Consider the following 57,671-nt stretch of genomic DNA (forward strand, 5'->3'; position numbering starts at 1 on the left):
AAGCCGTGTTCTGGGCGGTCGAAGCGGCCCGCGCCGGCTCCGTCGACCGTACCGGCGCGAGCGTTTCGAGCCATGCCTGACATGACCTGGGTGGCCGCGGTCGCGCGGTTGCGGGCCCGCAGGGAACCCGGCGCGCTCGTGACCGTCGCGACCGTGCGCGGCCACGCGCCCCGCAAGGCCGGCGCCAAACTCGTCGTCGGGCGGGACGGGACCTGGGGCTCGATCGGCGGCGGCAACATCGAGGCCGTCGCCGTCGACCGGGCCCGGGAGGTGATCGGCACCCCCGACGCGCAGCCGGAGCTCATGGAGTTCGCCCTCAACGACAAGGTCACCGGCCGGCACGGCGTGCAGTGCTGCGGCGGCGCGGTCTCGGTCCTGCTCGAACCCCTGCCGGTGGTCCCGGCGGTGGCGGTCTTCGGCGTCGGGCACGTCGGACTGGAACTGGCCCGCATCCTGGCCCGCTTCGATCTCGACCTGCACCTGGTCGACAGCCGCCCGGACCAGCTCGCCGAGGAGCGGCTCGCCGTGCTCGGGGACGCGGTGGCGCAGGTCCACGTCCACCACACCCCGCTGCTCCCGGAGGAGGTGCTCGCCGACCTGGCTCCCGGCACCCACGTCCTGATCATGACCCATGACCATGCCGAGGACGCCGCCCTGTGCGACGCGGCCCTGCGTACCGAGGACCTGGGCACGATCGGACTGATCGGCTCGGCCGCCAAATGGTCCAGGTTCCGCCACCGCCTGTCCACCGAGGGCGGCCACGACGACGCGACCATCGACCGCATCAAGACCCCGATCGGGATGTCGGAGATCACCTGCAAGGAACCGGCCGCGATCGCCGTGGGCGTCGCGGCCGACCTCCTGCGCACCTTCGAACGGGAAAGGACCTGAGGAACCGGGGCCGCCGGCGGAGGATCTCCGGCCGGCGGCGGCCCCGGGCGCCGTCCCTGCGGAACGCGTCCCCGCGCGCTGCGACTATGCTCCGGCACATGCGCGCCCCGTCCGCCCGCCCGGAGGGGGCGGACCGCACCACCGCGTACAAAGGGTCCACAGGAGTCCAGCGTTGATCGGACGTCAGGAAGAACGGGCGTTCATCGCCGCCGCACTCTCACCCGGCGCGGCCACCGCGTCGCTGCTCCTGCTCGGGGAGCCCGGCGTCGGCAAGACCCTGCTGCTCGACGCCACCGTCGCCGACGCCGTACGCGAGGGCACCCGTGTCCTGCGGGTGCGCGGCAACGCCGCCGAGGCCGAGCTCGCCTTCGCCGGCCTGCACCAGCTCCTGCTGCCCGTCCTCGACGGCGCCGACGTACTGCCGGCCCGTCAGCGCGCCGCCCTGCTCGCCGCCTTCGGGCTGGGCGACGACCCGGCCCCGCCCGACCTCATGATGATGAGCCTGGCCGTCCTCACCCTCGCCTCGCAGACCGCCTCGACCGGCCGGCTCCTGCTCGCCGTCGACGACGCCCAGTGGCTCGACCACGGCAGCCGCCAGGTGCTCGGCTTCCTCGCCCGGCGCCTGGCCGGCGAGCCCATCGGCCTGCTCGTCGCCGCGCGCGGCACCCACCACCCAGACTGGCTGGACCCCTCGGTCCCGCTCCTCGTCGTCCCCGCGCTCCCGCCCGCCGAGGCGGAGGAACTGCTCAGCGCCCAGCCGCACCCGCCGACCGGGCCGACCCGGCGCCACGTCCTCGCCACCGCCGCCGGCAACCCCCTCGCCCTCGTCGAGCTCGCCCGGTCGGCGGCGCGCGACGGGAGCCTCCCGGCCACTGCCCCCCTCCCCGTAACCGACCTGCTGGAACGGACCTTCGCCGCCCGCGTCGACGAACTGCCCGCCGCCACGCGCGAGGCCCTGCTGGTCGCCGCGGCCGCCGAGGGCGCCGGCCTGCCCGAAGTCCAGGCCGCCCTGGAGCCCGGGTCCCCCGTCGACGTCTGGCAGCCGGCCGAACGGGCGGGACTGGTACGGGTCCACGCCGACCGCGTCGACTTCCACCACCCCCTCATCCGGTCGGCGATCTACGGGGCGGCCCCGTTCGCCGAGCGGCGCCGGGCCCACCTGGCCCTCGCCGAAGCCCTCGCCGCCGACCCCGACCGCCGCGCCTGGCAGCTGTCGGCCGCCACCGTGGCGCCCGACGCCTCGGTGTCCACCGCACTGGAGGACGCCGCCACGCGCGCCATGGGCCGCGGCGCCGTCGCCGAGGCCCTGGCCGCACTGGAGCGCTCCGCACAGCTGCACCCGAACGCCGAGGAGCGGACCCGGCTGCTGGCCACCGCCGCCTACGCCGCGATCGTGGTCGGCGACGTCGACCGGGCGGAACAGCTGGCCGCCCGGGCCTACCGGTCCGACGGCGACCCGGAGGCCATGCGGTGGATCTCCGCCTTCTGCGGGCTGGTCGAGATGCTGATGCTGCGCATGGAGCGCGCGTTCTGCCTTGTCGTACCCGACGGGCTGCCCGGCACGGAGCGTATCGACGCGGGCGTCTCCACCATCGCGACGGGCATCGTCTACCACTCGGGGATACCCGCCCAGCGCGAGCGGATCAGACCGATGCTGGCCGCGCGCGGCGACGACGAGGACATGGCCACCCACCCCTTCCACCTGTGGGACCTCGGCGCCACGGACCCCTACCGGTACGGGAACACGGTGCGCGGCCACCTGCCCGCGCTCACCACCGCCCCGGGCCTGCTCCCCACCCTCAAGCACACCCTCGGCGTCCTGAGCATGCTGCTCGACGAGACCGAGACCGCGGTGGGCCTGCTCGGCGAGGTGGTCAACCCGCAGTGGGAGGACGCCGCCGACTTCCACGCCGGGACGACCGCCGCCGACCTCGCCCTGGCCAACCTCGACGCCGGCCGCTGGGCGGACGCCCGGCTCGGCGTCGAACGGCTCGCGGGCCGCTTCCTGGACGGCCGGCGCAACCTCGGATCCGTCCGCGCCCTCGCCGTCCTCGCCACCCTGTGCGCCCTGACGGGGGAGCCCGAGGCTGCCCTGCGGCACGCCACCGCCGTCCTGGCCGTCACCGAACCGGCCCGCGCGCTCGCCACCACCGTCCGCGCCCGCCGGGCCGCCGCCTTCGCGGCCACCGCCCTCGGCGACCACACCGCCGCCCACCGGCACCTGGGCACGCTGTTCGACGGCTCGGGCGCACCGCTCCACTATCACCTGTCCTGCTACGCCGTCGCCGACCACGCGGCCGCCGCCGTGCTCACCGGCCACGCGGGGGAGGCCCGTACCGCACTCGAACGGGTCACCGCCGAAGTCGGCGACGGCGCCTCGCCCCGGCTGCGGCAGATCCTGCTGCGGGCCGCCGCGCTCCTCGCCGAACCGGCCGACGCCGGCGCCCTCTTCGCCGAGGCCCTGGAGGACCCGGCCGGACAGCGCTGGCCCTTCGAACGCGGCCAGCTGTGGCTGGAGTACGGCGAATGGCTGCGCCGGCAGCGGCGGATCGCCGAGGCCCGCACCGCCCTGACCAAGGCCCGGGAGGTCTTCGAAGGCCTCGGAGCCGTCCACTGGGGGGCGCGGGCCGAGGCCGAGCTGCGGGCGGCGGGCGTCGCCGTCGAGTCGGCGCGGCCCAGCGCCCTGCGCTCCCTCAGCCCGCAACGGCAGCGGATCGTCCGGCTGGCGGCGCAGGGTCTGACCAACCGGGAGATCGGCGAGCGGCTCTTCCTGTCGCCGCGGACCGTAGGGACCCACCTCTACCAGGCCTTCCCCGTCCTGGGCGTGACCGCCCGCAGCCAGCTGCGCGACGTCGTCGCACAGGAGCCGGGCGACTGAGGGCCGGGCGGGAGCCGGTGCGGCGCCGCGGGCTCCGTCACGACGCAAGTCATGTGACGGATGGCCACGCCGCCGCCCGGTCCGAGAGTGGGAGCACAACCCCGCACCGCTCTGCACCGCACCCGGAGTCCCCATGGCCGTCGTCCTGTCCACCTCGCCGCTGCCGCCTTCCCAGCGCGCCGACTACTGGCACGACCTGGTGTCCGACACCTTCGTCCCGCTCGACGTCGAACTCCACGAGCCGGTGCCCTCGGCCGGCACCATCTCCACCCATCGGCTCGGCCCGCTCCAGATCTCCGTCGTCGAGGCCGGTCCGCAGACCGTCTCGCGCAGCGAACGCCGCATCTCCCAGGGCGGCGGCGAGTACCTGACCGTCACCCTCCAGCACCGCGGCACCGGCCGGCTCACCCAGGACGGGCGCCAGGCACTGGTCGGCCCCGGTACGTTCACCTGCTCGGACGCCGGCCGGCCCTACCGCCGCGAGCAGCTCGGAGACTTTCGCTTCACGGCGTTCCGGGTGCCGAAGGAGGACATCGGCGTCACGGACGGCGACCTGCGTGCGGTCACCGGCACCCTGTTCAGCGGGAGCTCGGGAACCTCCGCGCTCGTCGCCGGCTATCTCGACCGGCTCGCCGAGCAGGCTGCCGGGTTCGACGCGTACACGGCCCACCGGCTCGCCCTGACCACCACCGACCTGCTCGCGGTCCTCGTCCGCGAGCGCCAGGGCCGGCTCGACCCGCGGGCCCCGGAGGCGGCGCGGGGGATGCTCGCCCGGATCAAGGAGTACATCCTGCGCCACCTCGGCGACCCCGGCCTGTCGCCCGAGCGGATCGCGGCCGCGCACCACGTGTCGGTGCGCTACCTGCACAAGCTCTTCCGCTCCGACGGGACCACGGTGGGCCGCTGGATCCACCGCGAACGGCTGGAGCGGTGCCGGCGCGAGCTGTCCCGCCCCCGCGGCGCGTCGCCGGCGGTGGCGGCGGTGGCGCAGCGCTGGGGTTTCGTGAGCCCCTCCCACTTCAGCCGGGCCTTCCGGGCGGCGTACGGGATGTCGCCGCGGGAATGGCAGACGACGGCCCGCGGCGGCCGGTGCTGAGGGACCGGGCCCCGGCTCACAGCGTGCGGCGCACGCCCGCCTGCCGCTCCAGGTTCCGCAGCTGCACGGCCAGGTCCCCCTCGACCGCGTGGTGCGCCGGCCCGCTGCGGCCGAGCGGCAGCACCTCCTCGCCGCGCACGTCCTCCAGCAGCAGCGCGAACGCCGTGTACACGCAGACCAGGGCCACCACGATCCCGAGGGCCCCGGCCGTGCGCGTGAGCCATTGCACGCCGGTGACCCCGGCCAGGCCTCCGGCCGCCCAGCGGGGCAGCGAGACCACCAGGACGAGCCACAGGGCGCGTTTGGGCCGGGTCACCGCCGCCATCAGGGCGCCGAAGCACAGGAACGCCAGGTTGAACACGCCGAGCACCTCGGTGCCGTCGGCCGCACCGCTTCCCAGGACCAGCGCGTACGCCAGCCAGCTGCCCGCGAACGTGCCCATCAGGGTCGCCGCGATCACGTCCCGGGCCCCGAAGGCGAGCACGGAGACCAGGAACTGGAGGGCGAAGGCGGGCAGCACGCAGAGGGCGACCGCCCGCCGGGCGGAGACGTCGAACACGCCGAGCTGCAGGCAGCCCGTCATCACGGACGCGATCGCCACGGTGAAGAAGCCGAGCGGCATCGGCGAGGCGACGGGGTGCAGGTTGATCCGCGTCATGGCGCGCAGGTCCGGCTCGAAGTGGCGGCCGGCCGGGTCGGGGAGCTCCTCGCTCATGGGTCCGTCCTCCCCGCTCAGTGCGCGAAGCACGGGTCGACGGGGTCCGCCGGGGGCCGGCCGCTGCCGTCGCCGTCCCGGGCCGCGCGCCATCGGCGGTGCAGCTCCGACTCGGCGGCGACCTCCGCCATCGCCTCGGCCTGCCGGGCGCCGGCCGCCGCGTACCCGCCGAAGTGCGCCACGGGGCTCCAGTGCGGAACGACCGGCGGGAGCGCCTCGTCGAGGCCCGCGTACTCGGCCTCCCCGTGGACGACGCGCCCGCCGACGACGGTGAGAACCGACTCGATGTCGGGGATGGCTGCCTCGGGGACGGCGAAGTAGTCCTGCGAGAGGACGGCCAGATCGGCGTAGTAGCCCTCGCGCAGCATCCCCTTGACGCCGTCCTCCCCGGTCAGCCGCGCCCCGCCCCGGGTGTACAGCTCGAGCGCCTCCTCCCGGCCGAGCAGGTTCGCGGCCGGGTAGAGGGCCGTACCGCCGACGGTGCGGCCGGTCACCAGCCAGTGCAGCGACACCCACGGGTTGTACGAGGACACGCGCGTGGCGTCGGTCCCGGCGGCGACGGTCAGCCCGCGCTCCAGCATGGCCCGGACCGGCGGGGTCCGGTGCGCCGCCCGGTACCCGTACCGGTCGACGAAGGCGGTGCCCTGGAAGGACATCCGGTTCTGCACGGAGACCGCGCCGCCGAGGGCGGCGATCCGGTCCAGGCTGTGGTCGGAGACGGTCTCGGCGTGGTCGAACAGCCACCGTTCGCCGGTCGGGAAGAGGCCCTCCGCGGCGAGCTTCTCGAAGACCGCCAGGTCGCGGCGGATGGTCTCGTCGTAGGTGGCGTGCAGCCTGAAGCCCCAGCCGTTCTCGGCCAGCAGCCGCACCGCCTGCTCGAACTCGGCCTCGTAGCCGGGTTCGAGCTCGGGCCGCGGCTGCGCGAAGTTCTCGAAGTCGGCGGCCGCCCAGGTGAGGTTCTCCCCGGCGCCGGCCAGCCTCAGCCAGGCGTCCCCGTCCCCGGGCCGGACGGTCCGCGTCCAGCGCCGCAGGTCGGCGAGCTCCTGCCCGGCCGTCTGCGGGAACAGGTAGTAGGCGATGCGCAGGGAGAGTTCGCCGGAGCGGGCCAGGTCCACGACGGTCGCGTAGTCGTCGGGGAAGTTCTGGAAGCCGCCCGCGGCGTCGAGGGCCGAGGTGAGGCCGAAGCGGTTGAGCTCCTTGAGGAAGTGGCGGGTGGAGGTGCGCCGGTCGGCCGCGTCCAGCACCGGGGCCTTGGCGAGGGTGGAGTAGAGGACGAGCGCGCCGGGGGCCGCCAGCAGCACGCCGGTCGGCTCGCCGTCCCTGCCGCGGACGATCTGCCCGCCGCGCGGGTCGGGGGTGTCGCGGGTGTACCCGGCGGCCCGTACGGCGGCCCGGTTCATCAGGGCCGACTGGTACAGGTGCAGGACGAAGACGGGGGTGTCGGGCGCGGCGGCGTTCAGCTCGGCCACGGTCGGCATCCGGCGCTCGGCGAACTGCTCGGGGGTCCAGCCGCCGACGACCCGGATCCACTGGCCCCGGGGCGTCCGTCCGGCCTGCTCGCGCAGCATCTCCAGCGCACGGCGCAGGCTGCGCACCCCGTCCCAGCGCAGCTCCAGGACGTAGTGCAGACCGCCGCGGACGACGTGGAGGTGCGAGTCGTTCAGGCCGGGCACCACCCGGCGGCCGAGCGCGTCCACGACCCGGGTCGCGGGGCCCAGGAGAGGGGCCAGGTCGTGGTCGTCGCCGAGGGCCAGGACCAGGCCGTCGCGGACGGCGACCGCGCGGGCCTCCGGGCGGCGGGGGTCCCCGGTGAACACCTTCGCGTTGCGGACGAGGAGGTCGGCCGCGCCGCCGCCTCGGCCCTCGGCGGGACGCAGCCCGGCGACGGGCATGCCCGGCTCCGGGACCGGCTGGTGGAACATGGTGGGGCTCCAGGGGTAGGGGTGGTCGCGGGGGCCGTGCCGCGGCCGTCTCCGGGGGGAACGGCCGCGGCACGGGAGGGCGGAGGGGGCCGCTCAGGCGAGGAAGTCGAGCAGGGCGGAGTTGACTTCGGCGGCGTGGGTCCACAGCAGGCCGTGCGGGGCGCCGGGGATCACCTTCAGCTCGGCCCCGGCGATGAGCCGCGCCAGCGGGACGGCGGTGGAGTCGATGGGCAGGGTGCGGTCGGCGTCGCCGTGGATGATCAGCGTGGGGACGTCGATGCGCGGCAGGTCCGCGCGGAAGTCGGTCAGCCAGGCGCCGACGCAGTCGAGGGTGCCCTTGGCGGAGGCGCCGGCCGCGACGTTCCAGCTCGCCCGGACGGCCTCCGCGCTGATCCGCTCGCCGCCCAGCACGTCGACGTTGTAGAAGTCGGCGAGGAAGTCGGTCATGAACGCGAAGCGGTCGGCGCGGATCGCCTCCTGGATGCCCTGGAACACGGAGGCCTCGACCCCGGCCGGGTTGTCGTCGGTCTTGAGCAGGAAGGGCGGGACGACCCCGATGAGGACGGCCTTGGCGACGCGGCCGGAGCCGTGGGTGCCGAGGTAGCGGGTCACCTCGCCGGTGCCCATGGAGAACCCCGCCAGGACGACGTCGCGCAGGTCGAGGGTGGTCAGCAGCCGGTCGAGGTCGGCGGCGAAGGTGTCGTAGTCGTAGCCGTCGGAGGGCTGGTCGGAGCGCCCGAAGCCGCGCCGGTCGTAGGTGATGACCCGGTGGCCCGCGGCGAGCAGCGCGGCGGTCTGCTTCTCCCACGAGGCCCCGTTGAGCGGCCAGCCGTGGATCAGCACGACGGGCCGGCCCGCACCGTGGTCCTCGTAGTACAGCTCGACCGGCGCGGAGTTGCCCTCCGCGACCTTGATGTACGGCATGTGCGTGTCTTCCTGTTCGATGGGACGCGGTCCGGCGGACGGCGGACCGCGGAGGGTGGGGACGAGGGGTCAGGCGTCCGGCGCGGGGCGGTGGAGCGCCAGCCGGGTGAGGAGTCCGCTGCCGACCCCGGCGGCGAGCACGAGGGCCGTCCACCACACGGGGTAGCCGCCGAGGCCGAGGGCCCGGTCCAGGGACCAGACCCCGGGGCCGGTGGCCGCCAGGGCGGCGGCGGTGCCGATCAGGACGAGGGGGTACTCGTAGCCGTCGTCCTGCACCCAGAGGCCGTTGTGCCACTTCACGGTGAGGGCGACGGTCATGACCCCGACGACCCCGGTCGCGGCGAGCGGGGTCAGCAGTCCGGCGGCCAGCAGCAGTCCGGACCCGATTTGGCCGCCGCCCGCCGCGAGGGCCGTGAGCGCGCCCCCGCGGAAGCCGTCCGCGCGGAACTCCCGCGCACCGCCGTCGAGTCCCTTGCCGCCCAGGTGCCGGCTGATCTTCTGCACTCCGTGGTCGGCGACGAGCAGGCCCACCAGCAGCCGGAGGGCGAGGAGGCCGATGTCCAAGGGGGTCAGCCGGCCGCGTGCGCGCCGATGACCGCCTGCGCGTACACGACGCCCAGCCCGTACGCCCCCGCGTGCTCCTTGACGATCTCCATCACGGCGCCGTACGTCTCCTGGCGCGCCCAGTCGCGCTGGAGCTCCAGCAGCACCTGCACCCAGGTCACGGGGACCGCGCCGGCGGCGACCATCCGCTGGAGCGCGTGCTCGTGGGCGGCCGGGCTGACACCACCGGAGGCGTCGGCCACCACGTACACCTCGTAGCCCTGCTCCAGCGCGGAGAGGGCGGGCAGTACCAGGCAGACCTCGGTCCACAGCCCGGACAGAATGATCTTCCTGCGCCCGGTGGCGCGGACCGCCTCGACGAGGGCCTCGTCCTCCCAGGCGTTCATGCTGGTGCGGTCGACGGCCTTCTGCCCCGGGAACACGGCGGCCAGCTGCGGCAGCAGCGGACCGGAGAAGGACTCGGCGGCGACGGTGGTGAGCACGGCCGGCACGCCGAACGCGCGCGCCGCCTTGGCGAGGCCCACCGTGCTGTTGACGATCGCGGCGCGGTCGCCGCTGCCGGTGCCGAAGAACATCTGCGGCTGGTGGTCCACGAAGAGCATGACCGAGTTGTCGGGCGTGAGCAGATCGGCGCCGGGCGCGGCCTGCACCCGAGAGATGTCGAACATGGGGGGTCCTCTCGCAAGACAATGCACGGAAAAGGAAATTGACGACCGGTCACCTGTTCGGAACCGGCCGCCCCCCGAACGTAGGCCCGCCCGTCCCGTCGCAGTTGCCCCTCCGTGCCCGCCCCCTTGCCCCCGAGCGCACCGGAAGGCGCCCGACGCCGCCGCCGTGCGTCGGCGCGTTGGGGTCCTCGCGGTCCCGGACCGGGCCCGGGTCGCCAAAATGGTTTGAGCCCCGGCGGCGGCAGCGACAGGATCGAGGGAGACAACGATGAGTTCTCCCCGGCGCCGCGGTCTGTCAGGGTGACCTGCCCCATGCGTAGGAGGCTCAGATGACGGAAGGCACCATGCCCGCACCCCTCGCCACACCCAGCCTCTCGCCCGCCCGCGTCACCGCGGTGCTGCGGATCCTCGTGCTGTCGACATTCGTCGTCCTCCTCAACGAGACGATCATGGTCAACGCGATCCCGAGGCTCATGCGCGAGTTCGAGGTCACCGCGGCGGCCGCGGGCTGGCTGTCCACGGCCTTCATGCTCACCATGGCCGTCGTCATCCCGGTGACGGGGTGGTTCCTCCAGCGCGTGACCACGCGGACCGCCTTCGGCCTGGCCATGGCGCTGTTCCTGACCGGCACGGCCCTGGCCGCGGCCGCGCCCGCCTTCCCCGTACTGCTGGCCGCCCGCGTCATCCAGGCCGGCGGCACCGCCGTGATGATGCCGCTGCTCATGACGACCCTGATGACCCTCGTGCCCCCGCAGGACCGCGGCCGCGTCATGGGCAACATCACCCTCGTCATCTCCGTCGCGCCCGCCCTCGGCCCGGCGGTCTCCGGCGTGCTGCTGCAACTGGGGAGCTGGCGCCTGCTGTTCCTGGCCGTGCTGCCCATCGCCGGGGCCATGGCCGTCTTCGGCCGGCGCAACCTGGTCAACGTCGGCGAACCGCAGGCCGGCCCGATCGACTGGGTGTCCGTCCCCCTGGCGGCGGCGGGCTTCGGCGCCCTGGTCTACGGACTGGGCGAGCTCGGCGCCGGCAACGCGGCCCATGCCCCCGTGCCCCCGGCGGCCACGACCCTGACGGGCGCCGTGCTGGTCGGCCTGTTCGCCTGGCGGCAGCTGGCCCTCCAGCGGTCGTCCACTCCGCTGCTCGACCTGCGCACCCTGACCTTCCGCCACTTCTCCGTGGCGCTCGCCCTGATGTGCCTGTCCTTCATGGCCCTGATGGGCGCGTTCATCCTCCTGCCGATCTACCTCCAGGAGGTGTGCGGCCTGACCTCACTGCAGACCGGGCTGCTCCTCATCCCCGGAGGCCTGACCATGGGCCTGCTCGGACCGCAGGTCGGCAAGCTCTACGACCGGCTCGGCGCACCGCGCCTGGTCGTCCCCGGAGCGGTCCTCATAGCCGTCTGCCTCGCGCTGTTCGCCCTCACGGGCGAAGGGACCTCGCCGTGGCTGGTGCTCGCCCTCCACGTGGCCCTGAGCGCCGGCATGGCGTTCGTCTTCACCCCGGTCTTCACCTCCGGCCTGTCCGTCCTGCCGCCGCACCTCTACCCCCACGGCTCCGCCGTCCTGGGCTCGCTCCAGCAGGTGGCGGCCGGCGCCGGAACCGCCCTGGTCATCAGCGTCATGTCGGGCCACGCCGCCGCGGCGGCCGCCGACGGCGCCGACGCCACCGCGGCCCTGGCCACGGGCGTCCGCTGGGGATTCGGCATCGGCGCGGTACTCGGCGCCCTGACCGTCCTGATCGCCCTCCTGGTCCGCACCCCGCCCACCCCTCAGCCCCGGGGCGAGGACGGCACGACGGCGAACGAGTCCGTCCACACCCCCACCTGATGCGAACGCACCGGGCCGGGACCGGTGGCGGGTGCCACCGGTCCCGGCCCTCCGGGTGCCGGCTCGTTACATCGGCTCGGGGAAGATGTCGCTGATGCTCCAGGAGACGCTGAAGCAGGGCGGGAAGAAGCCCTCCGGCTCGGTGTCCAGGGCCTGGAGCGCGAGGATCTGGCTCATGGTGGTCTCACTTCCTGTTCGGAGTCGTTCGTTCGGTCACTGCGTCCCCGGCACGGAGTCGGTCGTTGCGCGCCGGGGCGTTCATGGGGCGTGAGCCGTCAGCCGCCCGCCGGGACCAGCGGGCGCGCGTGGCGGGGTTCCGGCAGGAGCGGGCCGGCCAGCAGGCGGTGCAGGGCCAGCAGCACACCGGCCCCGCCGCTGGAGAGGTCGGCGGTGAACCGCATCGAACCCGCGCCGAGGAAGCGCACCCCGCGCCGGTCCGGGACGGCGTACTTGACCAGGCCGGTCGCGGCGCGCACGGCGTCCGCGCGGGCGGCGTCCGTGCCGGTGAGCTCGGCGTGCCGGGTCAGGAACCAGGTCAGTCCGGCCAGCCCGCGGTACAGGCCCGCCTCCTTCGTGGCGCAGGAGACGCGGATTCCGGCGACCAGCCTCGGCAGCGCCGCCGCCAAGCGCTCGTCCGGCGCGGTCGCCACGTAGTGGGTGAGCGCGGCGGCGATCCCGGCCGCGCCCGTGGCCAGGTACGGCATGGCACGGGTGAGCCGGGCGTCGTCGGAGACGGACAGGGCGCCGTCGTCCAGGGCGAAGGTCCGGTCCAGCTCCTGGTGGAGCAGCAGGCGGCCCGCCTCCAGCCAGCGGGCCTCGCCGGTGGCGCGGGCCAGGCGGTGGAGGAAGAGGGCGACTCCCGACCGGCCGTGCAGCAGACCGCGGGCGTCGTGCTCGCCGAGGGTGGCCGGCAGGTCGGGGGTGCGCAGGAGACCCTGCGCCGCCGCGACGGCCCGATCCAGGTGTTCGTCCTCCCCGGTCAGCCGGTGCAGGGCGAGCCAGCCCGTCCCGACCCCCGCGCGCCCGCCGGCCAGCGTGCCGCAGGAGGCGGTGAGCGGGTGGCCGTCGGCGTCCCGCAGCAGGTCGACGGCCTCGTCCAGCCGGCCGAGGCCGGCCAGCACCGGGGCGATGCCCGCCGAGCCGACGAGCAGTCCGGGGGGCAGTGCCCCGCGCAGCGCCAGCGCGTCGCGGCGCAGCCGCTCGCCGATCTCCGCCGGCACCGCGACGCCGGCGCGCCGCAGGGCGAGCACCACCCCGGCCGTGCCGTAGGCCAGGCAGACGTTGTTGGTCCCGAACGCCTCGGCCGAGGGCGGGAAGGCCCACTCCGGCCGGCCGGCGTCCGCCGTCCCCAGCAACCCCTCGGCCACCTCGTCGGCCAGCCGGGCGAGGCAGCCCCGGGGGTCGGTGTCCAGCTCGGCGGGGGAGGGCGGGCGGCCGGGGCCCTCCTGGTCCCGCGTCCGCTCCCGCCCCGTGTGGAAGGCCGTCGCCCGCTGCCACAGGTCCTGCGGCGGAGCCACGTCCGCCAGGTCGCGGCGCAGCAGCGCGAGGTTTCCGGGCGCGTGTTCGGCGGTCTCGTTGAACGGCGCGAGGAAGGAGAGCGCGATCGCCGCCACGCCGTACCGGTCCCGCAGCCGCGGATCGGTGTCGGCCCGCGACAGGCCGGGCGGCGGCGTGAACCCCGGGGTGCTGACGCCGGAGGGCGCCGCGGACAGCGCGGTGGCCGCCTCGAAGTCCACCAGCCGGAGCCCGCCCGACGGGGTGACCATGATGTTGCCGGGGCTGAGGTCCCCGAACCGGTATCCGGCCGTGTGCAGTCGCCCCAGGACCGCGTCCAACTGGGCCAGCAGGCCCCGGCACGCCTCGTAGTACGCGGCGACGGACCCGTCCGTGCGGTCCGCGCGGGCCAGTGGCGTGGACCGGCTCAGCCAGGCCACCAGCGGCTGCCCCTCGACGTACTCGGTGACGAGGAAGTCGTGCTCCCACTCCGTGAAGTGGTCCAGCGGCTCCGGCCCCACCCCGGGGGCGGCCGCGTGCAGCGCGCGCAGCACGTCGTACTCGTGCCGCAGCCGCTGCTGCGCGTCGGTCCCGTCGAAGACCAGGCCGTTGTGGGCGCGGGCCTCCTTGAGGAACACCGTCCGGCCGGTCCGCCGGTCCAGGGCCCGGTAGGTGCCGCCCGCGTTGCTCAGGTGCACCGCGCGGGTCACCTCGTAGTCGCGGATCAGGATCGGGCCCGCGTGCGGCTGCTCCTCCTGCCCGACGAAGGGGTCCGTGATCCCGGGGGGCAGGTGGAAGGCGGGCATCCGCAGGTCCACGACCTCACGGCCGGAGCCGTCGGTGACCAGTCCCTCCCGGGTGCCGTCGGCCCGCAGCCGGCCGCGGGGACCGAAGGCGCCGTAGCGGTAGTGGACCGTCCGCGAGTCACGGAAGCGCCGGTCGGTGAGGACGTACGGACCCTCCTCCCCGTCGAGCGCGTCGCGCAGGCGCTCCAGCAGCCGGCGGGCGGTCGCCTGGTCGGGCGGGTAGACGGCGCAGAACTTGCCCGACTGGGCGCGTGAGGCGTGCTTGTGGTGGAGGTAGAGGAAGAAGAGCCGGGCGCTGAGGTGCTTGAACGGTACGCCTTCGGAGAAGCAGATCCCCGCGACCGTGTCGAGGACGTGCTGCGCCCGGTCCAGCCGCGCCGACACGTGGATCTTCCAGCCCTGCTCGGCGAACCCGTTCCGCGGAGCGCCCCAGAACGTCCAGATGCCCTGCGCGGCGCCGCGCAGGCCCGGCGGCACCTCGCGGGGGGCGAAGCGCGGCCCGGGGTCGGCCACGCTGGTCAGCGGCAGGTAGTACTCCTTGTCCGCGAGCGCCTCGCCGAAGCCTTCGAGCACGGGATCTCCTTGCGGGGGGTGGGGTGAGGGGCGGCCGCCGCATCGGTCCACGACGTTCGTGCCGCACGCTAGGAGCGGCGGGTATGGAAACGGTTCGGCGGCGGCATGCGACCGGTATCGGGCGGGATCGCCCCCGCCACGGCCCCGGCGGGCCGGGGCTTCGCGGGCACGCGCCCGGCACGTTGCCGGTCCGCTCGAGGGCCGCTCGCGGCGCGGTGGAAAACATGGGGGACTCTCCCCCATGTGCGGGGGGCGCCCGCGTACCAGGATCGTGCGTGGCACGGAGCCGTGGGGGTCGGGGTCGAGGAGGGGCGCGGGTGGCTGGGCAGGGGCGGGCGGGGATCTCGCTGTCGGCGGTCGAGCGGTGGTGGGAGGCCGGGCTCGTCGGCGGCGGCGGGGGTGAAGGGCGGCCGGACTGGGCCGCGTTCGCCGAGGAGGCGACGGCCGTCGCGCCCGAGGAGGCGGTGGCGCCCGAGGGGGACCATCCGGGGCTGAGCGGCTTCGAGTGGGTGCTGCGGCCGTTCACCGCCTGCGCGGGGGAGCGGCTGGAGCGGGGCCTGTCGCAGCGGGCGCGCCGGCTCGTGGACGTGGCCGCCGTGCGCGGCGACCTGGAGCGGCACCTCAGCGGCAGGCTGGCGCGGACGGCGGCGCGCACGCTCGTGCTGGAGCTGTACGGGGCCCGCACCGCCGGGCGGCTCGACGGGGACGGCACCCGGGCCCGGTTCCGCGACTTCCTGGGGCGTACGGCGTCCCGGCGCGGTCTGGCGGCCCTGTTGGCCGGCCGGCCGGTGCTGGCACGGATCCTGGGCCGGGCGGCGCTCGACGCGGCGGACGCCGTCGTGGAGGCGCTGGAGCGGCTGGCGGACGACCACGCCCTCCTGACGGCCGGCCTCCTGGCGGGGCCCGGCGGCGCCCCGGGGCCGCTCGTGGGCCTCGAGCCGGGCGCCGGCGATGGGCACCGGGGCGGACGGAGCGTGATGCTGCTGCGCTTCGCCGACGGGACCCGGCTGGTGTACAAGCCGCGGCCGCTCGCCGTGCACCGCCACTTCAACGACCTCGTCGCCTGGTTCAACGCGCTGCCCGGCGCCGTCGGCCTCCGTACGCTGCGGCTGCTCGACCGGGGCGGCTACGGCTGGGTGGAGTTCGTCGCCGCGGAGCCCTGCGCCCGGGCCGCGGAGGCCGAGACGTTCTACCGCCGCCAGGGCGCGCTGCTGGCGCTGCTGCACCTGATCGACGGCACCGACCTGCATCACGAGAACCTGATCGCCGCCGGCGCCCACCCGGTGCTGATCGACGTGGAGACCCTGTTCCACCCGAAGGTGCCGGGCACCGCCACGGAGGACCCCGCCGCCCGCGCACTCCACGACTCGGTGTACCGCGTCGGGTTGCTGCCCCGACTGTTCGTGGGCGACCACAGCGCCCTGGACATGTCCGCGGTCGGCGGCGGCCGCGCGGCGGTGTCTCCCGTCGCCCGGGCGGACTGGGCCGACGCCGGCACCGACCGGATGCGCCTGGTGCGCAGGGCCGGGAGGTTCGGCGAGTCCGCCAACCGGCCACGTCTGGCGGGTGGCGCGCCCATCGAACCGACGGCCCACATCGAGGCGCTCTGCGCCGGATTCCGCGCCGGGTACACGGCGATCGGCGCGGCCAGAGAGGAACTGCTGCACGAGACGGCCCTGCTGAAGGCGTTCGCCGAGGACGAGGTGCGAGTGGTGGTACGTCCCACCTGGGTCTACGCCACTCTCCTCGACGAGTCGACGCACCCCGATCTGCTGAAGGACGCGGACGAGCGCCAGCGGGTTCTGGAGACCCTGCGGACCGACGTGTTCGGGCCGGCCCCCGCGCCCGACCTGGTCGACGACGAGATCGCCCAGCTCTGGGCGGGCGACGTACCGCTGTTCACCGCCCGTCCGGGCCGGGACCGCCTGTGGGGCGCGCCGGGGCGGCCACTGGCCGGCCGTACGGACCTCTCCGGCATCGCCCGCGTCGCCGCGCGGCTCGCCGCCCTGGACACGGTCGACCGCCAGGACCAGGAGTGGATCGTGCGGGCCGCGATGGCGACGGCCTCCTGTGCGCCCGCGCACCGGCCCGCCGAGGACCGGCGCACCCGTGCGGCGGAGCGTGCCCCGGAGCCGGAGCGGCTGTTGTCGGCAGCCCGGTCCGTCGGGGACCGGCTGGTCTCCCTCGCGTACCGCGAAGGACCGCGCAGCAACTGGATCGGCTTGGAACTCCTGGACGACCGCTACTGGCGGATCGGCCCGATGCCGGCCGACCTGGCCGGCGGGTACACCGGGCCGGCCCTGTTCCTGGCCCAGCTGGCGGCGCTCACCGGGGCCGGACACTACGCGGAGGCGGCCCGTACGGCCCTGGCGCCGGTGCCCGGGCTGCTCGACGTGCTGGGCTCCAGGCCCGCGGACCTCTGGGCGGTGGGTTCGGGAGCCTTCTCCGGCCTCGGCGGCATCGCGTACGCGCTCGCCGAGACGGCACGGCTGCTGGACGATCCGGAAGTCGGCTCGTGGGCGCTCGCCATGCTGCGGCTGGCGGGCGCGGCGGCCCGGTCCGAGGAGGAGCACGGGGTGGGCGCGGGCGTCGCGGGCGGGCTCGTCGCCCTGCTGGCCGCCCACCGGGCCGGGGCGGGTTCCGGGGACGAGGGGCAGCAGACCTGGCGGGACGCTCAGGCCTGCGCGGACCGGCTGACCGCCGCGGATCCCACGGCGGGCGGGCGGGGCTTCACGACGGGGGCCGCCGGGCTCGGATGGGCCCTGCTGCGGTTCGCCGAGGCCGAGGCCGGGGCCGAGGCTGCGGCGGGGTCCGGGGGCGGGGCGGCCGGGGGCGGTGAGCGGTACCGGCTCGCGGGTTTGTCCGCGCTGCGGGCGGCCGTGGGCGGGGAGCCGGCCGGCGGGTCCGCGGGCGAGGCGCGGGCCTCGGCCTGGTGCCGGGGGCGCGCGGGCATCGCGCTCGCGGTGCTGGACGCGCCGGGTGCCCTGGACGACCCGCACCTCGCGGCCTGGGCCCGCAGGACCGTCGAAGGGCTGGGCCGGGACAGGCCGGCCGCCGACGACAGCCTGTGCCACGGCGAGGCCGGACTGTGCGAACTCCTGGGCCACAGCGCCGTCCCGGAGGTACGCCCGCACTGGGTCCGTCGGGCCGGAGCACTCCTCGCGGCCGTCGAGGAGACCGGTGCCCGCAGCGGCGCCCCGGAGGGGGTGGCGCATCCCGGCCTGCTGACCGGGCTGGCGGGGATCGGGCACGGACTCCTCCGGGCGGGGTTCCCGGAGCGCGTGCCGTCCCTGCTCCTCCTGCGGACGGCCTGAGGGCCGGTCCGGAGGACGGGCCCCGCTGCCCGCCGCCGGGACCGGCCCACCCGGCATCACGTACGGGCGCCGTCCGGGTGCGCCCCACGGAGCACCCCGAACGCACGACCGGACCCACCGCACCATCACACGGCTCGGAAGACCACCACCATTCCTGCGGATACGAAGGACGGATGAGGACCATGCAGATCAACGACCCGGTGACGTACCTCGACAGCGGCGCCGGCGCGGAGACCGCGGCCCACGACCACCCGCTGGGCGAGGTGATGCTCGGGGCGGGCGGGCTGCTGGGGCTGCGCAGCCGGCTGCTCAGCACCACGGACTCCGAGGCCGGTGCCCTGACCGGCTGGACCACCGGTTCCCACTGGTTCTGAGGGCAGGACGGACACGTCACCGGCGGCGACGCGTCAAGGACGACGCCGCAGTGACGGACCGGGCAGAGGCCGGGGTTTCCCCGGCCTCTGCCGTGTTTGAACAAGATCCAGTAGCCTGCGCCCATGCGAGCGACGTCGTCGGTCATCGTGGGGCGGGCCGCCGAGAGCCGGCTGTTGGACGAGGCCCTGGAAAGCGCCGGAAAGGGTGCCGGACGGGCGGTGTTCCTCGTCGGCGAGGCGGGGATCGGCAAGTCCCGGCTGGCCGGCGAGTCCGCCCTGCGCGCCTACGACCGGGACATGCCGGTCCTGCGCGGCCGCGCCACCTCCACCGGGCTCGTCGTGCCCTTCCGCCCCCTGGTCGAGGCGCTCTCTTCTCGGTTCCGGGCCGCGGGTGCTCCCGACGACCCCGAACTCCAGCCCTACCGGCCCGCGTTGGCCGGCCTGGTGCCGGAATGGCGGTCCGGCGCGGTGGCGCCCGGATACGCGATCTCCCTGGTCGAACTGGCCGAGGCGCTGCTCAGACTGCTGGCGGTGCTCGGCCGCGAGCGGGGCTGCCTGATCGTGCTGGAGGACCTGCACGACTCCGACACCGAGACGATCGCGGTCGTCGAGTACCTCGTCGACAACCTCGCGGAACTGCCGGTCCTCCTGGTCGGCACGCTCCGGCCCGACCCCGGCCCGGCGCTGGACCTCGCGCTCGCCGCCGAGCTGCGCCACACCGCCTCCCTGAGTGAGCTGGGGCCGCTGGACGAGACCGCCGTACGGGACATGGCGGCCGCGTGCCTGGACGCCGGACCGGGAGAGGTGCCCCCGGCCGCGCACCGCCACCTCGCACGGTGGGCGGGCGGGAACCCGTACCTGGTGGAGGTGCTCCTGGCCGACCTGCTGGACACCGGGCGGCTGAGCAGGACCGACGACGGGTGGCGGCTGGCGGAGCACGGCGGGGCGCCGGTGCCGGCGGGCGCCGTCCGCAGCTGGGCGCGCCGGCTGGACCGGCTCGACGAACCGGTGCGCGAACTGCTGCTCGTCGCGGCGACGCTCGGCGGCCGGTTCTCCGTCGGGGCCCTCAGGGCGGTGACCGGACTCGACGACCGGGCGCTGTTCACCCACCTCCGGTCGGCCTTCGAGGCGGGGATCATCGCCCCGGACGGGGCCGCCCACGACCACTACACCTTCCGGCACGCCCTGACGGCGGACGCGCTCAGGGCTTCGCTGCCGCCCGCGGAGCAGGCCGCGCTGGCCCGGCGCGCAGCCTCGGCCATCGAGGAGTCCGCCGCAGAACTCGGCGGTGACCAGCGCCAGTTGGTGGCCACGCTGCGGCTGGCGGCGGGCGACAAGGCGGCGGCGTCCCGGCAGTTCGCCCAGGTCGGCCGGCAGATGCTGGACGCCGGCGCATCGGGCTCGGCCGCCGTGCTGCTGGAGCGTGCCCGGGGGCTCGCGTCCGACGAGGAGCGGGACGAGGTCACGGTGCAGCTCGCGATCGCCCAGGCCGAGTCCGGGCGGCTCGACGAGGCGGCCGCACTCCTCGACGACCTCCCGCCCGCGCCCGCCGGGTCGCGCGCCGCGGAGGAGCGGGCCCAGGCGCACACGCAGGTCGCGTGGGCCGCGACCATGGCGGAGCAGCCGCAGGAGGCGCGCCGCCGGATCCGGGCGGCCCGCACCCTGCTCGGGGCCTCCCCGCGCCCGGAGCAGGAGGCGGCGCTCGCGGTGGTCGAGGGCCACCTCGCGCTGCTGCCGGAGCAGGACGGCGGCAGGCGCGACCCGGCGGGCCGGGACGGCGCGGACGGCCGTGGGCGACGGGAGGAGGCGGAACGTTCCGCCCGGAGCGCCGCGCTCACCGCGGAGCAGCGCGGCCGGCCCGTGGTGGCCTGCCAGGCGTGGCAGCTGCTGGCGATGCTGTCCCGGGAGCGCGGCTTCGACGAGGCCGACGCGTGCCTGGAACGGATGCTCGCGGTCGCCGAGGAGCACCGGCTCGCGCTGTACCGGGCCGAGGCACTCGTGCGGCTCGGCACCAACGTGTTCATGCGGACCGGTGGGGCGACCCGCCTGGAGACCGCCCGCACGGCCGCCCACGAACTCGGATCGCTGTCCCTGCTCCAGGCCGTCGACGGCCTCCTCGCCATGCAGAGCGTGCTCGGAGGGCGATGGGACCGTGCGCGGGAGATCGTCGAGCGGTCGGTGGAGGCCAGCGCGCGCCTCCAGAACCTGTCGACGCACCGCTACCTGCTCCTCGTCGACGCCACGCTCGCCGCCCACCAGGGGAGGGTCCGCGATCAGGACCGGGCCCTGGTCCGGTTCCGCCGGGCGGGCGGCGAGGAATCCATGCTCGTGCCCCTGCAACGCGGACTGTGCCAGGCCGTGGGCGCGCTGATGGGGGAGGACCGGGAACGGGCGAAGGCCGAACTCCACGCGGCGCTGGCGTGGGAGCGGGAGCACCCGAGCTTCTTCTACCTCAGCGGCCGCTACGGGCTCGGCCCCCTGCTGCGGATCCTCGACGGCGAGGACGCCGGCCGGGACGCGTACCGGGAGGCCCTCGGCTCACCGGGCGGCCAGCTGGCCTGGAACCGGATGTTCCTCGACATGGCGGACGCGGTGCTGCGCGGCCGGGACGGGGACCCGGACGGTGCGCTGCGCGCCGTGGAGCGGGCCGGCCGCGCGGCGACGGTGTTCCCGCAGGCGTGGCACCTCGCGCTGCGGCTGACCGCCGAGGCGGCGCTCGCCGACTCCTGGGGAGAGCCGGTCGCCTGGCTGCGGACCGCCGAGGAGTACTTCCACGAGGCGGGCGTGACGCCGGTGGCCGGGGCCTGCCGGGCCGTCCTGCGGCAGGCGGGGGTCAGCGTCCCCCAGCGCCGGGGCGGCCGGGAGCGGATCCCGGCGGGCCTGCGCGCCGCGGGCGTCACGCCGCGCGAGTACGAGGTGTTCGTGCTGCTCGCGCAGCGGCCCGGCAACCAGCAGATCGCCCAGAGCCTGTGCATCTCGCCCCGGACCGTGGAGAAGCACATGGCGAGCCTGATGGTGAAGACCGGCTCGGCGGACCGCGCGGCCCTGTGCGCCCTGTCGGCGGAGTGCGCTCAGGAGTAGCCGCGGCCGGCGGGAGCCGGGTGGGCCGGGTTGGGGCCTGGGGTGGGGGCCGCCCCCGTCAACATGGGGGCCCGGACCCCCACAGGGGGGTGGCGGACCCCCATGGCACGGTCACGGGGGGCGCGAGTCTGCGGGCCCGGTACCGATGTGTGACGGGGTACGGGCCGCCGATCATCGGGGGACCGATCCACTCCCGTCACCCTACGGAGGTTCGATGCCGCTTCCGTCCGCGCAGCCGGCAGCGTCACCCGGCACGCTCAGGTTCTCCCTCCTCGGTCCGCTCACGGTCCACCGGGACGGCCGGGAGCTGCCCCTCGGCCCGTTGAAGCAGCGGGTCGTACTGGCGACCCTGCTCGGCTCGGCCAACAGCCCCGTGTCCGTCGACGCGCTCACCGACGCGGTCTGGCAGGAGGACCCCCCGCGCACCGCCCGCAAGAACCTCCAGGTGTACGTGAGCGCCCTGCGCACCCTGCTCGCCGACGACGGCGCGGACCGGCCCCGGCTCACCCACACGGGCGGCGGATACGTCCTGCGCGTGGCGGAGGACGAGCTCGACCTCCTGAGGTTCCGCTCCCTGGTGCGGGCCGCCGAGGGGCAGGGGCCCCGCCCGGCCGCCCGGCTGCTGCGCCAGGCCCTCGACCTGTGGCAGGGGCCGCCGCTGGGCGACGACCTGCGGCAGTCGCCCCGGCTGGCCGAAGAGGCCGAGCGGCTGGAGCTGCGCCACCTCACGGCCTACGAGAGCTGGGCGGAGGCGGAGCTGGAACTGGGCGGTGCTCCGGCGGTGGCCGAGGGGCTGCGCGACCTGGTGGAGCGCCACCCGCTCCGGGAGCGGCTCCGGTCCGCCTGGATGTGCGCGCTGGGCCGGTCCGGCCGGCAGGCCGAGGCGCTCGCGGCGTACGACGACTACCGGCAGCTCCTCGCCCGGGAACTGGGCCTTGAGCCGGGCGGCGCCATGGCGGCCCGGTACCGGTCGATCCTCGCGGGCGACGCCCGGGGCGGGGCGTCCGCGGCCCCCCGGCCGCGGACCGCTCTGCCGCCCGACCTCGCCGACTTCACCGGACACGGCGAGGAACTGCGCTGCCTCCTCGACCTCCTGGAGGACGGCGGCGCAGGCCGCACCGTCCTGCTGTCCGGCCCCGCCGGGGCCGGGAAGACCACCCTCGCCGTGCGGGCGGCGCACCTGCTCGGCGACCGTTTCGCCGACGGGCGGATCTGCGTCTCCCTGCGCGACGCGGACGGCCTCCCGCGTCCGCTGCCGGCGGTGCTCGCGGAGCTCGGCGAGCGGACCGGCCGGGTCGGACCGTTCGGGCCCGAGGCGTGGCGGGAGTGGCTGGAGGAGCACCGCGTGCTGGTGGTTCTGGACGACGTGCCCGACGAGCGCGCCGTCCGATCGCTGCTCCCGCACGGCGGGCGGGGCAGGGTGCTGCTCACCGCGCGCGGCCAGCTGGGGGGCCTGGCACCGGTGCACCGGGTCTTCGTCCCGCCGCTCGGCACCGCCGAGTCGGTCCAGCTGCTCGCGGGTCTCGTCGGCCAGGGCCGGGTGCGCACCGACCGGGAGGCCGCCCTGCGCATCGTGCGCGCGTGCGGCGGGTCGCCGCTCGCGGTCCGGGTGAGCGGGATGCGGCTCGCGGTGCTGCGCCACCTGCCGCTGCGGGAGTTCGCGGACCGGCTCGCCGACCCCGCGGGGGCGCTGGACGAACTGACCTCCGGAGACGTGTCCGTCCGGCGGCGGCTGGCCCGCGGCTGGGAGGCGCTGCCGCAGGAGTGGGGCCGCGACGCCGGACGGCTCGCCGTGGGCACCGGGGAGGGCCCCTTCGGCCTGACCGAGGCGGCCGAGGCCCTCGGCTGCGACGAGCGGCACGCCGTACGGGTGGTGGAGGCGCTCATCGACGCCGGCGTGGTGACATCGCCCTGCGGCGAGGTCACGGCGCACGCGGCGCAGTACGAACTGCCGCACCTGATGCGGCTGTACGCACGCGGTTCGGGGCTCGCCACCCCCGCGCTGACCTAGGCCTTCCGGCGTCGGCTCCGGCCGCCCCCCCCGGGCGGCCGGAGCCGACGTGTCACCGGGCCGCCGGACCGGTGCCTTCCCGGGCCGGAGCCCCGCCCGTTCCGCCGGGTGGCGCGGCATTCGGCCCGGAGGGCCGCCGCGCGGGACGCCCGTCGGCGGTCAGGGTTCGCTGGGGACGGGGCGTGACGCGGGCGGGCGGTCGCCGGCCGGCGCGGCCGTGGTGGCGCCGGAGCTCCCGTCGGCCTTCCGGGCGCCTTCCGTACCGGGCAGGGCGGCCATCGCGAAGAAGCCGGCCAGGAGGACGACCAGTCCCGACACGGCGAAGACCGTGTCGACGGGACCGAACCGGAATCCGCCGAACGAGCCCCCGGCGTCCCTCAGCAAGGATCCGGCGAGCCAGCCGGACAGCGCCGCGGAGAGCATCGACGCCAGCTTCGTCACCGGGTAGAACACGGCCATCACCCGGCCCCGGTAGTCCGGGGGCGCCGCCGCGAGCAGCAGCGGCGACATCGCCGTGTTCAGCATGGTGAGCGGAACGGTGAACACGAAGAGCAGGGCGACACCGCCCAGGAAGCCCGTCTGCCGGGAGTAGGCGACCAGCATGACTCCGCTCACCAGCAGGGCGATCCAGGTGGTCCGTCGCGCCCCGATCCACTGCACCACCCGGCCCCCGCTCAGCGCCCCCGTGATGCCGCCCAGACCCATGGCCATACCGAGGTATCCGTAGAGGTGGGGGTCCGCGTGGAGGTTGCCGGTGGCGAAGAAGACGTTGAGGGTGCCCAGTGCCCCGACCCCGAACTGGCCGATGACGGAGAGCAGGAGCAGGGTCACCAGGAACCTGCTGCCCGCGAAGAAGCGCAGCCCGTCCGTGAACTCCCGCCGCAGTGCGCCACTTTGCCGCTCGGCCTGGCGGCGCGCGCCCCCCGGAACGGCGGCGTCCGTGCGGGGCCCGGGTACGCGGATGGAGCGGATCGCGACGTAGGACACCGCGTACGAGAGGCCGTTGAAGATCAGGGCCCATTGCAGCCCGGCGGTGAACAGTAGCGGCGCGGCGAGGGGCGGCCCGATGATCCAGGCCGTCTCGCCGGTCGCCTGCCCGATGCCGGCCGCCCGGGCGCGGTCGGCGTCCCCGGTCACCAGGTCCGCGAGGACCGCGAAGCGCGCCGGGGAGAAGAACTGGCCGGCCGTGTGGAGCAGGAGCACGGTCGCGTAGATCAGGGCGAGCCACACGCCGGCCGGGAGGAACCCGGCCGGCAGGAAGGTGACGGCCGTCAGCACGGCCACCAGCCCGCCGCGGAGCGCCTCGCTGCGCAGCATCGTGGCGCGCTTGTCCCAGCGGTCGACGAACACGCCCGCGAGCGGACCGATGACCAGGACGGCGACGCTCGACGCCAGCACGATGCCGCTGACCGCCAGCGGCGCCCACGACCGGCCCTTCGCCAGCACGGTCGCCACCCACAGCACCAGCGTCGTGCCGAAGACGGCGTCCCCGACGGACGAGACGGCCTGGCCGAACCAGAGCCGGGTGTAGTCGCGGTTGATCAGGGTCAGCCGCGGCCTCATGAGGGCCGCCTCGGAGAGGAGACGACCAGCGCCATGAGGGCGGTGACCAGGGTCGTGTGGTACGCCGTCCGGAAGAACTCCCCGGCCGGGGCCGACGGGTCCGCCGCGAGCGCGGCCGACCGCCCGGGGATCGCCCCGTCGGGCCGCTGGGCCCGCACCAGGCATTCCACGGCCGCGGCTCCCGGGGGCGTGTCCAGCGGCTCGCTCCCCAGGACGTACCGGGTGAGCACCAGCTCCGCGGCCAGGTCCCACCGGTCGTGTCCGACGCAGTGGACCAGCAACCGGTCGACCAGGTCCCGGGCGTGTGCCAGGGCGCTCCCGTCCAGCCCGGGGGAGGTCCGGCCGAAGTCGCCGAGGTAGAAGGCGGCGTGCGTCACGGCGTACGCCTGCGGCTCGGTGAGCGGCGCCCCGTCCCCCGGCCCGGCGGCGCGGAACGCGACGAGCGGGCTGTGCGGGATGAGTTCGGCGTACGGTTCGACGGCGTGGCGGACGCCGGCCTTGTCCGCGTAGTGGCGGATCTCCAGGCGCTGGTAGGGGGACTTCCCCCGCGGCGAGAGGTACTCCGGGTCGAGTTCCGCGAGCGCCGCCCGCACCTGGGTCCCGTCGATGCCGTCGGGGGCCAGTGCGGCGTAGATCAACGCGTAGGCGGACGCGTACCCCGGGACCTCGGCGAACAGAGCGGGGAGGTCCGGGTCCTGCCAGAGCTTGCGCACCAGGGCCCCCGCCCCGGCCAGTGCCTCCGGGGGGTCGGGCAGGCGGGACGCGCAGTGGCAGAGCAGTGCGAGTTCCAGCGCGGCCTTCGCCCTGCCGAGGGGCGTCGGCGGGGCGCTCGGGGAGAACGGGTCGAAGTGGTCCAGGTTTTCGCCCAGCCAGCCGAGCGCGCCGGCGGCGAGCCGTTCCAGGGGTGAGGACATGACTACAGGCGCCCCGTCTCGTGCAGGTAGTCGAGCAGGGCCGTGTCGACGGAGTCGCGGAACCTCGCGAGCGTCCGCGCGTCCTCGTCGTAGCGGTAGAGGTCCTGGCAGGCGATCCAGCGGTCGCGGGTCTCCGCGCCCGGCCGGTAGCCGTCGGTGACCGTGCCGACCTCCCAGTCGGGCTTGCCCGCGGTCTCCCAGCAGCTGGCCAGGGTGCCGTCCGCGCTCACCACCGCGCCGTAGCGGCCGTCGGTGTGGCCGCAGGTGACGCACGTCTGGCGGGCGCCGGGCCGGCCCACGACGAAGCCGAGGTCGAGCGCCCGGCGCTGCCACCGGGTGAAGGCGGCCGGGAGTTCACCGGTGTGCAGCAGGCTGTTGGTGTAGCCGACGCCCACGTCGCCGATCCGCGCGAAGTACAGCGTGCACCGGGCGGGGTCGAGCGCGGCGGCGAGCCGGTCGATCAAAGCGTCCACGCCGTGGAAGGTCTCCTGGGAGACGTTCACCCGCAGCATCCACTGGAGCGACGTGGCCTCGGAGGCCTTGGCGATGTTGCCGACGATCTTGTCGAAGGTGGCGCCGCCGTCCGCCCGGCCGACCCGGATCCGGTCGTGGTCGGCGCGGTCGCCGTCGAAGGTCACCTGGACGGAGGCCAGCCCGCGGTCGGCGAGCTTGCGGGCGAGGGACGGGGTGAGCAGCGTGGCATTGGAGATCATCCAGGCCGAGGTCGGCGCGATCTCCGCAGCCCGCTCCAGCAGTTCCAGGCAGCCGCGCGGGTTGAGCAGGGGCTCCCCGCCGAAGAGCAGGATCTTCAGCTTGTCCAGGCCGACGGCGGCCATCTGCCGCTCGGTGAAGCCGAGGATGTCGGTGATGGTCTCCGAGGTGAGGCGGGTGCGGCCGATCCGGGGCGGCCGGCTGCCGCCGCCTTCGTCCTGGGCGGTGTTCTGGAAGCAGTACCCGCAGCCCAGGTTGCAGTGGGTGCTGGTGAGGACGGTCAGCGCGTAGGAGCCGATCCGGCCGGGGGTCAGCATGCCGGTCTCGTGCAGCCGTCGCTCCGCCTCGGGGCGCAGGCCCCCGTCGGCGGTGACGTGGCGGTCGCGGAGGCGGGCGACCCCGCCCGGACCCAGGAACCACCAGTTCCGCTCGCCCTTCAGCAGGCGGGCGCCGGAGGGCAGGGGCGCGGGGTTCCCGGCGGCCGTGTCCTGCCGTTCCGGGTCCGCGGCCGCTCCGATCCGTACGGGGAGGCCGATGCTCACTGCTTGGTCGATGCTCACAGGGTCTCCCGAAGGGCCGTTGCCGCCGTCAGGGCGGGCTCTTTGGTCCGGCCGCCGGTGACGACCAGCGTCATCAGCGCCACGACGAGGGTCACTTTGTAGGACTTTCGGAAGTACTCGACGGGCGTCGCGTCCGCCGGTACCCGCTCGGCGAGGGAGCGTCCGGGGATCGCTCCGTCAGGGGCCTGGGCCGCGACGAGCATCCGCAGGCCGGCCGTGCCGGAGGGCGTGCGCAGCGGATCCGCGCCCAGGGCGTACTGGGCGAGCAGCAGCTTCGGCACGACGTCCCAGTCGCCGAGTCCCACGCAGTGGTCCGTCAGGCGTTCCACCACGCGCAGGGCCCGTACCCGCTCCTCCTCGGACAGGAGGAGGTCGCGCAGGCCGAAGTCGCCGAGGTAGAAGAGGGTGTGCGCGACCTTGCAGGCGTCCAGGTCGGCCACGGGCAGCGTGGCGGCGCGGGGGAGCGGACTCGCCTCGTACAGCTCCTCGTACGGGGCGAACCGGTGCGGCGCGCGCGCGAGATCGGCGTAGTACCGGGCCTCCAGGTGCAGGAACGGATCCTTCCGGCCCGGCGTCAGGTAGTCCTCCGCCGCCAGCCGGGCCAGCAGGGCACGGGGCGCGCCGGTGGTGGCGCCGGCCGGCGCCAGCGCCGCGTACATGAGCTGGAACTGCCGTGCGTGCACACCCGCGAGGCCGAGGAGCCGGGGGAAGTCGGGGCGCTGCCACACCTGTTCCACGACCCCGCTCACCTCGGCGAGGGCGGGGTCCGCGGGCGCGCACTCCTCCCAGTGGCGGCGGAGCAACCCGAGCTGCAGGAGCGCCTTCGCGCGCGGGATCTCCGGCAGTTCGGCGTGTGCGGCCGGGGTGTCGAGGTAGGCCGCGTTGAGCCGTATCCACCGCCGCGCGCCCGCCGCCAGGCTGGTCACGGCCTCGTCCAGGCCTACTGGTCGCGTACTCATGGTTCTCCTTTGACGAAGCGGGCGCCGAGGCCTAGGCGGGGGAGGCGACGGTGGCGCGGGCCGTGGGCGGGGCGGGTGCCGGGGGAGCGGTGGACGCCCCGGCCACCCGCTCGACGGCGTCGGCCGCGCGCGCCGCGCTGTCCATCGCGGCCAGCCGGCTGCCCAGCACGTGGGCGCGGGCCCGCAGGCCGGCGTCCTGCCACGCGGACTCCAGGAGCGCCGAAGCCCCCGCGGCCGGGCTCTTCGGGACGTGCACGGCCACGCCGGCCCGCAGGCAGGCGCCGGTCAGCAGGGGCTGCTCGGAGCCGTTGGGTGACAGCGCGAGGGGCCGGCCGCGAAGGAGCGCGGCCAGCACGGGCGCGGAGGTGCCGCTGCTCAGCACGAGGCCGGCGCGGTCGACGAGCGGTCCCATCCAGGGCTTGCGGACCAGCAGGATGTCGGTGCCCGGGGCGGGCTGCGGATCAGTGGAGCGGCCCTGCTCGACCACGGCCTGGAACCGGCCGCCCGTGAAGACCTCGTTGAGCCGCGGCCACAGGTTCGTGCCCTCGAAGAAGCGGCCGAGATGGACGTAGACGACGGGCTTCCCGGACCGCGACAGGTGGTCGTCGATCGCCTCGACCTCCGCCGGGTCGGGCGTCGGCTCCCAGGCCAGCGGCCCGACGTGCCGGATCCGCTCCGGCAGCCGCGCACCCGGATACTCCAGCTCCGGATCCCCGCGCAGCAACAGCGCGTCGCCCAGCAGCGGTTCGTCCCCCCAGCGGGAGGCACGTCCCGCCAGACCGGCCTCCTCCCGGAGGTCGGTGTAGAGCCCCAGGCAGCCCTCGGTCCGGCTCCGCCGGGTCCGGCCCAGGTGCGGCTCGTCGTCGCCGCCGGACCGGTAGTCCCACAGGTGCGCCGCGAGCCCGACCACCACGACCGGGATGTCCAGCGCCTCGGCGGCGAGCAGGGCGCCGTTGCAGAGCACGGAGGTGACCAGCAGGTCGGCCCCGGTCTCGCGGGCCGCGCGTACGGTCGCCCGGTACTGCGCCGCGCCGTGCGGCCCCCACCACGTGGCGGAGAACGCCCGGTGGCCGCCGTACTCCTCCGCCGGCGCGAACGGCAGCCCGGCATCGGCGGCGACGACCGCCGCGGTGGACCGGCCCAGCACGCTGACGTCGTGGCCCCGGCGCCGTAGTTCGCGGCCGGCCGCGATCGCCGGGTAGAGGTAGCCGCCGTCACTGAGCGGGCAGAGAAGGATCTTCATGGTGTGCCGCTCCTCGGTGTGGCGGTCCGGGTGCCGGGGTGGCCGCGGGCCCCCGACCCTGGGCAGGATCTGCCGAGAGCCGGGGGCCCGCGCGGTGCTCAGCCTCGATGCGGCGATGTCACATCTCGTGCGAGTTGTTGATGACGCAGCCGCCACCGTCGGAGATGCCGTCCTCGCTGTGGGCGACGACCTCGATGTCCTCGTTCTCGGTCTCGGCCTCGGGGTTGATGTTCTCGCTCATGTTCTTCTCCTTTTGTTTTGCCGGCGTCGTTCCGCCGTCTGAGAAGAAAATTACGGACCCCGGGTACGGGAACGCCTGGCCACCGGTTCGGCACCGGTATACGCCGAGCTCACGGACGCGGTACGCCCCCCAATCCCCACCGCACTCCCCGCCACACCCCGGCGTCCGGCCGCTCTGACCTGCGGATGAACCGATCACCAGGCGTTCGTGAACCGGAAACCTGCCGCCCCCGGGCACGATCCGGGCCATGCACGCGCGCGACCCGGGCGCGCGGTACGAGCTATGGAGGAAGAGACGTGGAGCTCGCGGAGCTCATCGGCCTGCGGCCGGTGCCCTGTGGCGGACTGCTGGTGGCGCTCACCCGCCGCTGCCCCATGAGCTGCGCGCACTGCTCCACCGACTCCTCCATGGCCGTCTCCGGCCAGCCCGACCCGGAAGACCTCCTGCGCTTCATCGACTCGTTCGGTGCCGGGGACCGCCCCGAGGTGGTCATGCTGACCGGCGGCGAACCGCTGCTGCTGCCGGAACTCGCCGCCCGCCTGGCCGGCCTCGCCCGCGCCGCGGGCTCCCGGGTGGCGCTGGTCAGCGGGATGTTCTTCGCCCGTGACGGACGAATCCCCGACCGGATCATGCGGGCGATCACGGCCCTCGACCACTTCTCGGCCAGCATGGACGTCCACCACGAGCGCGAGGTCCCGCGCGCGGACGTGCTGCGCGCCCTGCGGGCCGTGCTCGACGCCGGGATCCCGGCCAGCGTCCACCTCACCGGCACCGGACCCGACGACCCGTACCTGGCGGAAACCGTCGCGGACGTCCGGCGCGCCTTCGCCGGCCGGGTGCCCCTGCTCGTCAACGAGATCCGGCCGCTCGGCCGCGCCGCGGGCCTCGCCCGGGCCACACCGGCCGGACCGGACGGCTCCATGGCGGCGCCGTGCACCCTCGCCGCCTGGCCGGTCGTCGCCTTCGACGGGACCGTGGCCGCCTGCTGCAACCAGTGGACGGTCGACCGCCGCCCCGTTCCCCCGCACCTGCGCCTCGGACACATCGCCGACGACGACTGGCAGACCGTCCGCGCACGCTCCCTCGGCTCCCCGGTGCTGCGGATGCTGCGCTCCGTCGGCCCCCGCCGGCTGCACGCCCGCTACGGGACCGAGCCCGCCCCGGCCGGCTACTGCCGCAGCTGCCACGCCCTCGCCGACCGCCCCGAGGTCCTCGCGGGAGCGGCACGCGACGCAGTCGGCCGGGTCGGCGAACTCCTCGACCGGCTCGGCGCCCAGCAGCAGCTCGCCGCCGGACCCGCCGCCCTGGTGAGCCGCATGGGCTGCGCCCGCTACGCGCACCTGGTCGAGACGCTTCCCGCAGAGGAGGAGGGCTCCCGATGACCGCCACCGCGTCCCTCGCGCTCAGAACCAAGCTCACGCCCACCACCACCGCCCTGAGGGCCGCGACCGCGGCCCTCTGGCGACCGGACGGACTGCGGCAGCGGTACCTGCGCTACCTGGCCGCCATGCACCCGCTCGTCCGGGCCTCGGTGCCCCTGCTGGAGCGGGCCGCCGAGCGGTGCGCCGACCTGGACGACCCGGCCGCGCCGGCCCTCGCGGCGTACTGCGCCCGCCACGCCGAGGAAGAGCGCGACCACGACACCTGGCTGCTGGAGGACCTCGCCGCCGCCGGTGCCCGGCCGGCCGCCGTCCCGCACCCCGTCGTCGTCGAACTCGCCGGGGCGCAGTACTACCGGATCGAGCACGAGCACCCCATCGCCCTGCTCGGGTACATCGCGGTCCTGGAGGGCAACGCCCCGGGTCCCCGGCTCGCCGACCGCCTCGCCGAGGCCACCGGGCTGCCCGGCGCGGCGTTCCGCACCCTCAGGGAACACGCCGAGCTCGACGGCGGCCACCTCGACGACCTCCACCGGGTCCTCGACCGGCTCGCGCCGGCCCCGGACCGCCAGACCGCCGTCTCCGTCAGCGCGCTGCACACGGCGAACCTGCTCACCCGCCTCTTCCTCTCCCTCGCCGCCGACCCCGGAGGACACCCGTGACCGAGCACACCGAGCCGTACGACGGCACCCCCGAGCCCACCCTGGAGGCGCTGGCCGCCGCCGGCTTCGACCTCGACGCCCTCAGCGAGGAGCAGCACGAGGTCCTGCGCACCCTGGCCCCCGAGGAACTGGCCCTGCTCGTCGACATCAGGGGGCGGCTCGACGCGGCGGCACCCGAGGTGCAGGCCCATGCCGACGTGGCCGGCGGCGCCCTCTTCTGACCCCGGCGCCCCAACGCCCGCCGCCCCGCCGTCCCCCGTCGACCGGAGGAATCCATGTCCTGCGCCTCCTGCCGGAGCGAACTGCCGCCCGACGCCCGGTTCTGCCCCTTCTGCGGCAGCCCGTGCGCCCCCGGGCCGGTCACGGCCAGGCCGACCGGCCGCAAGGTGGTGACCGTTCTCTTCTGCGACCTGGTGGGTTCCACGGCGCTCTCCGGAGCACTGGACGCGGAGATCCTGCGCTCGGTGACGCTCCGCTGGTTCGACCTCATGAGGCTGCGGATCGAGGAGCAGGGCGGCACCGTGGAGAAGTTCATCGGGGACGCCGTGATGGCCGTCTTCGGCGTGCCGGCCGTCCGGGAGGACGACGCCCGCCGGGCGGTCGCCGCCGCCCTGGCCATGCGGGAGGCGCTCGCCGGACTCAACGCCCGGCTGGAACAGGGCGTCGGCGTGCGGCTGGAGATGCGCATCGGTCTGAACACCGGTCAGGCGGTGACCGGTTCGGCGACCCTGCGGCAGGCGATGGTCTCCGGCGAGGTGGTCAACGTCGCCGCGCGCCTGGAACAGAACGCCGTCGCCGGGGAGATCCTCATCGGACCGGACACCCTGGCGGCCGCCGGACCGGGCGTCCGGACGACGGAGACCGGACCGCTGCTGCTCAAGGGCAAGAGCGACCGGGTCGCCGCCCACCGCCTGCTCGGCCTGGACGAGGACGAGGGCCCGGAGGCGCTGCGCCGCTTCGACCTCGCCTTCGTCGGCCGGACAGGCGAACTCGCCTCGCTCGACCGGGTGTTGGACCGGGTGGCGCGGACCCGGCGGGCCGACCGCATGGTGGTCTCCGGCGAGGCGGGCCAGGGCAAGACCAGACTCGTGCGGGAATGGCTGCACCGGACCGCGGCCACCGCCGGCGGCCCGCGCCACGGAGTCGGGCGCTGCCGGGCCCGGGGCGAACAGCCCAGCCTCGGACCGCTCGCCGACGCCGTGGCCGACCTGCTGCGGGCCGGCGGCGAGCCCCTGCCGTCGCCCGGACCGGACCTGCTCCACCAGGGCCTGCTCCTGGACGGAACGCCCCACCCGTCGCCCGTGGACACCTGCGCCGCGCTCGCCAAGGTCCTCGCCGGCCTCTCCGCAGCGCAGCCCGTCGTCCTGGTGATCGACGACTGCCACTGGGCCGCGCAACCCCTCTTCGACGCCCTCGACCGGCTGCTGCGGGCCCTCGCCGACGCGGCCGTCCTGATCGTCCTGCTCACCCGCCCCCAACTGTTCGACGTACGGGCCGAGCTGGCCCTGGACACCGTGCCGCTCGGCGGTCTCTCCGACGCCGAGGCACAGCTCCTCGCGGCAGAGCTGACCGGGGGCACGGCGGACGCAGAGCCGCTCGGCCCCCGGGTCCTGGCACGGGTGGGCGGAAACCCGCTGCACCTGGAACAGCTGCTCGTGGCGGGCGACCCCGTCGACGCCGACAGCGTCCCGCTCCCGCTCCAGGCCCTGATCGGCGCCCGCATCGACGCGCTCGACCCGCCCGAACACCGGGCCCTGGGCCTGGCGTCCGTGCTGGGCGGCGACTTCACCGCCGAAGAGCTCACGGCGCTCGCCGGGGATCCCGCGCCCGAGTGGACCGGGTCCGGGCTGCGCCCCCTGCTGTACCGGCTGGTCCGGCACCGCCTGATCAGGCCGGACGGCGGGGCGTTCCGCTTCGCCGGAGGGCTGATCCAGGAGGTCGTCTACGCCAGCCAGTCCAAGCAGGACCGGGCCGACCGGCACGAACGGGCGGCCCGACTGGACTCGGTCCGCGGGCGGGGCCCCGCGGCGGTCGGCGGCCATCTGGAACAGGCGTACCGCTACCGGGCCGAACTGGGCGCCCAGGACGCGCACACCGACGGGCTGCGCCGGGACGCCGCCGACGCGCTCGCCGAGGCCGGGCGGCTGGCCCTGGCCCATGCCGACCCCGTGTGGGCGGCCGACGTGCTGTCCCGGGCCACGGCCCGCTACGCGGCGGGCGAGCCGGGGAGCACCGTCGCACGCCGGCGGCTCGGCCAGACCCTGCTGGACCTGGGGCGCGGCACCGAGGGCCGGGCGCTGCTCGAAGAGGTGCTGGCCGAGGCCCGCTCCGGCGGCGGGGACGCGGTGGAGGCCGCGCACGCCCGCCTCGCCCTGGCCTCCGCCGGCCGGTCCGCGGGACCGGACGGGTCGCCGGCGGAGGCCGCCGACGCCACCCTGCCGGTCTTCGCGGCGGCCGGCGACGACCTCGGCCAGGCCAGGGCCTGCCTGCGGCTCGCCCAGCGCGCCCAGGAACAGGGCCGGCACCGGGAGGCGGAGCGTCTGCTCGCCCGGACGCTGGACCACGCGGTCCGCGCCGACGCCGAACCGGAGCGGGCCGCGGCCCTCGGCGCGACGGGGGTCTCGCTCTGGCGCGGCCCCCAGCCGGTCGCCGACGCGGTCGCCCGGTGCCGCGGGCTCCTCGCCGAGCAGGGGGCCGGCCGCCGGGCGGTCCGGCTGACGCTCAACTGCCCGCTGGCGGTCGTGCTGGCCCTCCACGACGACCGCGACGGGGCCCTGGCCTGCCTCGCGGAGGCGGAGCGCCTCGCGAAGAGGCTCGGCTACGCCGAGGCCGACGCCTTCCTGCCGATCTTCACCGCGACCGTGGCCGACCTGACCGGCCGCCGGGACGAGGCGCTCCTGAGCCTGGAGCGTGCCGCGGCCACCGCACGCGACCTGGGCGCCGGGGCGCTGCTGCGCAGTGCCCTGCTGGACACCGCCCGCATCCGCCTGGACCTCGGCGACTGGCGCACCGCCCGCGACACCCTCGCCGAACTGGAGGGGGAAGGGGAGGGGGCGCGGCCGGCCCGGCCGCGGGCCGAGTCGGCGGACCTCGACGGCCTGCGGGCCCGGATCGCCGCCGCGCAGGGGCAGGCCGGGACCGCCGGCCGGCTGGCCGCCCGGGCGCTCGCCACCGCCGCCCGCACCGACTCGCCCGTGGTCCAGGGAACCGCCGCCCTCGACCTCGCCCGCACCGCGCTCGCGCTGGGCCGCCCGGCCGACGCGGAGGCGGCGGCCCAGCGCGCTCGCCGGCACTTCGCGGCGAAGGGGCACCTCCCCGCCGTACGCCAGGCCGAGGACCTGGTCTCCCGCTGCCGCGCGCCCGGGCACGGACCCGCCATCGGACGACTCACCGCAGTCGGAAAGGAAGCACCACGATGACCACCGCCCAGCAAGTGGCGCCCGCACTCACCTGGGGCCTGCGCGGCAGGGGCCCCGCAGACGTCCCCGTGGAGGCCGACGGCCCGCCGGACCCGCCCGAGAGGGGTCTCCTCGGAGGCACCGGACGCGGCGTACGCGTCTGCGTGGTCGATTCGGGCGTCGAACGGGACCATCCGATGGTCGGCCCGGTCGCCCAGTCGTGGCGGGTCTTCAAGGACGGCGACGGGGTCCATGTCGAGGAGACCGAGGAGGGGGACGCCTGCGGACACGGCACCGCCTGCGCCGGGATCATCCGGCGCACCGCGCCGGACTGCGAGCTGTCCAGCGTCCGGGTGCTCGGCGACCGGTTCTCCGGCAGCGGGGACGTCCTGCTCGAAGGGATCCGGTGGGCCGTGCGCCAGCGGTTCGACGTGGTGAACCTGAGCCTGTCCACCACCCACGAGCGCTTCGTGGACGAGCTGCGCCGACTGGCCGACGAGGCGTACTTCCAGCAGACCGTGATCGTCGCCTCCGCGCACAACACGCGTGTGGAGAGCTTCCCCTGGCGCTTCTCCTCGGTGATCTCGGTCGGCAGCCACCAGGAGGACGACCCGGACCTCCACCTCTACAACCCCGAGCCCCCGGTGGAGTTCTTCGCCCCCGGCCAGAAGGTCCAGGTGGCGTGGCTCGGCGGCACGTCGATCCGCAGCTCCGGCAACAGCTACGCCACCCCGTTCATCGCGGGGCTCTGCGCGCGGATCCTGTCGAGCAGCCCCCGGCTGACGCCGTTCCAGCTGAAGAACGCCCTGTACCTGTCCGCAGCCAACGTCCGTGTCCACGGGCGCCGGTAAGCCCCGGCGCCGGAAGGGAAGCCCCATGACCCAGACGATCTCCCCCGCCGTGTCCGCAGCACCCCGGCCGGATCCGGCCGTGGCCGAGCTCCTGCGGTCGGTGGTGGACACCGCGCGCGCCATCTTCGGCGCACAGGCGAGCTCCATCCTGCTCCTCGATGCGGACGAGCTCGTCTTCGAGGCCGTCTCCGGACAGGGACAGGAGTTCCTGGTGGGACGCCGGTTCCCGGCGGGCCGGGGGATCGCCGGGTGGGTCGCCGCCTCGGGGGAGCCGATGGTGGTCGACGACCTGCGCGACAGCGCCTCCTTCGACCGCGACATCGCCGAGTCCACCGGCTACGTCCCGAACGCGCTCATGGCCGCCCCGCTCGTCCGCGGGGACCGGGTCCTCGGTGTCCTGGAGGTGCTCGACCCGTCCCCCCAGTCCCGCTCGGGCCTGCCGGAACTCGACCTGCTGGGCCTCTTCGCCCGCCAGGCGGCGGTCGCCCTGCACGTCCTGACCACCCACACCCCCCGTCCGGCCCCGGAAGCCCCGCAGGACCCGTCGCGCACCGAACTCCTGCGCCTGCTCTCGGAAGCCCGCCGCGTCCTCGGCGACTGACCGGCACCTCCCGCGAGCGACGGCGCCCGGCCGGGGCCCGTCAGGCGCCGTTCGCGGCCGGACACCCGGCCGGGCTCACCGGTCCCCGCTCCACCCGGCCGTACCGGAGTACGAGTCGACGAGATCCACCACGAAGACCAGGGTCGACCCCGCCGGGATCAACGGCGAGGGCGACTGCTTCCCGTAGCCCAGACGCGGGGGAACGACGATCTCGCGCCGACCGCCGACCCGCATCCCCCTCACGCCCCGGTCCCAGCCCCTGATGACCTTGCCGCCGCCCAGCGCGAACTTGTACGGCTCGCCCCGCTCCCAGGAGGAGTCGAACTCCTTCCCGGTCTCGAAGGTCACCCCGACGTAGTGGACCTTGACCACCATGCCCGCCTTCACCTCGGGCCCGTCCCCGACGACGAGGTCCCGGACCGTCAGCTCCTGCGGAGCACCACCCTGCGGAACCTCGACCTCGGGCTTCGTCGCTCCACCCATCGCACCTCACCACTCTCCACCGGAATCCCACGGACGGCCCGGCCCCACCCGGACCCCGGGAACCCCGGACCGCCCGCAGCACATCCAACCCCATGGGACACGGCACGGCGCGGCCGGAGGCACCTCCGACCCGACGCAGCCGCCTCCACTGCCGCGGCCGAGGGCTTTGGTGTGGCCGGCCGGGCAGGTGACGTGGAACGCCTTCGGCGTCCACCACAAGCGCCGGGCAGGCCCCTGACCCGGCCGCCCGGTCCCACCGGGCGGCCGGGTCACCCCGGAGGCATCCCACGGCCCGTCGGGTCAGACGGCGGCCGGCTGCTGCGCGGCAGGGGAGGAGGCGGCGGAGGGCGCCGGGGCGGCGGACGTCCGCATTCCCTTGAGCAGCACCACCACCGCCGTGGTGACCACCGTGCCCGCCGCGACCGCGACCAGGTAGAGGAACGGGCTGCCGATCAGGGGGAGCACCCAGATCCCGCCGTGCGGGGCACGCAGGGTGGAGCCGAAGGCCATCGCCAGACCACCGGCGGTCATGCTCCCGGTGATGCCCGCCGGGATGACCCGCAGCGGGTCGGCTGCCGCGAACGGGATCGCGCCCTCGGTGATGAACGAGGCGCCGAGAACCCAGGCTGCCTTCCCGTTCTCCCGCTCCTCGGGGGTGAACAGCCTGCGCCGGACGACGGTCGCCAGGGCCAAGCCCAGCGGCGGGGTCATGCCGGCGGCCATCACGGCAGCCATCACCTTGAGGCTGCCGGCGTCCGGGGTGGTACCCGCGGTGGTGAGCACACCGGCCGCGAAGGTGTAGGCGACCTTGTTGAGCGGACCTCCCATGTCGAAGGCCATCATCGCGCCGAGCAGCACGCCGAGCAGGATCGCGTTGGAGCCGGAGAGGCCGTTCAGCCAGTCGGTCAGGCCGTTCATCGCCGAGGCGATCGGCGAGCCGACCACCACGAACATCAGGAAGCCGACCGCCGCCACCGACAGCAGCGGGATCACCACGACCGGCATGATGCCCTTGATCGCCCGGGGCACGTTCCAGCGGATCATCCACAGCACCAGGAAGCCCGCGGCCAGGCCTGACACGATGCCGCCGAGGAAGCCCGCGCCGACCGCCACCGAGGCGGCACCGCCGGCGATGCCTGCGGCCAGTGCCGCCCGGTCCGCGATCGCCCAGGCGACGTACCCGGAGAGGACGGGGACCAGGAAGCCGAAGGAGGTCTTGCCGGTCTGGAACAGCATCGCCGCCCAGCTGTGCGAGGAGGTCCAGTCGAAGTGGCCCAGTACGGACGGCGCGGAGGCGATCTGGTAGCCGCCTGTCGCGAAGGCGAGCGCGATCAGCAGTCCGCCGGCCGCGACGAACGGGATCATGTAGCTGACGCCCGTCATCAGGTACGTGCGCAGCCGCTGCGCCCAGTGCTCGCCCGCAGGCGCGCTCGGCGCGGCGACCGTGGTGCCGGCGGTACGCGCGCCGCCGCCGGCCTCGGTGACCATTCCGGCGGCCTGCGCGACCAGGTCGTCGGCACGGTTGACCCCGGCCTTGACGCCCACGTCCACGGTCGGCTTGCCGGCGAAGCGGGCCCGGTCCCGTATCTCCACGTCATGGGCGAAGATCACCGCGTCGGCTGCCGCGATGACCTCGGGGTCGAGCGGCGTCGTCCCGGCCGACCCCTGGGTCTCGACCTGGATCCGCGCCCCCGCCCGGGCGGCGGCCAGTTCCAGGGCCTTGGCAGCCATGTACGTGTGGGCGATGCCGGTCGGGCAGGAGGTCACCGCGACGAGCCGCAGCCCGCCGTCGGAGGCGGCCGTCTCCGGAACGGCGGCCGTCTCCGGAACGGCGGCCGTCCTCAGGGCCGTGACAGCCTCCGAAGCCTCGGCTGTCTCCGGAACGGCGGCCTGCGCCTCCTCGCCGTTGATCCGCGCCGCGACCGCGCTCGGGCTCTCGGCGTCGCGCAGGGCGCCGGTGAAGGCGGGGTCCATGAGGCGGCGGGCCAGCGCGGCGAGGATCTGCAGATGAGTGTCGTCCGCACCGGCCGGAGCCGCGATCATGAAGATCAGGTCGGCGGGCCGTCCGTCCGGGGCGTCGAAGTCCACACCCCGGGCACTGCGGCCGAAGGCCAGGCTCGGCTGCGTGACGTGGGGCGATCGGCAGTGCGGAATGCCGATTCCGTCACCCATCCCGGTCGGGGCCTGGGCCTCCCGGGCGGCGACGTCGGCGAGGAAGCCGTCGAGGTCGGTGACCCGGCCCTCGGCGACCAGCCGCTGGGCGAGGACGCGGAGGGCTTCGTTCTTGTCCTCGGGGGCGAGGTAGAGATCGACGAGTGCGGGTGTGATCAGCCCGCTGGTCTCGCTCATCGTGTCGGTCATCGTGTCGATCCTTCGACTGGTTCCTGACAGTGTCCCTTGCCCCCGGGAATCGGTGCCCTTCCGTCCCACACGGTCGGGCGTGCTGCCTCTCGAGAACGACGCCGTCCTCAGGAGGTCGTTCTCAACCGCGGAGCGGTCGGTCGAGCGGGAGGTCCGCCGTCACGACCACCGCGGCCGGGTCCAGATGGGCCGGGGTCGGCATGACGCTCCCCGGCAGTTGCACAGCGGCGGCGCCGTGCGCCAGGGCCGCCACGAGGGCCTCGGGACCGGTGCCGCCGGCGCCGAGGAAGCCCGCGAGCGAGGCGTCGCCGGCTCCCACGTCGCTGCGGACGGCGGCGACCGGTGCGCTGCCGTACCAGCTTTCCTCGGCTACGAGCAGCATCCCGTCCGCACCGAGGCTGGCGAGGACCTGCCGGGCGCCGCGCTCGCGCAGCTCCCCGGCCGCGTCCACGGCGTCGCCGACGGTGCGGACCGGGCGGCCCACGGCCTCCGCGAGTTCCTCCCGGTTGGGCTTGACCACGTCGGGGCGGGCCGAGAGCGCGGCCAGCAGCGCGGGACCGGAAGTGTCGAGGGCGATCCGGGCGCCACCCGAGTGCACCTGGGCGACCACTTCCGCGTACCACTCGGGTGCGAGACCGCGCGGCAGGCTGCCGCAGCAGGCGAGCCACTGCACGTCGCTTCCGGTTCCCTGTCCGGTCTTCTGGGCGTCGCGGACGAGCGCAAGCAGCGCGGCCGACTCGGCGGCGCTGAGTTCGGGGCCCACGGCGTTGATCTTCGTGAGGCTGCCGCCGTCCTCGGCGATCGAGACGTTGATCCGGGTGTCGCCCGAGATCGCGACCGCCGCGACGTCGATGCCCTGGCGGCGCAACAGGTCGGCGAGTAGTTGCCCGGAGGGGCCGCCCAGGGGAAGGACCGCGCTGGTGCGGTGGCCGGCGGCCGTGAGCGCGCGGGCGACGTTGACGCCCTTGCCGCCCGGATCGAGCCGGTCGTGCGAGGCCCGGTTGACTTCGCCCGGGACGAGGGCTCCCAGTTCGTAGGTGCGATCGAGGCTGGGGTTCGGGGTGATGGTGACGATCATGCGCGGATGACTTCCGGTCCGTGGTTCTCGATCCCGGCGGCCTGCTCGTCGGTCAGCCCGGTGTCCGTGACCAGCACGTCCACCTGGTCCAGCGAGCCGAAGCGGGCGAAGTGGCGGGCGCCGTACTTGGAGGAGTCGGCCACCAGGACGACGCGCCGGGCACCGGTGAGCATGGCCCGTTTCACGGCTGCCTCGGCGAGGTCCGGCGTCGAGAGGCCGCCCTCCGGGGAGAAGCCGTTGGTGGCGATCACCGCCACGTCCGCGTGGACGTCCGCCAGGTCGCGCAGCGCCCACGCGTCGACGGCGGCCTGGGTGCGGTGGCGCAGCCGGCCGCCCACCAGGTGGAGGGTGAGCCCGGGGTGGTCGGCCAGCCGGGCGGCGACCGGGAGCGCGTTGGTGACGACGGTGAGCCTGCAGTCGGCGGGCAGCAGGCCGGCCAGCCGGGAGACGGTCGTCCCGGCGTCAAGGATCACGCTGCCCTCTGCGGGCAGCAGGTCGAGGGCCGCCCTGGCGATGCGTTCCTTCTCGGTCGCGGCCGTGGAGTCCCGTTCGGCCAGGCCGGGCTCCAGGTGCAGCGCGCCGGCGGGCAGCGCGCCGCCGTGCACCCGGTGCAGCAGACCGGCCCGGTCGAGGGCGCTCAGGTCACGCCGGATGGTCTCCTGCGTGACGCCGAAGTCCTCGGCGAGTGTCGGCACATCCACCCTGCCCTGCTTCTGCGCGAGGCGGAGGATCTCTTGCTGCCGCTCGGGTGCGTACATGTGGGATTGGGTCCGTTTCATGTCTGTTCGCGCTTGCTTCAGGCCGACCATACGCCCTCCGACCGAAAAAGCAAGAGGTCGTACGGGCTGTGCGCTCCTCTTTGATTTTGCCCGAATGTGTTGACATCGCTCGACGATCGGACGTAGAACCAATCGAAACAACACCCTGACGGGCTTGAAACCACGGCCGCCCGGGCCTCCGCCACCGCCCCCGTACCGCGGAGACCGGCTTCCGATCACCCTGGCCCACTCCCCGGCCGACCCGGATCCCACCCGGGTCGGCGCTCGTCTCCTCCGCTCATCTCCTCCAAGGACCTCCCATGCACTCGATCCAGGTCACCGTCGGCTCCCGGAGCGGCCTGCACGCCCGCCCGGCCTCGCTGTTCGTCCAGGCCGCCGCCCGCCAGCCGGTCAAGGTCACCGTCGGCCGCCCGGGCCAGACCCCGGTCGACGCCCGCAGCCTGCTCTCCGTCCTCGCCCTCGCCGCCGGCTGCGGCGAGGCCCTGGAGCTCACCGCGACCGGCGACCAGGCCCAGGACTCGCTGAAGGCGCTCGCCGACCTGCTCGCCTCCGACCTCGACGCAGCGGCATGAGCGATCCGATCCGCGGGATCGGCGTCGGCCCGGGCAGCGCGGCGGGCCCGGTCGCCCGGATGGCGTCCGTACCCGCGCTGCCCGCCCCGAGGCCCGTCGCCGACCCCGCCGCCGAGGCCGCGGCGGTCCGCTCCGCCCTCGCTGCGGTCGTCACCGATCTGGACGAGCGAGCCGCCCGCGTGCGCGGCCCCGGTTCCGACGTGCTCGCCGCGCAGGCCATGATGGCCGCCGATCCGGTCCTTGCCGACGCGGCGGCCGGCCTGGCCGAACATGGCACCGACGGCGCCCATGCGCTCGCCACCGCCTTCGACGGATTCCGCACCGCGCTGGCCGCCGCCGGAGGTCATTTCGCGGAACGCGTCGCCGACCTGGACGACCTGCGCGACCGCGCGGTGGCGCACCTGCTGGGCCTGCCCGTGCCCGGTCTGCCCGACCCGGGGCACCCGTACGTCCTGGTCGCCGAGGACCTGGCGCCCGCCGACACGGCGCTGCTCGACCCCGCCCGGGTGCTGGCCCTGGTCACCGTCCGCGGCGGGCCGACCAGTCACACGGCCATCCTCGCCAAGGCACTCGGCGTCCCCGCCGTGGTCGGCTGCGCCGGCGCCATGGACCTCCAGGACGGCCGACAGGTCCTGGTGCACGGCGCGGACGGCGTGGTCGAGCCCGACCCGAGCCCGGAGTCGCTCGGGCGGGCCGCCGAACGGGAGCGCCGTCGCCGCGAGCTGACGGCCCGGGTCCAGGGGCCGGGCCGGACGGCGGACGGCCATCCGGTCGCACTCCTCGTCAACCTCGGAGCGCCGCACGAGCTGGCCGCCGCGGCCGCGGCCGACGCCGAGGGCGTGGGCCTGTTCCGCACCGAGTTCCTCTTCCTGGACCGCGCCGAGGCGCCGGGCCTCGCCGAACAGGCCGCCGCCTACCGGCAGGTCTTCGCGGCTTTCGCCGGCCGCCGGGTTGTCGTCCGCACACTCGACGCGGGGGCGGACAAACCGCTGCTCTTCGCCACGGCCGCCGATGAGGAGAACCCGGCCCTCGGCGTCCGCGGCCTGCGGACGGCCGCCCGTGACCCCCAGCTGTTGGAGACCCAGCTCGCCGCGATCGCCGAGGCCGCCGGGGACGGCGCCGCGCAGGTCTGGGTGATGGCCCCGATGGTGTCGGTCCCGTCCGAGGCCGCCGAGTTCGCCGCCCGGGTCCGCGCGCACGGCCTGCCGCTGGCCGGCGCCATGATCGAGGTCCCGGCGGCCGCCCTGCGGACCGGCCGGCTGGCGCAGGTGTGCGACTTCTTCAGCATCGGTACCAACGACCTGGCCCAGTACACCTTCGCGGCCGACCGCACGCTCGGCTCCCTCGCCGAGTTCCTCGACCCGTGGCAGCCGGCCCTGCTCACGCTGGTCGCCTCCGCCGCTCGGTCCGCAGCCGAGCACGGCCGTCCGATCGGCGTGTGCGGTGAGGCGGCCGCCGACCCGATGCTCGCCCTGGTGCTGGTCGGCCTCGGCATCACCAGTCTGTCGGCCGCGCCCGCCTCGCTCCCCGAGGTGCGGGCGGCGCTGGCCGCCCACACCCTCGCGGAGTGCCGCGAACTCGCCGAGTCGGCCCTGCACGCCGATGACGCCGCCGATGCCCGCGGCAGGGTCCGGTCGAGGGTCGCGGGAGGCGGATGAGAAGAGGGGCGACCGACGCGGCTCCCCGCGGCGGCAGCGCCCCCAGTCGGCGCCCGGAGCAGGCGGCGCACCTACGGGGCCGGGCCGGGCTCTTTCGGCGAGTACGAGACGAGGGGAGTCCTCGTCCGCGCCCGGGCGGGGACGGGGGAGATGCCAGACGTTCCGGGAGTGATCGGCACGGGACCGGCTGTCAGAACACGTCAGCCCACCCGGAGACCGACCGCCAGCGTCAGTTCGAGGACCCGGTCTGGCGAGGCGAGATCCGGAAACAGCTCCCGCAGCTGCGACATCCGGTACCGGACGGTCTGGGGGTGGACGAACAGTGCCGCCGCCACCTCGTCCCGCCTGCCCTGGTGCAGCAGCCACGCCCGCAACGTCTCCTCGAGCCGCCGCGAGGTCGCCGCCGGCAAGGCCCGCAACGGTGCGAGGGCTCGGGCACGCAGGTCGGCGAACGCGTCCGCGTCGGCGCTCAGTACCAGCTCGGGCAGGTGGTCCTCGGTGTCGCGGATGTCGGAGGAGAGGGAGCGCGCGCGTACGGCTCGTGCGTACGAGGCGGACGCACGCGTCCACGGCCGGGCCGGGCCGACCACGGCGGTGCGGTCGGGCAGCTGCCTCAGCAGGTGTGCCCGGTCGGCATCGGGGACGAGCAGCACGCCGGAGGCGTCCGGCAGATCGTCGAGGACAAGGGTGCCCGGGTCGAGCGCGCGGTAGGCCGGCCGGGCCTGGGCGGCCGGCAGCAGGACCGCGGTCAGCGAAACCGGCGGCTGCCACCCGGCCCGCCCCGCAGCCGCGAGGAGCACGTCCGGGTTCGCGCCGGCGAGGAGGTCGCGGGCCAGTTGTTCCAGGTGGCGCTCGTGGGCCCGGCCCCGCGCGGCCAGTTCGTCGGCGTGGCCCGCGGCACTCGCGGCGGAGAGTTCGTCGATGTAGGCGAAGGTCAGCTCGGCGAACTTGGCGACCTGGGCGGCGGGCAGACCTGCGGGTACGGCACCCGCGGCCAGGCCTCGCCAGGCCACGCGGGCGCCGACCCGGTAGGCGCTGAGCAGGGCGTCCATCGAACGGCCGTCGCGGACCTCGCCGCGGCCCAGCTCGTAGGCCGCCTCGCGGGCGTCGCCGCCCGTGGCGCTCCCGCTCGCGAGGTCGAGGTAGAGGCCCAGGGCGGTGCGGACGGCCCGGCGGATGGTGGCGCCCATGCTGCCCGAAAGGGCGTTGGCGTAGGGCGGGACCTCGTCGATGATCGCCTGGACGACCTCGTCGGCAGTGGTGCTCAGCGCGGCCCGAAGCGCGGTGACCGTCGTCTCATCCAGGACCAGTTCGCCGGCCCTCCGGACTGCCTGGCTCACGTTCTTGTTCCCTGCGAACAACTCATCCGATCAAATTCACGTCCTGCGAACAGGACTTTACTCCCTGAAGTATATCAAGCTGGGGTCATGACGAGTGCAGCCCTCCGCAGTGGGGCGTGGAAACTGCTGGAGATGGTCACGACGCCGCTGCTGCCGTCGGACTACCTCGACCTGGTCAGCCCGCTGCGTGCGGGCGCCGACCTGCGGGGGCGCATCGAGGCCGTGCACCCCGAGACGGGTGACGCCGCGACCGTCGTGATCAGGCCGGGACGGGGCTGGCGCGGCCACACAGCCGGTCAGTACGTGCGGATCGGGGTCGACGTCGACGGGGTGCGCCTGTGGCGTGCCTACTCGCTCACCTCGCCGACGAACCGCCGGGACGGCAGGATCACGATCACCGTGAAGGCGATCCCGGACGGCAAGGTCAGCAACCACCTGGTCCGCAGGGCGCAACCGGGCACGCTGATCCAGCTCGACCAGGCGACCGGTGACTTCGTGCTGCCGGAGGCCAAGCCCGCCAAGGTGCTCTTCCTGACGGCCGGCAGCGGCATCACGCCGGTGATGGGCATGCTGCGCGACACCGAGTTCGACGACGTCGTCATGGTCCACTCCGCACCGCAGCCGCACGACGTGATCTTCCGCAACGACCTGCACGACCTGGTCGCGGCCGAGAAGCTGCGTCTCACCGAGCTGCACACCGACACGGAAGGCATGCTCGACATCGCGCGTCTGGGCGAACTCGTCCCCGACTGGGCCGAGCGCGAGACCTGGGCGTGCGGGCCGGCGGGCCTGCTCGACGCCGCCGAGGACCACTGGACCGAGCACGGCGTCCCGGAGCGTCTGCACACCGAACGCTTCCGCCCCGGCGTCGTCGTCACCGGCGACGGTGGCGAGGTCACGTTCGGCACCGCCGACAAGACCGTCGACGCGGACGGCGCCACGCCGTTGCTGGACGTCGGCGAGGAGGCCGGCGTGCTCATGCCGTCCGGGTGCCGCATGGGCATCTGCTTCGGCTGCGTCACGCCGCTCACGGCGGGCGCCGTCCGCGACCTGCGCACCGGCGAGGTCACCGAGGCCGGGCCGGGCGTCCTCATCCAGACCTGCGTGTCCGCCGCTGCGGGCCCTTGCGAAATCGAACGGTAGGACCACCTTGACCGCCATCGACCCCACCGCCCACCTGACCGCGGAGCAGATCGAGGAGCTCGGCCGCGAGCTGGACGCGATCCGCGACGAGGTGATCGCCGGCCGCGGCGAGAAGGACGCCGCCTACATCCGCAAGGTCATCTCGGCACAGCGCAAGCTCGAGCTGGCCAGCAGGGGCGTCCTGCTGTTCTCGATCTTCCCGCCCGCATGGCTGATCGGCACCGCCGGCCTGTCCGTCGCGAAGATCATGGAGAACATGGAGATCGGCCACAACGTCCTGCACGGCCAGTGGGACTGGATGCGGGACCCGAAGGTCCACTCCACCACCTGGGACTGGGACCACGTCTCGCCGGCCGAGCAGTGGAAGCACTCGCACAACGAGCTGCACCACACGTACACCAACGTGATCGGCAAGGACAACGACCTCGGCTACGGCATCATGCGCGTCGACGAGGACCAGAAGTGGCACCCGTTCCACCTCGGCCAGCCGCTGTGGAACTTCATCAACGCCTGCTTCTTCGAGTACGGCATCGCCGCCTACGACCTGGAACTCGGCAAGAACCTGCACAAGCGCCGCCGCAAGAACCCGGAGTTCCGCGCGCGGGCCAGGGCCGTGGGCCGCAAGATCCGCAAGCAGGTGCTCAAGGACTACGTCATCCACCCGCTCCTTTCGGGCCCGTCGTTCCTCACCACGCTCGCCGCCACGTTCACCGCGAACCTGGTCCGCAACATCTGGTCCCACTCGGTGATCATGTGCGGGCACTTCCCCGAGGGCGTGCAGGTCTTCGAGCGCCGGTCGATCGAGGGCGAGACGCGCGGCCAGTGGTACCTGCGCCAGATGATGGGCTCGGCGAACATCAGCGGCAGCAGGGCCATGCACTTCATGACCGGCAACCTGTCGCACCAGATCGAGCACCACCTGTTCCCGGACCTGCCGAGCAACCGGTACGCCGAGGTCGCGGTGAAGGTGCGCGCCCTGTTCGAGAAGTACGAGCTGGAGTACGTCACCGGGCCGCTGCCCAAGCAGGTGTTCTCCGCATGGCGCAAGATCTTCCGGCTCTCGCTGCCGAACAGGAAGCCCAAGGTCACAACGCCGGACCGCGAGCAGGAGCTCGTCGCGGCCTGATTCCCGGTTCTGGTTCAGGTCTTTCGGCCGTACCGGCGGCACCGCCGGTTTGTGCGGCATCCCGCGAGGTCCTGGTGCCGCTACCGGAAGACCGTCTGCTGCCTTGTCCTGGACCGGGCAAGGTCCGGGCCATACGCGGACGAGGCACCATCAGCCCTCGCCCGGAGTGATCGGCACGCCCCTCTGCCGGGTCAGGCCCGTCGGCCGGCTCGGCACGGCTGAAGGGCCGCGGTGCCGCCATGGTTCATGGGTCGCACTCGTATCGGCGGTCGGCAGTCCAGCGTCACGGCGGACGGGTTGAACCTCTCCGTCGACGGCGGGAGCGGCTTCCAGAGGCGTGTCACGCTGCTTCCGACCGGGGACTCTTCGCATCCGTGCGGGCGGACGGGGTGACACCCCCGCCCGCCCGCCGTCGCAACGTGATGCTGCGCGTCGCCGTCGCCACGATCCGGTCGGCGGACCTCTCAGCCCCCGGGAAGGGCCGTTCGGCCCCTGCGAGTCCCGCGGATCGAAGGAAGACTGGTTGACGAGTGAGAGATGGTGGCTGGAGCCGAGCTCCAGGGCCCGGGGCGTCGAGGGGATCCGTGTACGACGGGTCGCCGGCCCCCGCACACGGGATGAAAGTCCCCAGGGCGAGCAGCCCCGACGGCCCGACCGGTTGACGAACACCTGCTCGACCAGGAGACGCAGGGCGGGTCGGCCACGCGAACTCCTCCTCGCAGCGGAGGTCATCATGAAGCGAACGGCACCACAACCTCTCGTGGACGTGCAGGTGGACACCCGGGGTGAGGTATCCGCCGACGACGCCGCCTACGCCCGGGACAAGGTGCAGGCCGTGTCCGGCCAGGCGCCGGGCCCCGTGCTCTTCGCCCGGGTGAAGCTGACCCGGTACGCGAATCCGGCGATGGAGCGGCCCGTGACGGCCCAGGCGAATGTGGACGTCAACGGCAAGCCCGCCCGCGCGCACGTGGCGGGCGTCAACGCCACGGAGGCGGCCGATCTTCTCCGGGACCGGCTCGAAGGCGTGCTGGCCCGGATGGCGGAGCACTGGGAGGCCAGGCGCGGCCGGACTCATCCGCCGGGCGCCGCCCACCCGTGGCGGCACGGTGACGAGCCCACCCACCGCCCCGACTACTTCCCGCGCCCGACCGAGGAACGGGAGGTCGTCCGGCACAAGGCGTACGCACTGACCTTCGAATCACCCGACGAGGCGGCCGACGACCTGGAGAGGCTGGACTACGGCTTCCAGCTGTTCACCGACGCCGCATCGGGCGAGGACAGCGTGCTGTACCGCTCGGATCCGGCGGGATACCGGCTGGCGCAGGTGCATCCACGACCCGACCTGATCGGACCGGTGGCGGTGCCGCTGACCGTCAGCCCGGCCGCCGCACCGCGCATGACGATCGCTGAGGCGAAGGAGCGCCTGGATGTCACCGGCTGGCCGTTCGTCTTCTTCGCCGACGCCGACACCGGCCGCGGGAACGTCCTCTATCACCGCTATGACGGCCACTACGGCCTCATCACCCCCACTGCCCGCGAGTCGTCGACCACAGCGGCCTGAACCGGACGCGAGCCGCCGTGCCATCCGGTCCCGGGCGCCGTGACCCCGGCTCGGCCCGCCGCCCGGGCACCCGTACCGCTCTCGGGCGGCGGCGGCTCACAACGGTGTCCGCGCGCGGCCGTTCCCCGCTGGGGCGAGCATGGAAGTACGGGGCATCGTGTTGCTCGCCGTGTCCTCGGGGACCGGGAGGTCGGATCGTGTTCTTCATGGATCGTCGTGAGGCCGGCCGGCAGCTGGCCGACCGGCTGGGACATCTCAAGGGAGCCGAGGTGGTGGTGCTGGGTCTGCCCCGTGGCGGGGTCCCGGTCGCCGCGGAGGTCGCCGACGCGCTGCGCGCGCCGCTCGATGTCTGCCTGGTGCGGAAACTGGGCGTGCCCTTCCAGCCGGAACTGGGCATGGGAGCGATCGGCGAGGGCGGCGTGCGCGTGATCAACGATGACGTGGTGCGCGCAGCTCATGCCACCGCCGATGAGCTGGCCCAGGTCGAGGCACGCGAGCGAGAGGTGCTGGAGAGCCGGGCCCGACGCTACCGGGGCGGGCGGGCTCCGATCGCTCTTCAGGGCCGTACGGCGCTGGTGGTCGACGATGGGGTGGCCACAGGGTCGACGGCGCGTGCGGCCTGCCAGATCGCCCGCGCCCGTGGGGCCGCACGGATCGTGCTGGCGGTCCCCGTGGCACCGCATGACTGGACGGCGCGGCTGGGAAGGGACGCGGACGAGTTCGTATGCCTGCACACTCCGCGGAACTTCTATGCGATCGGACAGTTCTACGCCGACTTCTCCCAGACCGACGACGACGAGGTCGTCGCCTGTCTGGAGGAGGCGATCGCCCGCCCGTTGAGCACCCGCCGGACCCAGTCGCGTCCCGCCGTGCCCGGGGACCGGGAGGCGGATGTGCGGGCCGGTGCGCTGGCGCTGCGCGGGCAGTTGACGGTGCCCGCGTGCGCGAGCGGCATCGTCGTGTTCGCGCATGGCAGCGGCAGCAGTCGTCACAGCCCGCGCAACCGGTTCGTCGCGGCCGGACTCAACCGCGCCGGGCTGGGCACGTTGCTGTTCGACCTGCTCACCGAGGAGGAAGAGGCCAACCGGGCCAACGTCTTCGACACCGGGTTGCTCGCCCGGCGTCTGACGGACGCCACCGGCTGGCTGCGCGGACAACCCGAGGCCGACGGGCGCGCCGTCGGGTACTTCGGTGCCAGCACAGGTGCGGCCGCCGCGTTGTGGGCGGCCGCCGAGCCCGGCGCGCGGATAGCGGCGGTCGTCTCCCGGGGCGGCAGGCCCGACCTGGCCGGGCCACGGCTCCCGGCGGTGACGGCGCCGACGCTGCTGATCGTCGGGGGCCACGACCCGTTGGTGCTCGACCTCAACCGGGAAGCACAAGCCCGGCTGCGTTGTGAGAGCAGGCTCGAGGTCGTGCCCGGCGCGACCCACCTCTTCGAGGAGCCCGGTGCCCTGGAGAAGGTCACCGATCTGGCACGCGGCTGGTTCGCCGGCCACATGGCCCCGGCCTCCCACAGGGCGGCCTGATGCTCCGGGGCCGAACGCCCGCGAGCCGTCGCAGGGAGTCCACGACAGCTTTCGGCGTCAACTGCGTGTCCGGCTGGACGGTCAGCGCCCACGGCCCGGCCGATGTCATCGCCGACCCCGACGAGGCCGCCCACTGCCGGCGCACCCTGCCCGGCTGGGCTCACGGACCTCATGACATACCGCTACGCTTGCACCCGCAGCAGGTGCCCGGGTTCCGCCCGGCCCGCACCGTGAACGGGGCGGGCCGGTGAGCGTCCAGGTCGAGGCGATGCCCCACCGGCACGTGTTGGACCTGCCGGCCATGGGGGCCGCCGTCCGCATCGCCCGCGAGACCACCGAACTCGTCCTCGCCGAATGCGGGGTGGGCCTTCGCCACCCGAGCGTCGGCCGGGCGCTGCTGATCCTGGCCGAACTGGTCACCAGCGCCGCCCGCCACGCCGCCGTGGCCTCCCCGATCATCACGGTCACCTAATCCGCGCCGCAGGCTGGGCGGCGCAGGCCCGCTCCGTCACTCTGCTCAAGAACGCGGACGACCTGCTGCCCATGAACGGGCGCCCGCGACCGGGTCGACGACGGGCCGGGCACGATGACGGAGGCGGTGACGGCCGCTGCGCGCGTCAGCGGGTGTGCGGTGTCGGACGGGTCGTTCCGGCACCGCACCGTGCCGGTGACTGCGAGGGTGTCAGCAGGTCAGGACAGGCCCGGCCCAGTCGGCGTGGTCGCTGTTGTTGCCGTCGCCGCCGTCGGTGACGACCAGGCGCAGCTCATCGGCGCCGCTGAGGTCGGCGGTGAGGTGCTTGACGCCGGAAGCCGCGTTGACGAGGCCGCTGTCGGCGACCTGGGTGCCGTCTTTCCAGATCTGGAAGGTGACCGTGCCCCGGCCCTGGGCCTCGGCGTCGACTCCCACGTCGGTGCTGAGCGAGGTGCAGTCGCCGCCGAGGTAGTAGACGATCTCGCTGGACGCGTTGGTGCCCAGGCCCTTGGGGTAGGTGGCGGTACCGATGGTGAGGGTGGTGCCGTCGCCGGAACCGTTGTCGCCGTTGCTCATGTCCTTCTCGACCTGGCCCCAGCCGTTGCTCGCGGAGGACCAGGAGATGTCGGAGAGCTGGTGCGCGCCGGCTGCCGGGCCGTCACCGCAGGCGATCTTCGGGTCTGCCCAGTCGGCGTGGTCCCAGCTGGTGCCGTCGCCGGCGTCGGTGACGACCAGGCGCAGCCGGGCCGCGCCGGTGAGGTCGGCGGCGAGCCGTTTGGCGGGGTCTTTGCCGGTGAGCGGGCCACTGTCGGCGACCAGGGTGTCGTCCTTCCAGATCTGGAAGACGGCGGAGCCGTTGCCGTACGCCTCGTCGTCGATGCCGACGCTGGTGACCAGGTTCTTGCAGGTGCCGCCGAGGGTGAAGGCGAGCTCGCTGGGGGCGTGCGTGCCGAGGCCCTTGGCGTAGGTGGTGCCGCGGATGCTGAGGGTGTGTCCGTCACCGGCGGCGTGGTCGCCGTTGCTGTAGTCGCGCTCGACGGGGCCCCAGCCGCTGGACTGGGTGAGGAACGGCAGGTCGCTGAGGTTGCTCATGCCGCCGGGCGGCGGCACGGGTGTGCTCGGGGTGACCCGGAACATCGCGGTGCCGTGCCGCGGGACGGTCGCGCTGATGGTGCCGGTGCTCGTGGTGGTGGTCTTCGCCCAGAGGTCCTTGACCGTGTACGACGGCGCGCCGGCGATGCCGAGTGCCTGGACGGTGGTGGTGATGGTGGTGCGGTTGGAGCCCTCGTTGGTGAGGGTGACCGCGCGGCCGCCGTCGGCGAGCGGCTTGCTCATCACGACCAGGCCGTTTTCGCTGGAGACGACCGCGCCCTGCTTGCCCAGCGGGTCCTGGTCGACAGCGATGACGTCGGCGTTGGTGAGGATGTCGAAGGTCTCCTGCTGGGCGGTGCGCAGGTCGGCGCCGATCAGCAGAGGGGCGGACATCTCGGCCCACAGGCTGAAGTGGGTGCGGTACTCGGCGCCGGTCATGCCGCCGTTGCCGACCTCCAGCATGTCCGGGTCGTTGAACGCCCCGGCCTTGGCGTAGGCCGACAGCCCCTGGTTGGCGTGCGCGATGGAGATCATGCTCTGCCAGGTGTCGCTGATGTCGCCCGTGGTGCGCCAGGAGTTGCCGACGGGTTGTGCCCAGTTCCACGGGCCACTGCTGCCCCATTCGCAGATGCTGTAGAGGATCGGGCGGCCGGTCTTCTTCAGCGCGTCGCCCATCGCCTTGTAGCGGGTCTGCGCGTCGACTCCCTGGTTGTTGCAGTTGTCGTACTTGAGGTAGTCGACGCCCCAGGAGGCCCACAGGTTCGCGTCCTGCTGCTCGTGGCCGAGGCCGCCGGGGAAGCCCTGGACGTCGCAGGTGCGGGTGCCGGCGCTGGAGTAGATGCCGAACTTCAGGCCCTTGGAGTGGACGTAGTCGGCGAGCGCCTTGATGCCGTGCGGGAAGCGCACGGGGTCGGGGACCAGGTTGCCGGAGGCGTCGCGGGCGGGCAGCGCCCAGCAGTCGTCCAGGTTGACGTACTGGTAGCCGGCCGCCTTCAGGCCCTTGGCCACGAACAGGTCGGCCATGCCCTTGACCAGGTCTTCGTTGAACTGGCTGCCGCAGTGCGTGGTGTTCCAGTTGTTGAAGCCCATCTGCGGGGTCAGACCGAGGCCGTTGTCCAGCGCCAGCGCCGGTGGCGCGACGGCCACTTGGACACCGACGGCGAGGGCACCGCCACTGCCGAGCAGAGTGAGGGACAGGAGTGCCGCGGAGACGCGGCGGGACAGTTTCTCTCTTGCGGACTGCAAGGTTCCTCCCAGGGAAACGAAACAAGCGGGACTCGGCATACGGGGAGAGTGGATCGAGGAGGAGCCGCCGGGCACACCGCCGACGCTGTACCTCGGGGTGCGGGTCGAGCGGCCCCTCGGTGGGGGCGCGGGGGCGGAGATCGGCGCCGCCCGCGCTGCTTCGGGCTGTGGGGTGCCGTGTCAGGACATCAGGGTCCAGGACTGGCCCGCGGCCTCCGGGTTGGGCTGGGTGAGGACGACGGGGGAGGTCGGCGCCGACCGCGGGGCGTCCAGCGCGAGGCCGGTGGCCACGTTGGTGATGGTCAGTGCGCCGGTGGCGGTGTTCTGGACCACGCGCCACTTCTGGTACGGGCTGTCGGGGTCGTAACCGTTGAGGACCCGGGCAGGGTCGCCGCCCGGAGCCGGTCCGGTCAGCGTGCCGTGGACCTGGGTGCCGGTGTAGCAGTCGTCGGTGATGTGCACCGTGCCGTCGGGGTTCGGGTCGAACTTCCACCGCTCCGAGGTGTGCCAGTCCCACCAGGTGTTGATGTCGGTGAGTGAACCGTCGGGGGCGCTGCAGGTGCCCTGGACCTCCAGGACCTGACCGTCCGTGCCGCCGGCGCTGATCCCGTGGTACCTGCCGTCACCGATCACGGCCGCCGGGACGGTGGTCGGCAGCGGCTTGAGCCGGTACATGACCACACCGTGCGGGGGCACCGAGGCGCTGATCGTCCCGGTGACGTTCCCCGTGGCACCGGACCACAGCTCCTTGGAGCTGTAGCCGGGGCCGGTCAGGCCAAGTGCGCTCAGACTGGTCGAGACGGTCTGGGCGTTGTTCGGGTCCTGGTTGACGAGCAGGACGGCGGTGTCGCCGCCCGCGAGTTGCCGTCGGAGGATGACGGGGGCGGTGCTGCTGCTCGGCGGGCCGCCGACCAGGGTGGCGGGCTTGGCGAGGCTGTCCTGGTCGACGGCGATGACATCGGCGTTCTTGTAGACCGCCAGGGCGGAGTCGCTGATGCCGGTGGACCAGGTGCGACCGTCCTGTGTGTGCTGGGAGTTGGCGGCGCTGCGCAGGTCCGCGCCGGAGATGAGCGGAGAGGCCATCATGGCCAGGATCGACATCTCGCTGCGCGACTCGGTGTCGGTCATGGGTTTGTGGCAGGTGCAGGTGTCGGTGTCGCCGTACACGCCATAGGGGTTCAGCCAGCCAGCGAACATCATGTCCATGTCATTCCAGCTTCCCGGCCGGACGTTGCCCGGGTACTCCAGGGCGGTCCGCAGCTGGCCGTTGTAGAGCACGCCCTCCAGGTCGGGGCCGCGGTCGCCGCCGATCCTGCACAGGTTCGCGACCTGGCCGCACCACACACCCGTCGGCGCGTATCCGGGCGCCTGGCCGGCGGGCGTACCCGCCGCCACGATGACCGGGTCGGTGCGGGCCGGGTCGTCCGACGCCAGAAGGTAGGGGACACCGGTGTGGACCGGCTGCGCCGAGACGCTGAGGGCCACGCGCGGGCGCCCCTGGCCGGCGGAGGCGGCGTCGAGAGCGCGCCGGAAATCCTGGGCGCGGGCGTAGATGGACCGGGTCAGCTCCCTGCCCTGCCCCTGGGTCCAGTAGTTGTGGCCGTCGGGGCCGATGATCTGCGGACCGTAGGGGCAGTCGTCGTATTTGACGTAGTCCACCCCCCATGCCACGAAGTCGGCGGCATCGGTGTTCTCGTGCCCCAGACTGCCGGGCCGGCCCTGGCAGGTGGTGTAGGTGGTGGTGGCGTAGAGGCCGAACTTCATGCCCTTGTCATGCGCGTACCGGGACAGGTACTCGATGCCGTTGACGGTACGTCCGTTGACGGTCTTGGACGGGAAGCGGGCCGGGTCCGGCATCAGGTGACCGGTCGTCAGGTCGAAGCCCGTCCCGTCGGTTCCGCTCGTGGGATCGCGGTTGGCGTCGTAGAGCTGCATCGCGCCGTAGGAGTTCTTGGCGAAATCCGCGGTCTGACCGTCACGGTGGCCGAGTGACCAGCCGTCGTCGATGGTGACCGTGTCGTAGCCGGCGGCGACCAGACCTCTCGACGACATGAAGTCGATCGTCTGGACGACCTGCTCCTGGGTCACACCGGTGCCCAGCGTGTTCCAGGAGTTCCACCCCATTGGCGGAGTGGGGGCGAGTCCGTTGTCGAGCGCTGCCGCCGGGGCGGACCCGGCGACGGCCGCGGTGAGACCGGACGCCGCGAGCGACAGCGCCGCGAAGGTGTGAAGCAGGGCGCGTGGCATGGATGGACGCATGGAGGCGCTCCAGGTGCGCGAGTGAGGAACGGGGAAGGTGTGTTGAGTTCTGTTGAATCCATCTCCAGAGGTCGACGGCTGGAGGAATCTTCAAACAGAAAGCAACGCATGGTAGGCAGACGAAGCGACCTCGCTCAAGCCCCCCGCACGTCCCGTCTTCGCGCTATCTGGTGCACAGCAAGCATTATGACGGACCGTCAAGAAGGTCAGCGGGGTGCGGCCCCCCCGACGGCCGGCCATCACCCCTGATCCTCAATTCCACCCACGCAGTGGGGCATCCAGGCCTCCTCATGCGAGAGAGAGGGCTGGCCCGCAGCTCCATCCGTGCCCCAAGGTGGCAATCAAACCGTCGGTAATCAGCGCAAAAACCCTCATCGGGACCCTGGGGGAACGTTCCATCTCGTTAACTCGCTTGACTTAGCAGTGCAATAGCACTGTGATATGTCACACCGCGTTCGAGAGTGTTTGTTTCTGGTGGTTTGACGGGCCCCGGAGACCGGCACGGTGGAGTCGGGCCACCGTCTCGACCGCGGGATTGAGGTCGCCCCGTGCTCTCGCGGCGGCCGATCGTCCAGCAGGGTCCCGATCGCCTTCTTCTCTCACTTCGAATCGACACCCGTGCCGGGGCCGCGCCGCGGTTCCGGCACAAAGGAGCGACCTTGATGTTCCGAACCACCAACACCCGTACAGCCGCGGGCATCCTGCTCGTCCTGGGGCTGACGACCGCGGCGTGCTCGTCCGGCCAGGAGTCCTCATCGGGCGCGCCCTCCGTCGCACCGGCGAGTGGGAAGATCTCGATCACCTATCTGCAGAAGCAGGGCGACCAGGAGTACTTCGTCGGCGAGGCCGCCGGTGCCAAGGCCAAGGCCGCCGAACTCGGCATCGACCTCAAGGTCGTGAACCTCGGCAACGACGCCAACAAGACGATCAGCGAGATGCAGGCCGCGATCGCCCAGAAGGCCAACGGCGTGATCATCGTGGTCCCCGACCCGGCAGTCGGCCCGCAGGTCGTCCAGACCGCCAAGGACGCCAAGATCGCCCTGCTCACCTCGGACGACCAGGTGTGCGCCACCGGTCCCGCCCCGGCCGACTGCGGCAAGAGCGACCTCGTCCCCCGCATCGGTTTCAGCGGCGCCCAGATGGGTGGCGAAGTCGGCAAGCGCGCCGCCGAGGAGTACAAGAAGGCCGGCTGGAGTGCGGCCGACACCCGGATCGTCTCAGCCTGGAAGCAGGACGTGACGGTCTGTGGAGAGCGCGTCAAGGCCGCCAAGTCCGCCTTCGACTCGGCCGTCCCCGGAGTCCGGAACATAGACGTGCCCACCGACAACACCCCGACCGGCGCCCAGGACAAGGTCGCCGCCACTATCACCGCCAACGCCGGCGTCAAGCACTGGGTGGTGTGGGGCTGCAACGACGAGAACGTGCAGGGCGGCGTCACCGCACTGCAGAACGCCGGCGTCAGCGCCGACGACGTGATCGGCGTCGGCCTCGGCGCCTACCTCGCCTGCAAGGACTGGAGCGGCACCCAGCCGTCCGGGATGAAGGCCGCTCTGTTCATCAACGGCAAGGATGTCGGCGCGCTCGCCGTCCAGACGATGTACGACAAGCTCAAGATAGGCAAGGACATGCCCGCCGAGGCATTCGCCCCCACCACCATGGTCGACGCCGCCAGTTGGAAGTCCGCCGGTGTCATCTGCGGCTGACCCCTCTCCTCGGCGGCCGTCCGGTGGAGCCGGCGGCCGCCCCACTCCTTCGTCCCGCGCGCGAGGTGGGCCAGCAATGAGCAGAGCACACCGCTCGACCCCGTCCCCCCGGCCGCCCGCACCCGGGTCCTCCACGACCGGTGCGCGGGTCGAGGGCATCACCAAGCGGTTCGGGACGGTCCAGGCGCTCAGCGATGTGACCGTCGAGTTCCCCAGCGGGAAGGTCACCGCCCTCATGGGCGAGAACGGGGCCGGCAAGTCGACGCTGCTGAGGATCCTCACGGGTGACCACCGACCCACCGAAGGTCACGTACTTCTCGACGGGCAGCGTGTCGACCCCCGCTCTCCCGCCGAGGCCAGGGCCGTCGGCATCCGGATCATCCCGCAGGAGCCCGAGATCATCCCGCACGTCTCGGTCGCCGAGAACATCTACGCCGGATCCCTGCCCCGGGCCGCCGGTCGGCGCCTGGACCGGACCGAACTCCGGCGTCGCGTCACCGAGGACCTGGAGCGGCTGGGTTTCACGGACGTCCTCACCCCTGACCTCCTCGGATCCCAGCTGACCCCTGCCCAACGTCAACTGGTCGAGATCATGAGGGCTCTGACCGGCGAGGCCAGGGTGATCGCCTTCGACGAGCCCACCTCCTCGCTCTCCGAGCACGAGGTCGACCGCCTCTTCGCGCTCATCGAACGCCTGCGTGACCAGGGCATCGCGATCGTCTACGTCTCCCACCGGATGCAGGAGATCTTCCGGCTCGCCGACCGCATCGCGGTCCTGCGCGACGGCACCCTGGTCACGGTGGAACAGGCGAACCGGATCAGCGAGGACGCCCTCGTGCGCGTGATGGTCGGACGCGACCTGTCCACGATGTTCACCCGGCACACCGTCGCCACCGACCGCACGGTCCTGGACGTACGGAACGTCACCACCGATCACGTCCGCGGCGTCGACCTGCGCGTACGCGCAGGCGAGGTCGTCGGCCTCGCCGGCCTGATCGGCGCGGGGCGCTCGGAGCTCGCGCTCGCCCTCGCCGGCGACCTGCCCATCCGCGGC

Annotated in this window: 42 protein-coding genes and 1 pseudogene (2 of these 43 cut by a window edge); 24 read left to right on the plus strand and 19 right to left on the minus strand. The window is 74.1% G+C overall.

Annotated elements, in window-relative coordinates; all coding sequences use genetic code 11:
- The 4 genes from xdhB to ACFY15_RS29175 form a co-directional block, all read left to right on the plus strand.
- Window positions 1-80, plus strand: the 3' end of a protein-coding gene (gene xdhB, locus ACFY15_RS29160; protein WP_390826364.1) for a xanthine dehydrogenase molybdopterin binding subunit. 2,287 nt of this gene lie to the left of the window's left edge; the window shows 80 of its 2,367 coding nt (coding positions 2,288-2,367); its start codon lies off the left edge, out of view; the stop codon is at window positions 78-80.
- 1 nt (window position 81) lies between these two features.
- A complete protein-coding gene (gene xdhC, locus ACFY15_RS29165) occupies window positions 82-891 on the plus strand; it encodes a xanthine dehydrogenase accessory protein XdhC (protein ID WP_390690712.1) in 810 nt (269 codons plus the stop codon).
- Window positions 892-1,063: 172 nt separating this feature from the next.
- Window positions 1,064-3,769 carry an AAA family ATPase gene (locus tag ACFY15_RS29170; protein ID WP_390690697.1) on the plus strand — a complete coding sequence of 902 codons (2,706 nt, stop codon included), beginning with the start codon at window positions 1,064-1,066 and terminating at the stop codon, window positions 3,767-3,769.
- A 133-nt stretch (window positions 3,770-3,902) separates the two neighbouring features.
- On the plus strand, window positions 3,903-4,865 hold the full coding sequence (locus tag ACFY15_RS29175; RefSeq protein WP_390690696.1) for a helix-turn-helix domain-containing protein: 963 nt from the start codon (window positions 3,903-3,905) through the stop codon (window positions 4,863-4,865).
- A 16-nt stretch (window positions 4,866-4,881) separates the two neighbouring features.
- Here the strand turns inward: ACFY15_RS29175 and ACFY15_RS29180 are convergent, their stop codons facing one another.
- From ACFY15_RS29180 to ACFY15_RS29200, 5 genes are all read right to left on the minus strand, one after another.
- Window positions 4,882-5,580, minus strand: coding sequence for an acetate uptake transporter family protein (locus tag ACFY15_RS29180; protein ID WP_390690695.1), 699 nt, complete (start codon window positions 5,578-5,580; stop codon window positions 4,882-4,884).
- 17 nt (window positions 5,581-5,597) lie between these two features.
- Window positions 5,598-7,502 carry an amidohydrolase gene (locus ACFY15_RS29185; protein ID WP_390826365.1) on the minus strand — a complete coding sequence of 635 codons (1,905 nt, stop codon included), beginning with the start codon at window positions 7,500-7,502 and terminating at the stop codon, window positions 5,598-5,600.
- Window positions 7,503-7,595: 93 nt separating this feature from the next.
- A complete protein-coding gene (locus ACFY15_RS29190) occupies window positions 7,596-8,426 on the minus strand; it encodes an alpha/beta fold hydrolase (protein ID WP_390826366.1) in 831 nt (276 codons plus the stop codon).
- Between the two features lie 69 nt (window positions 8,427-8,495).
- Window positions 8,496-8,990: a DoxX family protein gene (locus tag ACFY15_RS29195; protein ID WP_390690692.1), complete on the minus strand. Its 495-nt coding sequence runs from the start codon at window positions 8,988-8,990 to the stop codon at window positions 8,496-8,498.
- Between the two features lie 5 nt (window positions 8,991-8,995).
- Window positions 8,996-9,658, minus strand: a complete 663-nt coding sequence (locus ACFY15_RS29200; RefSeq protein WP_390690691.1) for a hydrolase — start codon at window positions 9,656-9,658, stop codon at window positions 8,996-8,998.
- A gap of 329 nt (window positions 9,659-9,987) precedes the next feature.
- Between ACFY15_RS29200 and ACFY15_RS29205 the strand changes: the two genes are divergently transcribed.
- Entirely contained in the window at window positions 9,988-11,484 is a 1,497-nt protein-coding gene (locus ACFY15_RS29205) for a DHA2 family efflux MFS transporter permease subunit (protein ID WP_390690690.1), read from the plus strand.
- A gap of 275 nt (window positions 11,485-11,759) precedes the next feature.
- Here ACFY15_RS29205 and lanKC read toward each other — a convergent pair whose 3' ends face one another.
- The gene (gene lanKC / locus ACFY15_RS29210; RefSeq protein WP_390826367.1) at window positions 11,760-14,357 is read right to left on the minus strand and encodes a class III lanthionine synthetase LanKC; all 2,598 of its coding nucleotides are present in this window, start codon (window positions 14,355-14,357) and stop codon (window positions 11,760-11,762) included.
- A gap of 224 nt (window positions 14,358-14,581) precedes the next feature.
- Here lanKC and ACFY15_RS29215 point away from each other — a divergent pair, with 224 nt between their 5' ends.
- From ACFY15_RS29215 to ACFY15_RS29230, 4 genes are all read left to right on the plus strand, one after another.
- On the plus strand, window positions 14,582-17,671 hold the full coding sequence (locus ACFY15_RS29215; protein WP_390826368.1) for a type 2 lanthipeptide synthetase LanM family protein: 3,090 nt from the start codon (window positions 14,582-14,584) through the stop codon (window positions 17,669-17,671).
- A gap of 173 nt (window positions 17,672-17,844) precedes the next feature.
- Window positions 17,845-18,045 (plus strand): hypothetical protein, encoded by a 201-nt coding sequence (locus ACFY15_RS29220; protein ID WP_390690687.1) that lies wholly within the window; start codon window positions 17,845-17,847, stop codon window positions 18,043-18,045.
- A 123-nt stretch (window positions 18,046-18,168) separates the two neighbouring features.
- The gene (locus ACFY15_RS29225; protein ID WP_390690686.1) at window positions 18,169-21,126 is read left to right on the plus strand and encodes an AAA family ATPase; all 2,958 of its coding nucleotides are present in this window, start codon (window positions 18,169-18,171) and stop codon (window positions 21,124-21,126) included.
- 214 nt (window positions 21,127-21,340) lie between these two features.
- On the plus strand, window positions 21,341-23,137 hold the full coding sequence (locus tag ACFY15_RS29230; RefSeq protein ID WP_390690685.1) for a BTAD domain-containing putative transcriptional regulator: 1,797 nt from the start codon (window positions 21,341-21,343) through the stop codon (window positions 23,135-23,137).
- Between the two features lie 159 nt (window positions 23,138-23,296).
- On the opposite strand, the gene ACFY15_RS29235 is transcribed toward ACFY15_RS29230, so the two are convergent.
- From ACFY15_RS29235 to ACFY15_RS29260, 6 genes are all read right to left on the minus strand, one after another.
- On the minus strand, window positions 23,297-24,700 hold the full coding sequence (locus tag ACFY15_RS29235; RefSeq protein WP_390690684.1) for an MFS transporter: 1,404 nt from the start codon (window positions 24,698-24,700) through the stop codon (window positions 23,297-23,299).
- A complete protein-coding gene (locus ACFY15_RS29240) occupies window positions 24,697-25,614 on the minus strand; it encodes a DUF6895 family protein (RefSeq protein ID WP_390690683.1) in 918 nt (305 codons plus the stop codon). Before ACFY15_RS29240 ends, ACFY15_RS29235 begins: the two co-directional genes overlap by 4 nt.
- Window positions 25,615-25,616: 2 nt before the next feature.
- Window positions 25,617-26,843, minus strand: a complete 1,227-nt coding sequence (locus tag ACFY15_RS29245) for a radical SAM protein (protein ID WP_390690711.1) — start codon at window positions 26,841-26,843, stop codon at window positions 25,617-25,619.
- 38 nt (window positions 26,844-26,881) lie between these two features.
- Window positions 26,882-27,844 (minus strand): DUF6895 family protein, encoded by a 963-nt coding sequence (locus tag ACFY15_RS29250; RefSeq protein ID WP_390690682.1) that lies wholly within the window; start codon window positions 27,842-27,844, stop codon window positions 26,882-26,884.
- A 31-nt stretch (window positions 27,845-27,875) separates the two neighbouring features.
- Complete coding sequence (locus tag ACFY15_RS29255; protein WP_390690681.1) at window positions 27,876-29,087, minus strand: glycosyltransferase; 1,212 nt, start codon at window positions 29,085-29,087, stop codon at window positions 27,876-27,878.
- A 118-nt stretch (window positions 29,088-29,205) separates the two neighbouring features.
- A complete protein-coding gene (locus tag ACFY15_RS29260; RefSeq protein ID WP_344158603.1) occupies window positions 29,206-29,328 on the minus strand; it encodes a hypothetical protein in 123 nt (40 codons plus the stop codon).
- Window positions 29,329-29,624: 296 nt separating this feature from the next.
- Here ACFY15_RS29260 and ACFY15_RS29265 point away from each other — a divergent pair, with 296 nt between their 5' ends.
- From ACFY15_RS29265 to ACFY15_RS29290, 6 genes are read left to right on the plus strand one after another with little or no spacing between them, the layout of a single operon-like run.
- A complete protein-coding gene (locus ACFY15_RS29265) occupies window positions 29,625-30,710 on the plus strand; it encodes a radical SAM protein (protein ID WP_390690680.1) in 1,086 nt (361 codons plus the stop codon).
- Window positions 30,707-31,369, plus strand: a complete 663-nt coding sequence (locus ACFY15_RS29270; protein ID WP_390690679.1) for a hypothetical protein — start codon at window positions 30,707-30,709, stop codon at window positions 31,367-31,369. Before ACFY15_RS29265 ends, ACFY15_RS29270 begins: the two co-directional genes overlap by 4 nt.
- Complete coding sequence (locus ACFY15_RS29275; protein ID WP_390690678.1) at window positions 31,366-31,590, plus strand: aroma-sacti cluster domain-containing protein; 225 nt, start codon at window positions 31,366-31,368, stop codon at window positions 31,588-31,590. The genes ACFY15_RS29270 and ACFY15_RS29275 overlap by 4 nt, the downstream gene beginning before the upstream one ends.
- 54 nt (window positions 31,591-31,644) lie before the next feature.
- Window positions 31,645-34,788: an adenylate/guanylate cyclase domain-containing protein gene (locus ACFY15_RS29280; RefSeq protein ID WP_390690677.1), complete on the plus strand. Its 3,144-nt coding sequence runs from the start codon at window positions 31,645-31,647 to the stop codon at window positions 34,786-34,788.
- The gene (locus ACFY15_RS29285; protein WP_390690676.1) at window positions 34,785-35,618 is read left to right on the plus strand and encodes a S8 family serine peptidase; all 834 of its coding nucleotides are present in this window, start codon (window positions 34,785-34,787) and stop codon (window positions 35,616-35,618) included. The genes ACFY15_RS29280 and ACFY15_RS29285 overlap by 4 nt, the downstream gene beginning before the upstream one ends.
- Before the next feature lie 25 nt (window positions 35,619-35,643).
- Window positions 35,644-36,219, plus strand: coding sequence for a GAF domain-containing protein (locus ACFY15_RS29290; protein ID WP_390690675.1), 576 nt, complete (start codon window positions 35,644-35,646; stop codon window positions 36,217-36,219).
- A 75-nt stretch (window positions 36,220-36,294) separates the two neighbouring features.
- On the opposite strand, the gene ACFY15_RS29295 is transcribed toward ACFY15_RS29290, so the two are convergent.
- From ACFY15_RS29295 to ACFY15_RS29310, 4 genes are all read right to left on the minus strand, one after another.
- Entirely contained in the window at window positions 36,295-36,702 is a 408-nt protein-coding gene (locus ACFY15_RS29295) for an FKBP-type peptidyl-prolyl cis-trans isomerase (RefSeq protein ID WP_390690674.1), read from the minus strand.
- Window positions 36,703-37,002: 300 nt separating this feature from the next.
- Window positions 37,003-39,063, minus strand: coding sequence for a fructose-specific PTS transporter subunit EIIC (locus ACFY15_RS29300; protein ID WP_390690673.1), 2,061 nt, complete (start codon window positions 39,061-39,063; stop codon window positions 37,003-37,005).
- Window positions 39,064-39,184: 121 nt separating this feature from the next.
- On the minus strand, window positions 39,185-40,141 hold the full coding sequence (pfkB, locus tag ACFY15_RS29305) for a 1-phosphofructokinase (protein WP_390690672.1): 957 nt from the start codon (window positions 40,139-40,141) through the stop codon (window positions 39,185-39,187).
- Window positions 40,138-40,899: a DeoR/GlpR family DNA-binding transcription regulator gene (locus ACFY15_RS29310; RefSeq protein WP_390690671.1), complete on the minus strand. Its 762-nt coding sequence runs from the start codon at window positions 40,897-40,899 to the stop codon at window positions 40,138-40,140. Before ACFY15_RS29310 ends, pfkB begins: the two co-directional genes overlap by 4 nt.
- 320 nt (window positions 40,900-41,219) lie before the next feature.
- Here ACFY15_RS29310 and ACFY15_RS29315 point away from each other — a divergent pair, with 320 nt between their 5' ends.
- Together ACFY15_RS29315 and ptsP are read left to right on the plus strand one after the other, a co-directional pair.
- Window positions 41,220-41,492 (plus strand): HPr family phosphocarrier protein, encoded by a 273-nt coding sequence (locus ACFY15_RS29315; RefSeq protein ID WP_389237153.1) that lies wholly within the window; start codon window positions 41,220-41,222, stop codon window positions 41,490-41,492.
- Window positions 41,489-43,150, plus strand: coding sequence for a phosphoenolpyruvate--protein phosphotransferase (gene ptsP, locus ACFY15_RS29320; RefSeq protein WP_390826369.1), 1,662 nt, complete (start codon window positions 41,489-41,491; stop codon window positions 43,148-43,150). The genes ACFY15_RS29315 and ptsP overlap by 4 nt, the downstream gene beginning before the upstream one ends.
- Before the next feature lie 200 nt (window positions 43,151-43,350).
- Here the strand turns inward: ptsP and ACFY15_RS29325 are convergent, their stop codons facing one another.
- Window positions 43,351-44,490: a PucR family transcriptional regulator gene (locus ACFY15_RS29325; protein WP_390826370.1), complete on the minus strand. Its 1,140-nt coding sequence runs from the start codon at window positions 44,488-44,490 to the stop codon at window positions 43,351-43,353.
- 87 nt (window positions 44,491-44,577) lie between these two features.
- Between ACFY15_RS29325 and ACFY15_RS29330 the strand changes: the two genes are divergently transcribed.
- The 5 genes and pseudogenes from ACFY15_RS29330 to ACFY15_RS29350 all read left to right on the plus strand — a co-directional run.
- Entirely contained in the window at window positions 44,578-45,633 is a 1,056-nt protein-coding gene (locus ACFY15_RS29330; protein WP_390826371.1) for a ferredoxin reductase, read from the plus strand.
- A 7-nt stretch (window positions 45,634-45,640) separates the two neighbouring features.
- Window positions 45,641-46,759, plus strand: coding sequence for a fatty acid desaturase family protein (locus ACFY15_RS29335; RefSeq protein WP_390826372.1), 1,119 nt, complete (start codon window positions 45,641-45,643; stop codon window positions 46,757-46,759).
- A gap of 733 nt (window positions 46,760-47,492) precedes the next feature.
- Window positions 47,493-48,320: a sigma 54 modulation/S30EA ribosomal C-terminal domain-containing protein gene (locus tag ACFY15_RS29340; protein WP_390690666.1), complete on the plus strand. Its 828-nt coding sequence runs from the start codon at window positions 47,493-47,495 to the stop codon at window positions 48,318-48,320.
- Between the two features lie 197 nt (window positions 48,321-48,517).
- Window positions 48,518-49,846: a phosphoribosyltransferase family protein gene (locus ACFY15_RS29345; protein ID WP_390826373.1), complete on the plus strand. Its 1,329-nt coding sequence runs from the start codon at window positions 48,518-48,520 to the stop codon at window positions 49,844-49,846.
- A gap of 268 nt (window positions 49,847-50,114) precedes the next feature.
- Window positions 50,115-50,312, plus strand: a pseudogene (locus ACFY15_RS29350) (ATP-binding protein); the annotation flags it as partial.
- Window positions 50,313-50,528: 216 nt separating this feature from the next.
- Here ACFY15_RS29350 and ACFY15_RS29355 read toward each other — a convergent pair.
- The gene (locus tag ACFY15_RS29355; RefSeq protein WP_390826374.1) at window positions 50,529-52,655 is read right to left on the minus strand and encodes an NPCBM/NEW2 domain-containing protein; all 2,127 of its coding nucleotides are present in this window, start codon (window positions 52,653-52,655) and stop codon (window positions 50,529-50,531) included.
- 180 nt (window positions 52,656-52,835) lie between these two features.
- A complete protein-coding gene (locus ACFY15_RS29360) occupies window positions 52,836-54,914 on the minus strand; it encodes an alpha-galactosidase (RefSeq protein WP_390690664.1) in 2,079 nt (692 codons plus the stop codon).
- A gap of 662 nt (window positions 54,915-55,576) precedes the next feature.
- On the opposite strand from ACFY15_RS29360, the gene ACFY15_RS29365 reads away from it, so the two are divergent.
- The gene (locus tag ACFY15_RS29365) at window positions 55,577-56,617 is read left to right on the plus strand and encodes a substrate-binding domain-containing protein (RefSeq protein WP_390690663.1); all 1,041 of its coding nucleotides are present in this window, start codon (window positions 55,577-55,579) and stop codon (window positions 56,615-56,617) included.
- A 76-nt stretch (window positions 56,618-56,693) separates the two neighbouring features.
- Window positions 56,694-57,671, plus strand: the 5' portion of a protein-coding gene (locus ACFY15_RS29370) for a sugar ABC transporter ATP-binding protein (protein WP_390826375.1). It continues 597 nt past the right edge of the window; only the first 978 of its 1,575 coding nucleotides appear in the window; its start codon is at window positions 56,694-56,696; the stop codon falls past the right edge of the window.

This window comes from Streptomyces sp. NPDC001373, from assembly GCF_042895815.1.
GTDB lineage: Bacteria > Actinomycetota > Actinomycetes > Streptomycetales > Streptomycetaceae > Streptomyces.

Excerpts from the sequence above, each read along its gene's own strand:
- xdhC (WP_390690712.1), top strand. The coding sequence starts at position 82 with ATGACCTGGGTGGCCGCGGTCGCGCGGTTGCGGGCCCGCAGGGAACCC.
- ACFY15_RS29175 (WP_390690696.1), top strand. The coding sequence starts at position 3,903 with ATGGCCGTCGTCCTGTCCACCTCGCCGCTGCCGCCTTCCCAGCGCGCC.
- ACFY15_RS29180 (WP_390690695.1), bottom strand. The coding sequence starts at position 5,580 with ATGAGCGAGGAGCTCCCCGACCCGGCCGGCCGCCACTTCGAGCCGGAC.
- ACFY15_RS29185 (WP_390826365.1), bottom strand. The coding sequence starts at position 7,502 with ATGTTCCACCAGCCGGTCCCGGAGCCGGGCATGCCCGTCGCCGGGCTG.
- ACFY15_RS29190 (WP_390826366.1), bottom strand. The coding sequence starts at position 8,426 with ATGCCGTACATCAAGGTCGCGGAGGGCAACTCCGCGCCGGTCGAGCTG.
- ACFY15_RS29200 (WP_390690691.1), bottom strand. The coding sequence starts at position 9,658 with ATGTTCGACATCTCTCGGGTGCAGGCCGCGCCCGGCGCCGATCTGCTC.
- ACFY15_RS29205 (WP_390690690.1), top strand. The coding sequence starts at position 9,988 with ATGACGGAAGGCACCATGCCCGCACCCCTCGCCACACCCAGCCTCTCG.
- ACFY15_RS29215 (WP_390826368.1), top strand. The coding sequence starts at position 14,582 with ATGGGGGACTCTCCCCCATGTGCGGGGGGCGCCCGCGTACCAGGATCG.
- ACFY15_RS29220 (WP_390690687.1), top strand. The coding sequence starts at position 17,845 with ATGAGGACCATGCAGATCAACGACCCGGTGACGTACCTCGACAGCGGC.
- ACFY15_RS29225 (WP_390690686.1), top strand. The coding sequence starts at position 18,169 with ATGCGAGCGACGTCGTCGGTCATCGTGGGGCGGGCCGCCGAGAGCCGG.
- ACFY15_RS29230 (WP_390690685.1), top strand. The coding sequence starts at position 21,341 with ATGCCGCTTCCGTCCGCGCAGCCGGCAGCGTCACCCGGCACGCTCAGG.
- ACFY15_RS29235 (WP_390690684.1), bottom strand. The coding sequence starts at position 24,700 with ATGAGGCCGCGGCTGACCCTGATCAACCGCGACTACACCCGGCTCTGG.
- ACFY15_RS29240 (WP_390690683.1), bottom strand. The coding sequence starts at position 25,614 with ATGTCCTCACCCCTGGAACGGCTCGCCGCCGGCGCGCTCGGCTGGCTG.
- ACFY15_RS29250 (WP_390690682.1), bottom strand. The coding sequence starts at position 27,844 with ATGAGTACGCGACCAGTAGGCCTGGACGAGGCCGTGACCAGCCTGGCG.
- ACFY15_RS29255 (WP_390690681.1), bottom strand. The coding sequence starts at position 29,087 with ATGAAGATCCTTCTCTGCCCGCTCAGTGACGGCGGCTACCTCTACCCG.
- ACFY15_RS29260 (WP_344158603.1), bottom strand. The coding sequence starts at position 29,328 with ATGAGCGAGAACATCAACCCCGAGGCCGAGACCGAGAACGAGGACATC.
- ACFY15_RS29270 (WP_390690679.1), top strand. The coding sequence starts at position 30,707 with ATGACCGCCACCGCGTCCCTCGCGCTCAGAACCAAGCTCACGCCCACC.
- ACFY15_RS29280 (WP_390690677.1), top strand. The coding sequence starts at position 31,645 with ATGTCCTGCGCCTCCTGCCGGAGCGAACTGCCGCCCGACGCCCGGTTC.
- ACFY15_RS29285 (WP_390690676.1), top strand. The coding sequence starts at position 34,785 with ATGACCACCGCCCAGCAAGTGGCGCCCGCACTCACCTGGGGCCTGCGC.
- ACFY15_RS29290 (WP_390690675.1), top strand. The coding sequence starts at position 35,644 with ATGACCCAGACGATCTCCCCCGCCGTGTCCGCAGCACCCCGGCCGGAT.
- ACFY15_RS29295 (WP_390690674.1), bottom strand. The coding sequence starts at position 36,702 with ATGGGTGGAGCGACGAAGCCCGAGGTCGAGGTTCCGCAGGGTGGTGCT.
- ACFY15_RS29300 (WP_390690673.1), bottom strand. The coding sequence starts at position 39,063 with ATGACCGACACGATGAGCGAGACCAGCGGGCTGATCACACCCGCACTC.
- pfkB (WP_390690672.1), bottom strand. The coding sequence starts at position 40,141 with ATGATCGTCACCATCACCCCGAACCCCAGCCTCGATCGCACCTACGAA.
- ACFY15_RS29310 (WP_390690671.1), bottom strand. The coding sequence starts at position 40,899 with ATGTACGCACCCGAGCGGCAGCAAGAGATCCTCCGCCTCGCGCAGAAG.
- ACFY15_RS29315 (WP_389237153.1), top strand. The coding sequence starts at position 41,220 with ATGCACTCGATCCAGGTCACCGTCGGCTCCCGGAGCGGCCTGCACGCC.
- ptsP (WP_390826369.1), top strand. The coding sequence starts at position 41,489 with ATGAGCGATCCGATCCGCGGGATCGGCGTCGGCCCGGGCAGCGCGGCG.
- ACFY15_RS29330 (WP_390826371.1), top strand. The coding sequence starts at position 44,578 with ATGACGAGTGCAGCCCTCCGCAGTGGGGCGTGGAAACTGCTGGAGATG.
- ACFY15_RS29340 (WP_390690666.1), top strand. The coding sequence starts at position 47,493 with ATGAAGCGAACGGCACCACAACCTCTCGTGGACGTGCAGGTGGACACC.
- ACFY15_RS29360 (WP_390690664.1), bottom strand. The coding sequence starts at position 54,914 with ATGCGTCCATCCATGCCACGCGCCCTGCTTCACACCTTCGCGGCGCTG.
- ACFY15_RS29365 (WP_390690663.1), top strand. The coding sequence starts at position 55,577 with ATGTTCCGAACCACCAACACCCGTACAGCCGCGGGCATCCTGCTCGTC.